Source organism: Sphingomonas phoenicis (assembly GCF_047238005.1).
Taxonomy (GTDB): Bacteria; Pseudomonadota; Alphaproteobacteria; order Sphingomonadales; family Sphingomonadaceae; genus Sphingomonas.
Map to the genome: position 1 here is coordinate 3,345,343 of NZ_JBDFMC010000002.1, position 55,976 is coordinate 3,401,318.

Consider the following 55,976-nt stretch of genomic DNA (forward strand, 5'->3'; position numbering starts at 1 on the left):
CAGAAGGGCGTCGGGATCGGGCCGTCCGGTGTCGGAAGGCGTCATCAACGCGGGCGGGCTGCCGGCGGCGGGGATTGCGGCAGGGCATCAAGCGCCCGGTTGAGCGCCAGGACGTTGACGTGCGGATCGCCCAGGAACGACTTGGCGGTCAGATCCGCGACCAGCCGGCGGATCCGGTCGGGCGCGATCCCCCGCATCCGGGCGATGCGCGGTACCTGCGCCGATGCGGCGGCCGGCGAAAGGTCGGGATCGAGGCCGGATCCGCTGGCGGTGACCAGATCGGCCGGTACGGGGCCGGTGACGCCTTCCCCGCGCCACCTGGCAACGTCCGTCGCGACACGATCGGCCAAGGCCCGTGACGTCGGTCCCAGGTTCGATCCGGAGGAGGCGAGACCGTCATAACCTTTGCCAGCGGCCGACGGCCGCGTCTGGAAATATCGCCCGGTGGTGAATGCCTGGCCGACGATGGCCGAGCCGATCACCCGTCCGCCCGCGTCGCGGATCAGGCTGCCGTTGGCCTGCCACGGAAAGAAGGCCTGGCCGATGCCGGTCATCGCCAGCGGATAGGCGAGCCCGAGCAACGCGGCGAACAGGATCGTCATGACGATCGCGGGCCGCAGTGCCGAAGAGAAGTCCTTGCCCATAATCCTGCTCCTTTACGCGAGGCCGAGGCCACCGACGAGCATGTCGATGATCTTGATGCCGATAAACGGTGCGACGAGGCCGCCGAACCCGTAGACGGCGAGGTTCCGGGCCAGCAGCGGCCCGGCGGCCATCGGCCGGTACGCCACGCCCTTCAGCGCCAACGGCACCAGCATCGGGATGATGATCGCGTTGAAGATGATCGCCGACAGGATCGCCGATTGCGGCGAGCCGAGCGCCATGACGTTCAGCACGCCGAGCCCGGGATATAGGGCGACGAACATCGCCGGGATGATCGCGAAATATTTGGCGACGTCGTTGGCCACCGAGAAGGTGGTCAGCGCCCCGCGCGTCATCAGCAGTTGCTTGCCCAGCCCGACGACCTCGATCAGCTTGGTCGGATCGCTGTCCAAGTCGACCATGTTGCCCGCCTCGCGCGCAGCCTGCGTGCCGGTGTTCATGGCGACGCCGACGTCCGCCTGCGCCAGCGCGGGTGCATCGTTGGTGCCGTCGCCGCACATCGCGACGAGGCGGCCGCCGGTCTGCTCCTTGCGGATCAGGTCCAGCTTGTCCTCGGGCGTCGCCTGCGCCAGGAAATCGTCGACCCCGGCTTCGGCGGCGATCGCCGCGGCGGTCAGCGGGTTGTCGCCGGTGATCATCACCGTGCGGATACCCATCGTGCGCAGCTCGCCGAAACGCTCGCGGATGCCTGCCTTCACCACGTCCTTGAGGAAGATCGCGCCGAGCAACCGGCCGTCGCGTGCCACGGCGAGCGGGGTGCCGCCGGCCCGGGCGATCGCGTCGGTGATCCGGCGCAACTCGGTCGCCGCGGCCGTCTCGCTCGCACCCGCATTGGCGCGCAGGATCGAATCCACCGCACCCTTCTGGATCAGCGATCCCCCGATCCTGACCCCGGAAATGCGCGTCTGCGCGGTGAAGGGGATGATCTCCGCATCGGTCGGCAGCGTGGTGGTGGAGACGCCGAACGCCTCGCGTGCCAGCAGGACGATCGAGCGGCCCTCCGGCGTCTCGTCGGCGAGGCTGGCGATCAGCGCCGCCTCGGCAAGCTCGGCCTCGCTCGTGCCGGCGATGGCGCGGAACTCGGACGCCTGCCGGTCGCCGATCGTGATCGTGCCGGTCTTGTCCAGCAACAGCACGTCGATGTCGCCCGCCGCCTCGACCGCGCGGCCGGACTTGGCGAGCACGTTGAAGCGGACCAGCCGGTCCATGCCGGCGATGCCGATCGCCGACAGCAGCGCCGCGATCGTCGTCGGGATCAGCGTGATGAGCAGCGCGGCGAGGATCGCGACGGGAATGGCGCCGCCCGCATAGGCGGCGAACGCCGGGATGGTGGCGACCGCGATCAGAAAGATGATCGTCAGCCCGACCAGCAGCAGCGTCAACGCGATCTCGTTGGGCGTCTTCTGCCGCTCGGCACCCTCGACCAGCGCGATCATCCGGTCGAGGAAGCCCTTGCCGGGCTCCACCGTCACCTTGACCCGGATCTCGTCGGAGATGACGCGCGTCCCTGCGGTCACCGCCGAGCGGTCGCCGCCCGCCTCACGGATCACCGGCGCGCTCTCGCCGGTGATCGCCGCCTCGTTGACCGAGGCCACGCCGGTGACGACCTCGCCGTCGGAGGGGATGAGGTCGCCGGTCTCGACCAGGACGATGTCGCCGACCCGCAACCGGCTGGCCGGCACATCGTCATACGCGCGGCCGTCGCCCTTCAGCCGCTTGGCGGTCAATTCGGCCTTGGTGGCGCGCAGGCTTGCTGCCTGGGCCTTGCCGCGCCCCTCGGCCAGCGCTTCGGCGAAGGTGCCGAACAGCACGGTCAGCCACAGCCACACGACGAGCTGCAGCTTGAAGCCGAGGGCGAGATCGTCCTGCCCGACGGCGAGCAGCACCGTCATCAGCGCGGCGACCGCGGCGGTGACGAACATCACCGGATTGCGGACGAGTTCCGCGGGGTTGAGCTTCACGAGCGAGGCCTTGATCGCCGGCACGACGAGGTCGGCCGTGAACAGGCTCTTGGTCGGAGCGCGCGTCTGGGTTTCTTGGGCCATGATGGATCCCGATCAGAACAGCTGGCCGCGGATCATCGAAAGATGATCGGCGATGGGACCGAGCGCGAGGCTCGGCAGGAAGGTGAGGCCGCCCAGGATCAGGATGATGCCGACCAGCAATCCCACCCACAGCCCGCCGGTGGTGGGGAACGAGCCCGCACTTTCCGGCGTGTACTTCTTCGCCGCCAGGCTGCCGGCGATCGCCAGCATGGGTACGATGACGAAGAAGCGGCCGATCCACATCGCGACGCCCAGCAGCCCGTTGTAATAGGGCGTGTTGGCGGTCAGCCCCGCGAACGCCGAGCCGTTGTTCGCGACGGCGCTGGTGAAGGCGTAGAGGATCTCGCTGAACCCGTGCGGACCCTTGTTGAGGGGGCCGGCAAGGCCCTGTTCGAGTACCGACGACAGCGCGGCCAGCCCCAGGATGACGAGCGGCAGCACGGCGATGGCGAGCACCGCCAGCTTCACCTCGCGCGCCTCGATCTTCTTGCCGACATATTCGGGCGTGCGGCCGACCATCAGTCCGGCGACGAACACCGCGAGAATGGCGAAGAGCAGGAAGCCATAGACACCCGCGCCCACGCCGCCGATCACGACCTCGCCCAGCTGCATGTTGAACAGCGGGATGAGACCACCGAGGGCGGTGAAGCTGTCGTGCATGGCGTTGACCGCGCCGCACGAAGCGGCAGTGGTGACGACCGCGAACAGCGCGGACGCGGCGATGCCGAAACGCACCTCCTTGCCCTCCATGTTGCCGCCTGCGACGCCGAGGGTGTGCAGCACCGGATTGCCGGCCGCTTCCTGCCAATAGGTGACGGTCGTGCCGGCGAGGAACAGGATCGTCATCGCCGACAGGATCGCCCAACCCTGCCGCGTGTTGCCGACCGCCTTGCCGAAGCACCAGGTCAGGCCGACGCCGATCACGAAGATCGACAGCATCTGGATGAAGTTCGTCAGCGCGGTCGGGTTCTCGAACGGGTGGGCGCTGTTGGCATTGAAGAAGCCGCCCCCGTTCGTACCGAGCATCTTGATCGCTTCCTGGCTCGCGACCGGCCCGAGGAGGATCGACTGGCGCGCGCCTTCCATCGTCCGCAGGTCGACGACGCCGGCCAGCGTCTGCGGCACGCCGCTCGCGATGTAGAAGATCGTGAGCGCAACGCAGAGCGGGAGCAGCAGATAGAGTGTGATCCGGGTCATGTCGGTCCAGAAATTGCCGATCGCCTTCGCCTCGCGCCGGGCAAACCCCCGGAACAGGGCGAATGCCAGCGCGATGCCGGTCGCGGCCGACAGGAAGTTGTGGATCGTCAGCCCCAGCATCTGGCTGAGGTTCGACATGGTGCTTTCGCCGCCATAGCTCTGCCAGTTGGTGTTGGTCGTGAAGCTGATCGCGGTGTTGAACGACAGATGCTCGCCGACCGCGGGCAAGCCCTGCGGATTGCCCGGCAAGACGCCCTGCAGGCGCAACACCGCATAGGTGAACGCCATCAGCATTGCGTTGAACAGCAGCATGTGCACCGCATAGCGGCGCCAGCCCTGTTCCTCGGCAGGGTCGATGCCGGCGAGCCTGTAGAAGCCGCGTTCGACCGGGCCGAGCACGAGGTGGAGCGGCGTGCGCCGCCCCTCGTACAGCGCGAACAGCCACAGTCCGACCGGCTTGGCCAGTGCGAGCAGGAGGCCCGTGAAGATCAGGATCAGGAACCAGCCCTGGATTGTCATGGCGCCTCCTCCCTCAGAAGCGTTCGGGGCGGAGCAGGACCGCCACCAGGTAGACGAGGAGGCCGAGCGCGGTGAGCGCCGCCAGCCAAAGGTCGAGGTTCATCGCCATCTCCTCAGGCGTTGTCGCACAGGCGGACATAGGCGAGCGTGAGCGCCACCAGTCCGGCCATGATCGCGATCCAGAGCAAGTCCTGCATCGGGTGTCCTTTCGAAGGATCAGAAGGCAGCCGTCAGCGCGATCACGACGGTGCCGCCGGCGATGTTGCCGGTGCCGTCCTGACCCTTGCTGAAGCTGGGGCGGAGGTAATCGGCCTCCCGGTTCGAGATGTCGGTGTCGACGTAGCTGACGTTGATCGTCAGATTTCGGTAGGTGGCGTCGGCACCCAGCGACCAATCCCAATAGGAGCCGGTCGGCGCGACCGCGGTTGCGTTCGGCCCCAGCCCGTCCTGGCCCCGGCTATGGCCGACATGCGCCTTCGCCGTGAACGGCGTGCCGCCGATGGCCACCGCGCCGTCGCCCCACAGGTAGAGATTGTCGTCCTTGGCGCCCGGATCGTTGTACACGCCGGCTGCGGCGTCTGCGCCGGTTTGATACCATTTGCCGATCGCCTGTTGCGGAGGCGCATAGGCTGCACCTGCGGTCAGGGTCGCCGGGCCGGCGGTGCCGGTCAGCTTCACATAGGGTTCGGCGAAGTCGGTCTCGTCGGCACCGCCCGGGTACATGTACCAAGTCAGGCCGACGTCCAGCGTCGCATCGTCGGACAGTGCCGCCTTGTAGCCGCCGATCAGGTCGAGCTCCATGTTGGCGCCGCCGAACGTGCCCCAGCCGGCCAGGTTCGAGCCCCACGCGCCGGCATAGAAGCCGCTGTCGTGCGTGACGGTGATGCCGCCCTGCACGGCCATCTCCCGGTCGGATTGCGAGACGCCGCGAAACCGGTAATCGGATGCGATCGTCGCAGATCCACTTACCGTCAGCGCGGGGGAGGATGGGGGAGCGGGAACCGTCCCGTCGACGGGCGCCGACTGCGCCGGCGCGGTCGCCGGTACCGCCAGCAACGTCATGGCCGCAGCCGCATGACGGAATTTCATTATCGCACCCCTTCGGCGTGGCGACCGTCCCGCGACGGCGCCTTCAGGGATGTGCGATTAGGCGCATGCCGCGTAGCAATTCGAGATCGATTCCGGGAAAACGCATATAGCGCGCGTATAGCCGGCGGATTTATCCTGCCTCACGCCGGTTTTCCGATGCGGCAGCGCGGTCGACGCCGCCTATCGATCCCGGGCGGTGATCGGCACCGACGGGCGGGCGTCGCGCGGGACGGCGTCGTACGCTGCCGGCACCGTTTCAGCAGTGCCCCGCCGCGTCGTGTAAAGATGACGCAGGATCAACGCCAGGTCGCCCTCGGTCAGCCCCGATGCCGCGTCGATCAGCGCGCCTTCTGGAAGCGGCTCGACCCATGTCGCGAGACGGTTGCACGCCGCACCGAGTTCAGGATCTGCGGAATCGTCGAACGCTGCCATCGGACCAGTTTAGGCGCGCACGCGTTCATTCGTCCATCGCCGCGTGAAAGCGGAGCGTGAGGCGCCGGCAAGATCCTTGCCCGCAACCAGTCCGATCATCACCGGGCGCTCAGCCAGCCTTCGTCACTCAGCCAGTCGGCGAGGCGATCTGGCCAGTGCTGGATGGAGATCCGGTCGTTGTGCATGGCCAGGTTGAAGCCATGGTCCGTACTGGCGAACATGTGGAGTTCCGCAGACACACCTGCATCGCGGAGCTGGCTATAGAGGGCGAGTGCCGGCGGCGCGCAACAGCGATCGAGGCTGCCGGCTGCGATGAAGGCGGGGGGCGCACCTGCTACCGACCTTGCAGGTGTCCCGAGAGGTCCGGGATAGACGAGAACCTGGAAATCCGGCCGCGAACTGACGCGGTCGATGGCATCGGCCGGCGGTGGAGAGGGAGGCGCCGGATTGTCCGCCACCAGCGACACCAGCTCGCCCCCGGCGGAGAAGCCCATGACGCCGATCCGGCGGGGGTCGATCCCATAATCCTTCGCATGGGCGCGGACCCAGCGGATGGCCCGCCGGGCATCTGCTGCGGCGTCCCCCTCGATCGTGTAGGTAGAGCCGGGTTCCCTGGCGAGCCGGTATTTCAGCACGAAGCTCGTGATGCCGTAGCGGTTCAGCGCGCGGGCCGGAACCATGCCCTCGTTCTGGAACACCAGCATGCGATGGCCGCCACCGGGGATGATGACGATGGCGGCTCCGTTGGCTCGCACGGGATCGGGGCGAGAAACGGTCAGCGATGGCCGGTGGACATTATGCACATAGGCACCGGCCTCGAGCTGTTCCTGCTCTGTCGCGTGCCCTTGTGAACCGGGTGCACCGTCGGGCCAGATCGGGATGGCCGGGCCGTCCGCATCCGGCGCCGCGACCGCGGGACTTGCCAGGGCAAGAAGGAGCAAAACGAGGCGGCGCGGGCTTCGCACGTGGCAAATACTCCTTCGTGTACGTCCATCGGCACCGGCCGGCGGCCGGTGCATCGCGACGCACCCGGGCGTACATCGCCCGCGATACTGATGCTGGCGGAGCGAAGAGGATATAGCGACCTTGGTCGTGCCTTCTGCAGCGATGCATCAACTGCCTAGGGAAGGTGCCGGGGCTGAGCTTCCGCTTCGGTCGGGCACAAGCACGAGTTCGTTCCGCTACCCTGACCAACCGAGGTTCAAAATAGTGGGAACCGACTGCAACCGAGAAGAAGTATTGGCGGAGAGGGTGTCTGCTCTTCAAGAGTCCGCCGTCGTCCGAAATGATCTAAAAGCGCCATTTAATCTGATACTTATTATTTCGGCTGTCCGCGACAGTCCGTCATGGTTCGACATATTCCGATTTACTTTGTTGGGCGCTATGTAGGGCGCCATGGCAGGGATCAAGCCCAAGGGCAGACACGAAGAGAAGCGGCTGAGCGCCGCTTTTGTACGCACGGTCAAAGAACCGGGCTTCTATGCTGACGGCAATTGCCTCCACTTGAAGGTGGACGGCAACGGCGCGAAGCGTTGGATACAGCGCCTAGTGATTCACGGTAAGCGCAAGGACATCGGCCTTGGCTCTGCGGCCTTGGTGTCGCTCGCAGAAGCCCGTGAACAGGCCCTACAGCATCGAAAGGCGGCAAGGGCAGGGGATGACCCACTAGCGGCTAAGCGGCGCTCTATGGGCGTCTTGTCGTTCGAGGAAGCGGCGAAGCGGTATCATGAACTTTCGAAGCCTCATTGGCGTAATGAAAAGCACGGCCAGCAGTGGTTGAAGACCCTCACAACCTACGCTTTCCCACTGATAGGGCAGAAGCGGATCGACACGCTGGATAGCGCGGACGTGCTGTCGGTTTTGTCGCCGATCTGGAACACCCGCGCCGAAACCGCACGCCGCATCAAGCAGCGAATTAGTACAGTCCTTGAATGGGCGATGGCGCAAGGATGGCGAACCGATAATCCGGCGAAGGTTAGCCCGAAGGCATTGCCTAAGCACGACCGTTCCAAGGTCGAGCATCGAAAGGCGTTGCCCTACGATCAGGTCGGCAATGCGATAGCCAAGGTACACGCCAGCGATGCGGGGATGGCGACGAGACTGGCTTTCGAATTTCTTGTGCTGACAGCAACCCGATCAGGAGAAGCGCGCGGAGCATCATGGGGTGAGTTCGACCTTGCCAAGGGGGTATGGACCATCCCCGCTACCCGCATGAAGGCGAAGAAGCCGCATAGGGTGCCGCTGTCACCACGTTGCCTTGCGATATTGAATGAAGCGGAGACGCTAAAGCGAGAAGGCGATGACCTTGTGTTTCCGGGCACCAAAGAGGGCAAGCCCTTATCGGACATGACGCTGTCCAAGCTGATGAAGGAGCTAGGCATCGCGGCAGTGCCGCACGGCTTCCGATCGTCGTTCCGAGATTGGGCGGGGGAGGCGACCGCACATCCGCGAGAGGTAGTCGAGTTCGCTTTGGCCCACGTCATCAAAGACAAGGCGGAAGCAGCTTATGCGCGATCCGACCTTTTCGAGAAGCGGCGCATTCTCATGGAGGAATGGGCTGTTTTTACGCATAGTAACAAGTAAAGGTTTTGTTGCTTTGAAAGTATAGCGTAGGACTACGGCAATTTGCGCTGTCATGAAAGGCCTGCTATGTGCGTATCCGTCACTTCCGACACGGAGATACACACATGAAGTTGATTGGAATCAAAGACGTCATGTTCATGACTGGTTTTAGCCGGTCGCACATCTACAGCCAGATCAAGGTCTGTCGCTTTCCGCGCCAGCAGCGCTATGGAAAGAGAGCCGTGCGCTGGTTTGAGGAAGAGGTAAAACTTTGGGCGGTTAATCCGATTGAGTGGCATATTTCTGATTGGAGGAAGCGCTAATGACTGGCTCGCTGCGGAAGCGTCGCGTTCGGCGTCTTACACCGGCGCAGTGGATCGATCGTTTGCTAGCTTGTCGGGGTACAAAGGCAACTGGCATTGCGCGTCGGCTGCGCTCGAACATACCGGCGTACATGACGACGGACGTTATGCGTGATGAACTACGCAAAAGAAGCTTTACACTTATCGTAAGCGGGGAAAATTACATCGCAATCTCTCATGAGCAGCCGATTGCGATCTTCCGTTAAAAGGGGCTAAAATGGACAAGGCTATGGCTATTGGAAAGCTGGAAGACATAGAACACTATGCACACAAAATCCGCAAGGATTTCGGTGATAGCTTAGATGGACTGAATCGTGCGCTTATCAATATGATAAGTGAGGTTGAGTTGCTTCGCTTCGCGATTGAGGAGGATGGTTTGTTATAGGCAAACCTCCACCTCCGCGACGGTGATGATGTTAGAAATAACCTGTGAGAGTTTATATATCTAATATCAGCTTACGCGGAAGTTACACCTAGAATCCTTTTTACGTCTATCAACATAGCTCAAATACCGTTTAATCAATCCTTGAAAGATTGATGGGAGGTCAGTCCCGGTGATGCCTAGTGCGCTCACTAGGAAGCTGTTATCAGCCGTGTAATGTTTGAGTTATCCCATTGAGCAATTCCTACTCGCCGGGGGGTCGGAGTCTGCCTTTCGGCTTATAGTTCCCCAAGATATACAACCCGCCACCGCGACGGGGTTTACGGTGATCATCATTCGCATCGTAGGTCTGCCGCCATCGCCCGGTCAGGGCTTAACAAGCAAGGTGGCTATCGATGCTGCTGATCGGTCGCTTATAGCTCAACCGGGAGCATTCGGCTTGGATGGTTTAGGGACGGTCCAGCCAAGGTAAGCATCGTCCAATACGTAGCATTGTAGCGCAATGAAGCGCTAAACGCAAGGCCGCGGATGTGTGGAAGGTGAGCATACGGAAAGTTTGCGACAGCCGTGTATCAAGTTCTTGAACAACCAGGTTCTGACACATTCACACCCGCTATTAGATACTTATCCAACACGTATCTGTTTAAAGCACTTAATCGCTGCTGCGATCTTAACGCTGCTTTTAACGTTTTTCCTTAACCAGCTTAAATATACCTAAACTTGTATTCGCTAGTGTGAGGCTACCTATAATCGGCTTCTAGTGAGAGAAAGCAAAGGTGCCAATCCTGATTAGACGGCCTAGGACATCGACCTTGTTCAAGGACCCTGTCTCCGCTTATACCGCAAACAGAGCATATTGGCTTGTGGCAGGAGCATATCGTTGAACGATCCTAAGTCCGTCTTCTTGGCGACCGAGCTTACCATGGCGTGGCTTGGTAATCCGCATAACCGGGTCAGTGCAGACGATGTACCGGCTTTCTTTCGGCAGATGCATTCGACGGTAGAGGGCTTAGCGGCAGGGACGGCGACGACGGACACGGCACCTGTACCGGAGCAAGCATACGCACCAGCAGTGACCGCCCGTAAGTCGCTGGCTGATCCCGACTTCATCATCAGCATGATCGATGGCAAAAAATACAAGACGTTGAAGCGTCACTTGAAGGGCCACGGGCTGACAGCGGCAGAGTACAGAGAGCGCTACGGGCTTAAGGCTGACTACCCGATGGTTGCCCGCAATTACGCGTCTATGCGCTCCAATATGGCGAAGAAGATCGGCTTAGGCCGCAAGCCCGGCGAGAAGGTAAAGGAGGCTGCCGCTGATTTGGTCGAGGCAGCAGCAGAGCCGGTAAAGGCTGTAGCCAAGCGGGCGCGAAAGACGTTAGGTTTGGCAAAGAAGGCAGCGCAGGATCATCTTGGGTGAGGGCGATGGCTAAATAGCCTCGTAATCGCCCGCTAAGGGGTCGTAGAAGCGCGATACGGAAGTTGCGCTACAACCGTTGCCTTTGCATACATAAGCGCTGTACAGACCCGCTCTGTGGCAAACAATTAGGGGCGTCAACTTACGTTGACGCCCCTAGTTATCTAAGCTGTCGAAGATCAGGCAATAGCAGCGTTCGTGCTGCGGCGACGATAGCGTGCGGCACCCGCAACAAGTCCAAAGCCGACCATCATCATCGCCCACGTCGAGGCTTCTGGAACCGCCGCGACTGCGGCAGACGCTGTAATTGCCGTGTTGGCTGTTGTCTCGAATGCGTAGCTGTTCAGCAGGTTTCCGGTTGTAAAGGCATACCCGTAGAAGAAATCATTTCCAACCAAAGCGCGTAGACCGATGAAATTGTCGCCGTTGGTAGCGTTGATGTTCGTCGGCGTTGTAAACGATGCAAACTGCCCAAACTCGGGCCCGTATGTCACCGTTCCGCGGTCGGTGAAGCTAGTCGTCGGTACCAGTGGAATGCCTAGGAATCCGCCAAACGCCGAAAATGCACCAGTGTTATTGCTCTGCACGGTGAGAGGCGCGAAAATGTCGTTCGTGCCGCTAAAGGTGAACGTTGCGCCTTGAAACATCGCCGTCACAGGGGCGGATAACAGGTCCGCATTGACCGTTGTCACGACAGGGGCAGCTTGCGCCGATCCGCTTGCGATAAGGGCGATAGTAGCACACGCTGCTAGATAAAACATTTTCATCGTAGTCTCCCTGAACCGAAGGCACGCTGCGCGCCGGTCAAAGACACGGTTAACGAAAGGTAAAGACGCATTACCTTTTGCATTTAGTCGCACTCGCTGGCGATCCACCGAGCCAAAAAGGTCCTGCTTTGTAGAACATCAAAGGCCGCCGGATCGCTCCGGCGGCCCCCGCTTCGCCTGTGAAAGGGAGTAAGTCAGGCGTAGGTGGTTGTCATGCTGCGACGACGGTAGCGAGCGGCACCGGCAACCATGCCGAAGCCCACAAGCATCATCGCCCAAGTTGACGCTTCCGGAACCGGGCTGATTGCGATGCCGAAAAGGGCGCGACTGGTATTGCCGACCGTCGAGAATGCGCCCGAGTTAAGATCGACACGGTACAATGTTGAACCGTTGAACGCGAAAGCGTCCGAGCCAGCTATGTCGAAGCTGGTCCGCGATCCCAGATCAACCCCTGTCCCGCCTACCGTGTTGAGAACGCCAGTGTTGTTGGCTTGCCGAACCAGCACGTCCAGAGCGGTGTCGATCCCATAAAGCTGCGTCGATGTGCCAACCGCACCGAACGTTGACGACGTGTATGCACCACCCGTCACGTCCGCGTTCAAGCCCGCATTAACATCGCCAGCGGCATAAAAGACCGAGGTTGCCGTGGTCAGACCACCAGTGTTCGGGTCGAAAACGTAGTTCTGGTTGGTGTTGCTGACGATACGAAGCCGATCAATAGTTGGATTGAAATCAAAGGCAAACTCCGTGCCCTCGATGCCAAGGGCTGCCCCAACGGCGGAAGCTACACCTGTTGTTGTATTGATCGTGTACACAACCTTATCGGCTCCAAGGCCATACAATGACCCATTAAGCGGCCGAAAATCTATGGCTTGGATACTGTTCTCCAAGCCAGTGATCTTTGTGCTAGAGGAAAATGACATTGGGTTTGATGAGTCAAACGTTACCAAGTTGTTATTCTCGTCAACTCCGAAGATTGTCGCTGCTTGTGCCGCCGGCGCAACCAGCAAACCAGCCGTGGCAAACGCCATCATCCCTAGCTTCACACGAATTCTCCCTGACAGTTGGTTAACCAACATGACAGGAACGTTAGAAATGAGGTTTGGACGCATCGGTTAACGAGAAATGAACCGTCGTCGGCATCCGGCGATGCCCATAGACCATCGGCACAGCCTCAACAGCTTCCGATCTTGAACCTTGTTCCGTGTTTGTTCTAGGACTGCATCAGGAGATTCGAACCATGCTCATCGACCCCGACACAATCCGCCTCGCTCTCGATAGCGCCCCGGCATGGGCGAAGATCGCTATATCGATGCCGCAGGATAAGCGGCGCGAGGATGGTGAAGCAGAATTGGCATCGCACCTGTACCGCTCGCTCTTCTCTCCCGTCGACGTGGTTGAGGGTCAGCTTCCCCTTCCTCTCTGACCGATAGTTTCGCCATCGCGCCCTCGCTAACGGCGCTGTCCGACCGGCTTCACCGGTAAAATCAGCATGAAGGCTTAGCGGCTTAAGCGCGATAGGAAGCGGCGGACGAAGCGAGGCAAAGTTATGAAGGTTGCAGCAACACTAGCGATCCAAACCGCAGCAGCGGCCCTCTGCTTGTTCGCGGTTGGTTGCCGGGACGAAGCAGCGGAGACGCTAGCTGTGTCGCGGTGCGAGTCCCTCCTAGCCGCACAGGAACTAGGTAGTTTACCGGAGCCGCTCCGCAGCGATCCCCGCGCCGCTATCAAGCCAAAAGGCGAACCACGGATCAGCGATGGCGAACGAACGACCTTCGTCCGTCGCGCTTATGACCGCCTGATTGCCGACACCGCCGGCACCCGGATTGAACCGCGCGATTTCACCTGCAAATTCGACAAGAAGGCGGGCAAGGTGATCGAACTATCGACCAATGGACATACGCAAGAAATCCGTGACAGCGACGACGAATGGGCGATCAAGCAGCGAGCATCATCGTCGCCGCAATAACATCGTCGTTAAGCGGGCAGCCGCCCACCAGCCGACGCCAAGATGATGATGGAGGTAGGATGCTGCCACAAAGCTGGGCTACCGCTCTACGAGGCTTATTTTGCGTCTACGCCGCCGCCCTCGGCCTTCTCCTTCGCTGCACGCTCTGCCGCCCTCTTCGCCTGCCTTTCCTTCCTTGCGGCGCGATCGGCGGCATGTTCGATGTTGTACTCTTCTAAGCCAAAACGCGCGCAACGGTTTTGCACCGTTAGCTCTGATAGTGTGTCGCCATCAGCTAGCTCTAGCTCGCCAGCTTTGAAGGCAAAAAAGCTTCTCCCGGTGTATCCGCCAAGCCTGTTCTTCGCATTGACCCTTCCGCAAGCCGCCTTTTGCAGCGGATAGTACTTCCAGTCGGAAAACTGTGCAGATTGTGGATCAATCAGCGTGTCGCTGACCGCCTGTATAGCTTGTACGCGCAAGCCATCCTCGATCGAAGGCTTCTTCTGGCACCCGGTGAGGCTGTGACGTGCTCCCCTGAAACTCTGCCAGTTTGAGCTAGAGTCCGCCTTCGTGAGGAGACGGACGTGAAGAAGACCAGGTTCAGCGAGGAGCAGATCATCGCGGTGCTGCGCGAGCAGGAAGGTGGGATGAAGACCGCCGATGTGTGTCGCAAGCACGGGATCAGCAGCGCGACGCTGTACGCGTGGAAGGCCAAGTATGGCGGCATGGACGTGTCGCAGGCGCGCAAGCTGAAGGTGCTCGAGGAGGAGAACGGCCGGCTCAAACGGCTGCTGGCCGACGCCATGCTCGACAATGCCGTGCTGAAGGAAGTCGCGGCAAAAAACTGGTAAAGCCCGCCGCTCAACGGAAGGCTGTCGAGCATGCTCGGCAGTTGTTCGGCATCAGCGAGCGTCGGGCGTGTACCATCTTCAGCGTGGACAGGACGTCGGTGCGCTACGCGCCCCGGCGTAGTGATGATGGCGACCTTCGGTCGCGGCTGCGCGAGATCGCGGCGGAACGTCGGCGCTTCGGCTACCGGCGGCTGGGGATCATGCTGGCTCGCGAGGGTCTGGTCATGAACCACAAGAAGCTGCTGCGGCTTTACCGCGAGGAGAACCTGCGGGTCAGGCGTCGGCGTGGCCGCAAGCGAGCGATAGGCACCCGAGCACCCATGACGCTGCCACAGGGACCGAACCAGCGCTGGAGCCTCGACTTCGTCAGCGACACGCTGATCAGCGGCCGGCGCATCCGTATCCTGGCGGTGGTCGACGACTTCACGCGCGAGTGCCTCGCGCTGGTGGCGGACACCTCGCTGTCAGGCGCGCGTGTCGCTCGTGAGCTCGACGCCATCATCGCGCTCAGGGGCGTACCGCCGCTGATGATTGTCAGCGATAACGGCACCGAGCTGACCAGCCTGGCGATCCTGAGATGGACGCAGGAACGGCCTCTCGAGTGGCACTACATCGCGCCGGGCAAGCCGCAGCAGAACGGCTACGTCGAGAGCTTCAACGGTCGTCTGCGCGACGAATGCCTCAACGAGACGCTGTTCGTATCGCTCGGCCATGCCCGCTCGGTGCTGCGGCTCTGGCGCGACGACTACAACCATGTGCGGCCGCATAGTGGTGTTGGCGGGCTGACGCCCGCCGATGCTGCCAGGCGGGTTGTGCAACACCGCCCCGAGGGGCACCATACCAACCCCGGACTCCAGTTATGACTGGTAGGGCTTTGGGGAGCACGTCAGCTGGTCATCACCAATGCCGCCAAAGCAGTGTAGCGAAGAGACACGTTTAGCGCACCAGAGTGGCGAAAGCCGGCGAGGCAATTGCCTTGCCGATCAAATCCTGCATCGCAGGCACAAAGGCCTGTGCGACGTTATTGCAGGCAGCAGGCGCGGAGAAGCCCGATCGAAAATTGTAGTCGCTGGCGACTGTCATCGTAGCGCCATTGCTCGACCGCAGGTTAAGCGTCATCGACCAGCGACCCTTGTTCGACCCCAAGCCGGAACTAGAGTCGATGCTGGCTAACTCGCCCGTGATCGTCACCCTTGCGGGTTGGCTGGCGTAGGCTCCGGCAACCTTCAACTCATCGGCCAGGGCACGGCGAATGTAGGCGGCATGGGTAAGATCGTCCTGCATCCGAACGCGGCCGATCCCACGGCATTTTACGTCATCCTGGGCGGGTTCGGCGATGTCGCCGACATACACGCCGTTGGTGTTCATCGCCTTCAAAGCCAGCACGTTGTCCGTGCCGACGGAATAGCGTGGCGTCACCGGCGTAGCGCAGGCGGACAGCACAACCGGCATAAGGGCCGCAAGCCGAAAACGAACGATTGTCAAAATGATGCCTCCCGTTGGTTAGGAGGCACGCCCGGCGTTGAGCCGGGCTTGGTAATCCCTGTACGTGGACAAGGGCGCGGACACCTTTAGGCCGAAACCTTGGACATACGCGCCCGCAGCCCGGCCACAATGCTGTGACCGGCCACGTAGACAGAGGGGATTACCAGCCCCCACAGCCGGATTTTGCCGAACTGCGGAGGTATGATGCCGGGGTAGAGAGCGCTTGGCAATCGACGCTGCTGTTACGCCCGCTTCTCAACTCTCTGGATCGCAGCCCGCGACACGCCATACTTAGCCGCTAGGACGCCCAAAGAGGCACCTTCTGCCCTTGCGGCCTTGATGGATGCCTGCTGATCGGCGGTGAGGCTCCAAGGACGATCCTTGACCACTCCCGGGACGACGCACAGGCTCGCTTGTTTGACGCAGGTGCTTGTCAGCGCACAGATTTCCCGGCAGCTTCCTCGATATCGTAGAGGGGGATTATCATGGATTTGGCAACGCGGCTGTCCGAACTGCAAAAGCGGACGATTGAGCATCGCGAGGTTTTGCTGACCGAAGAAGCAGCCAAGAACGCGCTGGTCATGCCGTTCTTACAGGCCCTCGGATACGACGTCTTTAATCCATCCGAGGTTGTCCCCGAATACACCGCCGATGTTGGAACAAAGAAGGGTGAGAAGGTCGATTATGCAATCTGCAAGGGCGGCAAGGTTGATGTTCTTATCGAATGCAAGCCAGCATCTGCCGAACTAAATGTAAAACACGCATCCCAATTGTTTCGATATTTTACCGCTACAGACGCTAGACTCGCACTGTTAACAAATGGGGTGACATATCAATTCTTTTCCGATGTCGAAAAACCGAACATCATGGATGAAAAGCCGTTTTTCACCTTCACGATGGAAGCTATCAAGCCTAACGATCTAAAAACGTTGGAGAAGTTTGCAAAGTCCACGTTTGATATTGAAAAGATCGTTCAAGAAGCCGGTAACCTCAAAGTACAATCACTGCTTCGTAAGGAGTTAGAGCAGGAATTTGCACAGCCATCAGACGCATTCATCGAACTAATGGCGCGGCGTGTTCATGACGGCCGACTTACCGCGACAGTAAGAGAATCATTCGGAAAAATGCTTGTGAACTCTATTTCAAGTCTCGTCCGAGACTTGGTGAGCGAGCGACTTTCATCGGCCCTCAATGCCGCAACGCCGCAGGCGATAGAGCAAGAAGCCGAACTTACCGAAGCTAGCGATAATGATGGCATCGTTACCACGCAAGAAGAGATATCTGGATTCCACATTGTCCAGGCAATAGCATCCCGTCTTGTTGACCCGAAACGCGTAATTATCAGAGACGCCAAATCCTATTGCGCCATTCTTCTAGATGATAATAATCGAAAAACTATCGCCAGAATGCACTTTAATGGCATTACAACGAAGTACCTTGGTACGTTTAGCGGAAAGGACGAGGAACGCCACCTAATCGCTAGCCTTACCGATATCTATCAATTTTCGGAAAGCATCGAAGCCCGGCTTCGGGAGCTCGACGATACGATTAAATAGGTTGGCCCCCGCCCGGTCCATCACGGTACAGGTCGAGCTTTTGACAACCGACAGCCGAGCCCAACACCTACGGGGCGGGTTCCAGCGCGCGATAAACGCTAGCGCGGGCGATACCCAATTCCGCGGCAATTTGCGTTGGCCGGATACCTTCTGCACGAAGGGCGCGAACCCGCTGTACATCGACGGAGGGTTTGCGCCCCTTATACCGCCCTTCCTGCTTTGCCTTCGCGATGCCTTCTGCCTGTCGCTCCTTCCTGATCGCCGTCTCAAACTGCGCAAAGACACCCAGCATTTGCAGGAAAGCCGTTCCAGCGGCGGTGGACGTATCGATTGGTTGTTCGACCGCTTTAAGGAAGGCCCCTTTGGCCTTCACCTTCGCAACGATCGCCTCCAAGTCTGCTACAGAACGAGCAAGCCTGTCGATCCGGGTCACAATTAGGGTGTCGCCTTCGCGGATGAAGTCGAGGGCATCGGCAAGCGCCTGCCGGCCGACAGTGTTGGTGCCGGACTCCTTTTCGGCAAATAGCTTTTCGCAACCCGCCGCCGAAAGAGCCTCGTTCTGGATCGCTAGCGATTGTCCCGACGATGACACTCGACCGTAACCGACCAACATACCCGACTCCGTCTCAATAGACTCTAGATGAGGCGAGTCATACGTCTCATTGGACGGGAGTCAATGCTATTGAGACAGCTATAGCGTCTCACTGCATCGTCTCGCTTGGGTATACATGCGAGACACAGCAACTTAGACGCCTTCATAGAGGCATAGCGTGCAGACCCTGGAGCCTGTAGGCTACTTCCAATCAGCTCGTAATCAATCGCCTTTCGGATGCCATTCGATGCTAAAATACATATCAGTTAAGAACTACAAAAGTATTAGCGAAGCAACGTTGGGTAACCTAAATGCTATCAACATAATAGTTGGCAAGAGTGCGTCTGGCAAGACTGCGCTCCTCGAAGCAATACGCGTGGGGATGAGCGGACTTCCCTCTACGTTGTGGAACACGTCTGCCAATAGGGGCGGATTTCTTCCCATGCCTCAACCGCCAAGCAGCGATGCCTTCGAATCAGCATGGCGACCATTCTTCCACGATTTCAATACGCACGAACGTATCTCTATCGAACTAGTTGACGGAATGGGGCGACATGCAGCGATAGGCGCTTTTATAGATCGAAGTACCTTTATGACGGTGCCTACTAACGTTATGCCCAACGGCAATATTGTAAGCTCCTCGTCGATCAATCCCTTTGTCATGGAGAGGATTAATTTCGCCGGTGAAAGTAGCCGTTTGTCGGCATACATGAACCAGCACCAAGGTTTCGTCTTTGAGCCAGGCCCGGAACTTGGATACCCATCAGAAATAATTTCTTCGACCATGCCGGTTAATTTTCACCAGGTTGCCAATTGGTTTTCTTCCCTTAGCATTGATGATCAAGAGCATGATATCGTACAGACAGTCTGTGCTGCCTTTCCAAATATAGCAGGTATTACCGTTCAGTCTATGCAGGGCGTTCCACAGCTGTATGCGAGTTTAAGGAGCCAAAACAGAAAACTACCTCTTACATCTGTCTCATCAGGCATAAATAAGTTTGTATCCATACTAATTGCTATGAAGGTTCATGCCGGTGGAGCCATCCTGATTGATGAAATAGAAAATGGTATCTACTTTGAAATGCTTCCACTTCTTTGGGAGACAATTAGCTTATTTACTGAAACTACACATACTCAGGTATTCGCCACAACTCATAGCTTAGAATGCCTGCATTCGGCTGCCTCGGTACTTGGTACTCAGCCTGATCGCTACAGTCTAATTCAAGTAGCACAAGAGACTGGACGTACAGAATTGTATTTGTCGACCGGACGAGACGCCACAAATGCAATCAGAGGTCAAATTGAGGTTCGCCGATGAAGCCGGAAAAAATAGGATCGTCTTACATATTGATATGTGAAGGGGAGGCTGATAAGAAGTTCTTCCAAAAGCTTTCTGACTTCTGGCTTTCTGACCTGCAAATTTCTGTTCCATTTCCTAGTGGAAGCTTATATTCCGTTTCGAACTATGGAAGCATGCTTAGCGCTCTTCGAGCAGACCGGGTCGGCTTTAAAGCCATTAAGGGCATTATCATCACGGCCGATGCTTGCGATGATCCAAATTCGACGTTTAAGACGATATTACAACAGATCGATCTTGCTGGTGATTATAGCAAGCCAGTAGCCCTCGGCACTGTAGCAGATGGGGAAAATGGCTCTCCGCCGATAGCAGTGCTGCTGATCCCCCACGATGGAAGGCCCGGCGGTCTAGAGACTTTATACTTTCAAGACCTAGCGGCGCGGATACCGAGCATAGCTGAGAATGTGCAAAGCTTCTTGGGCGCTGACCCATGCAAGGTTAGCACATGGAATGCTGAAAAGCAGGGTAAGGCACACTTCGCTGCCATTGTCGCCGCAACCCACCAGAATGATCCAAGTCGGGCGGCAAGCGCAGTGTTTCGCAGTCCACCGGTCATCCAGATAGAAGCGGAAGCCTTCCGTCCTATCGCGAACGCACTGCGCGAGATCTGTAATCAGATGCTCTCACTGTCCGGAGTTGAAGAGGCGGAGGTCGTGTAATTCCTGTGTAATCGGTGCGGGAAAACGTGGGTAATCCGGTGTATACGCGGGCTTGGCGATTGGTCTTGAAGCGAACCTCACGCAATGATTTTGAGACATAAGGGGCATTTGCAGAATGCCTTTTATGCTCGTCTGTAAAAAGCCCGTGCAAGCCGACCCTCCTTGAAGTCACGCCATGGGTTTTCCTTCGCCCGATAGCCCTATTGCGGTGCGCAGGGCAGATAGGGACAGTGCTGCACCCCTCCGATGTGCCATCCGATGGCAATTCGCACATAGGAGGGCTAAGTCTGACAATTTCGTCTTCGCGCCGGGTTTGAGGGTGTGTACCGGCTTGGTGTGATGAACCTCGATGTACCCCGCGCCAAGCTCGCCATAGGTCGCCTTGAAGTCAAACCCGCATACCTCACACGCTGAATTGCCCGCCGCCGCCTTCCGCTTTTCTGCAATGAGTTTGGGGTCGCGTTCGTAGCGCTTGTGAAGGCTCATGATGACGCCACCCTCTTCGCCTTCGTAGGGCTCGACAAACGGCAGCTTAGCCAACAACGCCTCATCGGCCCCTGAAACGGCCTGCCTGATCGCTTCAGCGTCTCTAGCTAGATCCGGTAGCCGACCGTCGTATTCTGCCCACAGCACGCCTTCTAGACGGTTTCCGCGCTGCATACCGACCTTGCCTTGGTCGAGGTACGACGGGTCGGACGAACGGAAGTTCATCACCTTAAGGTAAACGCCGTTACGGTTTCGAAGCGTGTCACTCCCTGTGCCACCGTTGAGCCGGTGCATCTTATTCAAGATGGACGAAAGCGCTTCTAACGCCGCGTCATCCTGCGCAGTCGGGTTTCCACCTGTCTTGACGTAAAGGTCGAGCGCTAGAGTTAGCTCGTCTCTCGACCATGCCGGGTTGCGTGACGGCTTATACATCGCCCGAGGTTAGCCACAACGAGCAGGGCAGGGGAGTGCAATTTCGAGGCAAATCGGAATGTTGGGCGAGATGTAGGTGCCACCATCACGCCGCATCGGCTTCACTGGTAATTACAGTGACTTACAGGATGTAAGTGGCGGAGAGGGTGGGATTCGAACCCACGGTACCCGTGAGGGCACGCCGCATTTCGAGTGCGGTACATTCGACCACTCTGCCACCTCTCCGCGAGGGTCAATACCGGGCCTTGTGGGCCCCGTCCGATCGGTCGAGGGCGCGCCTCTAACGCAAGCGGTGACGCGGCACAAGCACCTGTCCTTGTTGCGGACAAAATCAGCGCCTAGATAGGTGTCATGCACGAACCAGATGCTCTTCCGACCGCTGCCGCCGTGGCACCGGTTGCGCCGCCGATCTCGCATGCGCGCTTCACGATCGGTGATGTGGTGCGTCATCGCATGTTCGATTTCCGCGGGGTCATCTTCGACGTTGATCCGGTCTTCGCCAACACCGACGAATGGTATGATGCGATTCCCGAGGCGATCCGCCCGCGCAAGGATCAGCCCTTCTATCACCTGCTCGCCGAGAACATCGAATCGAGCTACGTCGCCTATGTCAGCCAACAGAATCTGATCGCCGACGACAGCGACGAACCGGTCGATCATCCCGCCATCTCGGGGCTGTTCACCGGCTTCGCCGATGGGCGATACCGCTTGCGGCAGGAGCATCGCCACTAGGGCCGATCGTCGCGCCGGGGAACGTCCATGCCCGCCGCCGCGTCTTGCCTGCTGAACAGCGGAGCAAGACGATGGGGCATCCGGCGATGGACGAGCGTGAAACCAGCCTGAAGGGCCCGCACGAGCCCGGCGGCGTGAAGCCCGCGCCCGCGGTCACCATCGTCATCTTCGGCGCCACCGGCGACCTTACCCGTCGGCTGCTGATGCCGGCCCTCATCAACATGATGCGGGCCGGCATGGTCGACGACAGGCTCGACATCATCGGCATCGGCATCGACGAGGGTGACGACGCCATGCTGCGCGAGCGGATCGGCAGCTTCCAGGCGGAGAAGGGCGGGGAGGGTGATATTGACAAGGGAGCCGCCTGGGCCAAACTGGCGGAACGGATCCATTATCTGCGCGGCGATTTCACCGGCGACGAGGTTTACGAGGCACTGGCCACCCGGCTGGCGGCCGCCGCTACCGGCAATGCGGCCTTCTATCTGGCGACGCCATCGCCGTTCTTCGGTCCGATCGTCGAGAAGCTCGCGCAGCACGGCCTGACGAAAGAGACACCCGACGCGTTTCGCCGGATCGCGATCGAGAAGCCCTTCGGCCACGACCTGGCGAGCGCGCGCGCGCTGAACGCGCAGATCCTGGCCTGTGTGGACGAAAGCCAGGTGTACCGGATCGATCATTTCTTGGGGAAGGAAACCGTCCAGAACATCATGGCCGCACGCTTCGGCAATACGATCGTCGAGAGCCTCTGGAATAATCATTTTATCGACCGGGTCGAGATCACTGCCGCCGAGACGGTGGGGATCGGCACCCGCGGCAAGTTCTACGACGCGACCGGCGCTCTTCGCGACATGGTGCCGAACCATTTGTTCCAGCTGCTGGCGATGGTGGCGATGGAAGCGCCCAACAGCTTCGATGCCGAGGCGATCCGCAACGAAAAGGGCAAGATGCTCGCCGCGGTCCGTCGTTACTCGCCCGAAGAGGCGGCACGGAACGGGGTCCGCGGCCAGTTCGTCGCCGGCACGCTGAACGGGGAGCCGGTCCCCGCCTATACCGAGGTGCCCGATGTGGCGCCGGACAGCCGCATGGAGACGTTCGTCGCCCTGAAACTGATGGTCGACAGCTGGCGCTGGGCCGGGGTGCCGTTCTACCTGCGTACCGGCAAGGTGATGACCGCTCGCGATACCGAGATCGTCGTCACCTTCAAACCGGTGCCCTTCACCCAGTTCGGCGGCGTCGAGGAGCATCAGCGGCCGCCCGCCAACCGCATGGTCATCCAGGTGCAGCCCGATGAAGGACTGAGCATGGAGATCGTCATCAAGCGTCCCGGGCTGACGGTCGATACGGTGCCGGTCAGTCTGGATTTCCGCTATGCCGACCGCTTCGACATCGCGACCCTGACCGGATACGAATCGCTCCTCTACGATCTGCTGGTCGGCGACCAGACGCTGTTCCAGCGCGCCGACGGGATCGAGGCGGGCTGGGCCGCGGTGCAACCCTTCCTCGACCTGTGGGCGGGTGAGGGCGCACCGGAGCCGTACGATCCCGGCAGCATGGGCCCGCCGGGGGCGGAGGAGCTGATCCGCCGTGACGGGCATGCCTGGCACGTATCGGCGCCGATGAAGAAATGATCGGCGCGTCCGTCCGCCGGGCGCGCCGCTACTTGATGAAGTAGCCGATCACCTGCCAGCCGGAGCGGACGCGGGCGAGCGCCACCGTCTCGACGGCATCCGGCTTGTTCGCGAACGAAGTACGGAATTGCAGCACCTCGTAATCGCCCGCAGGCAGGCCCGGCAGCGAGCTCGATCTGGTGACATCCTGTATGCTGCGGCCGGAAACGCCGCCCAGTTGCCGACGGAGCGGTTCGATCGTCGACTGCCATTGCGCCGCGGCCAGCAGCGACCGGAAGAGGGCGCCGGCCGTCTTCCAGCTGTCTTCCCAGCGTCCGGCGTCCAGCAGGCCGAGCCAGGCCTGCGCCGCGGCGAGGCTGGCGGCGGGCGTCCTCGCGCCGGCGCCGGGCATCGGTGCAGGCGCGATGACCGATGTGGCTACGGGATCGCGACCGGCGATGGACGACAGTGTCAGCGCGACGACGACGATCAATGACATGATGAGCATTCCTCCACCAAACCAGGCGAGCCGGTAAATCCGCATGGGCGGTCGGGCGGCCGGCCGTCGTTCGCGCACGGCAGAGTGGTTTTCCGCCACCCCGATCCGCGTGTCCCCCAAAGAATCGGGGTCGTGGCGCTCGCCCTCGATCAGCAGCCGTGCCGCTTCGCGACTGCTGGACACGCCAAGCTTGCGGCGGACGTCGCGCAGGCGTTCGTTGACCGTATGACCCGACAGGCCGAGCTGGCGGGCGGCCGATTTCGCATCGTGGCCGCCGATCAGAAGCCGCAGCGTCTCCTTTTCCCGGCCGGTCAGCGTGCGTAGATCGTCATGCATCGGGCGCACTATGCCACGTCATCCGGTGCCGCCATAGCGACGGTGGAGCAACGCGGCTGCTACCCCGCCGCGGCGATCGTCCTCGCCAGATCGAGGTCGGCGGGTTTGTCGACATCCACCGCGGCCAGCCCGAACGGGCTCGCGACCGCTACCGCGCGGATATTCACCTTGGCGCCGAGATGGCGCAGCGCCGCCGCCAGGGAAAGCCGGCCGAGCAGATAGCGCACCAGCAGACCCGGCCCCAGCCGACGGACGATCCGCCAGGGTCGCTTGCGATTCGCCTCGACCTGGCTCCACAGGCCGATCGCGCGTGCCGCATCGTCGGTCGCCAGCATGAACAGGTTGCACCCCGACCAGTCCCCATCCGCAAAGCGCAGCCAGGTACGGCGCGTAGTGGGGGCGGCGGCCTCCACCACGTCGCGGCGGGCGAGCAGGACGGCGGCGTCGCTGCCGGGCGGCACGTCGGCGACGAAGCGCGTCACCCACTCCGGGCGCAGCAGCGCATGGTCGGCCGTCGTCACCAGCAACGGTGCGCCGAGCGCGGCCAGACCTGCGGCGACACTGCCGCTCGGGCCTGCAGCCGGCTCCACCACCCTCAGCGACAATCGCTGTGCCTCCGCGATGACCGCCGGATGGTCGGCGGACACCGCGATCCGGTCGATGCCGGCGCCGCGCAGCGCCATGGCTACCCGGGCGAGCAGGGTGGCACCCGCAAGTTCGATCAGCGCCTTATGCGGCACGCCGGCATAATCGGCGACCGGGTCGCGCGCACCGGGTCGCGATCCCGCCAGGATCAGCGCGGCCGGCGTCATGCCCGGCGGGCGCGCCACACCCGCAGCAGCACGCCGGGCGCGGCGAGGATCGGGTGCTTCTCGCGGAACGGCGTCAACGGCACCGGAATGCCGGTGTGCCGCTCCACCTTCCACGCGCCATAGGCGCCGGCGCCCTCGAACGTCCATGCCGCGCGCACCAGCCGCACGACGTTCAGCGGCCGGCCCAATCGACGTCTCCGCTGCCATGCGGCCGTCAAGCGCTTTCGCTCGTCATCGGGGATCGCCGGGATCATGTCGTCGCCCGATCGCGCGAAGGCGATGCCGGCGGCCTTCCATGCCAGCGGCAGGAGCGCCTGGTAGCGGCCGGCGCCGTGGATCAGGATCTGCTCCTCGCGCCCGGACTGCTCGACGCGGAATTCCGCCGCATAGGTCTGGCGGAACAGCGCACGCCAGAACGCCGCGGGCTCGCCTCGCGCCGGTCCCAGGACGGCGGCGAAGCGCGCGGCGGTGACCGCAGCGCCGCCGATCGCCGTGGTCACCGCCGTCCGCGCCGCCTCGTCCCGCGCCCAGACCAGCGCCGCCGGCTGGACGAAGCGGGTCCAGATCGTCGTATCGACCAGTTCGCCCCGCGCTGCGCGCTGGAACGTCGCCAGCCGCATCGTCGCGATCTTCGCGCGCAGCGTCGTGCCGGCCCGTGCGAACTCGCGGTACCCCACCCGCGGCCACAGCCCGCGCTCGGGCGGGCCCGCGGTCAGCACATAGAAGTCGAGCACGCCGTCGAGCACGCCGGTGCGCAGGTTCGATCCATAGAACAGCACCGCCGCCACGTCCGGTCCCGCTGCCAGCGTCGCGGCGATGCCGTGGATTTCGGCGGCGACCGGCGTCGCCAGCGCGGTCGCGACAAACGCGTCGAGCGCCGTGCTCACGGCACCACGAAGGAGAGCACCGGCCCCTGGCGCACCGTCAGCGCGCCGCCCGCGAACAACTCGCCGTCCAGGATGAACCCGTCAGCCGGCGCGACCTCGAACGCGGCGACGTCGCGGTGGTGGAATCCGGCCCGGTCCAGCCACGCCGCCTGCGACCCGCTGAGCAGCGCCGGCACCGTGAACGGCAGCCAGCGCGGCGGCGCATCGACGGTCAGCAGCTTCAATCCCTGACGCACCGGGCCGAACGGCTTCAGCCCGACCGGCAGTCGCGCCAGTGTCGAGGCGAGCAGCAGGTAGAGCGGCTCGCGTTCCAGCATGCCGCCGGGCACGCGCACGTCCATCCGGTCGCCCGCCCGCCACGCATTGCTGCGCTTGCCGAATATCGTCAGCATCAGCGCCCAGCCCAGCGCCAGTCCCACGGCGATGCCGTTGAAGGCGCCCGCCCGGTGCGTGTGCTGCGCCAGTTCGGTCGCCTTCACGAACGCGCCCGTCCCGAACAGGAAACCGCGCAGCGGCATGCTCCCGTCGTCGCGCGCGATCTCCACCGGTCGTCGCACGACGGTGCGGCCATGACCCATCGCAGCCAGTGCGTCGGTCAGCGACCAGCCGGCGGGTACGCCCAGATCGATCGCCAGCGCATTGGTCTTGCCCGACGGGATCACCGCGATCGCCGGCCAGTCGCGCCGCCACAGCTGGCCTGCGGCGGTCAGGACGTCGCGGACCGTGCCGTCGCCGCCGTCGATCACCAGCAGGTCGATGCCCCGCTCGGCAAAGCCGGTCAGCGTCTCGACCAGCGCCTCGGTCGTTCGCGGCGCCGCGATCAGGACGCTGTCCGCCCCTGGCACGCCCGCGGCATAGGCGGCGCCGTGATTGCGGTGTGCGCGCGGATTGCAGACGATGCCGATCCGCAGCGCGCCGACGGCAGCAGGGGCGGGTGCCGCCTTGATACGCCCCACCACATCGGGCTCGACCCCGGCGAAGGACAGGCGCGTGGCGGGCAGGGCGGTGTGCACGTACATAGAGCTACCGACTGGAAGTCCAAATCGCTACACATTTGTGACGCGGCGCCCGGATGGTGAGGAAGGCCATCACTTGTACCGCATCTTCATGCGCATCGTCGTGCCGCCGGCGGGCACCTGGAACCGCGCCGACGCGAAGGACGGCAACCCGATCGAGGTGGGCGCGTCGTTGGAAAAGCCGAAGCCCTCCTTCGGCATCCACAGCGTCCGATTGAAATCATGGTCGGCATTTTCGTCGTGATACTGCGCGATCGCGTAGTACCCCGGCTTTACCCAGAAGCAGCTGGTGGTGGCCGGCAGGCGCACGGGTACGCGGGTGCGGTACAGTTTGCGCCCTTTCGCCAGGAACCGCGCCTTGTCGTCCGGATAGACGGTGAAGGCGACCTCGCCCTTGCCGTTGCGCAGGTCGGTGGCCAGCACGGTCAGCTTGACCGCGCCGTTGCCGGGCACGCCGCCACACTCCTGTGCAACCGCCGGAAGGGGCGCCGCGACCGTCAGGCCGAGCGCCAGAAGAACGTTACGGATCATGAAGATCACCTCGTGATGCAGGCGGCCGGTTACAATAGCCGGGGTGAACCTGCCCTGTATTCGGGGTGGATCAGCGTTGACGGGACAGGCGGGCTGCCGCTCCCGCCATCAGCAGCGCGACTGCCGCCGATCCCGCCGCGACCGCCACGGCCACCCCCGTCGCGCCAAACGGCGGGATCAGGAACAGCGTGGAACCCAGCATCAGCACCACGCCGGCGGCCCTGATCGCGAAGATCGTGCCCGCCCGCCGCAGCGCCGTCATCACCGTATCCACCGCCACCGTGGCGAAATCGAGGCAACCCGCCAGCGCGAGCCACAGCAGGATCGGCCACGCCCCGCGGAAATCGCGTCCGCCCACCAGGCTCAGCACCGGTTTTCCGGCGATCAGCACCAGCACCATGATCGCCGCCGCCGCTGCGACGCTGGCCAGGAACAACCGCGTCAGCAGCCGGCCGATCGCCGCCGGGTCCGCATCGCGGACCGTGCGCACCATCTCGGGGAAAGCGGCGCGGCTCACCATCTGCGACAACTTGGCCAGCGCCTGCGCCAGCTGCGACGCCAGTCGGAACGCGCCCGCTGCGGCAGGGCCGGCCGCCGCGCCGACGATCAGCAGCGGCACCTGCTTGCTCGACAGGCCCAGCGTCGCGCTGGCATTGGTCGACAGCGCGTAGCGGACGATGCCGGGATGCTCCTGCGGCAGCTGGCGGGTGCCGCGTGCGCTGCGCATCAGCCTCAGGTCGCCGTCGCGCGCGACCATGATCCAGTACGTGGCCGCCGTGACGATCTCGGCAGCGCCCCACACCGCCAGGAAGCCCTGCACGGTGGGATGGATCAGCGCCACCAGGATGGCGCCGACGAACCGTGCCGCCGGTGCGACGCTGTCCGCGATCGCGCCCATCGAGAACTTGTCGCGCAGGCGAAGGATGCCGAGCGGGGTGGAACGGATCGTCAGCAGCTGGACCACCGCGAAGATCAGCGTCGCCCGCTTCAGGGTCGGCCCGATGCCCAGCATCTCGCCCCAGACCTCCAGGATGATCCACGCCAGCACCGCGCCGACCACGGCGCTGCCCAGATCGACGATCGCCGTTCCCCGGAACAGGCGGCCGAGCGCGGGCCGGTCGTCCGCCGCCAGCAGGCCGGTGCCGTACTGGACGATGATCTGCCAGCTCTGGAACGTGACCAGCGCCGCCAGCGTCTGCGCGGCACCGATGATGAGGGCGAAGCGCCCGAACCCGACCACTCCCAGCGAGCGGGTCGCGATCCCCAGATAGAAGAGGGACAGCACCGCGATCACGCCACGGCTGGCCAGCAGCCATCCCAGGTTGCGCGCGACCGCGCGGCGCATGTCGCCGACCGGGCTGGCCTGCGCCGGGTTGGGGACGGGCGTCATTTCACCGCTTTACGCGTTGACGTTAGCGGCAAGCAAGCCGCTCCGCTCGTCCGAGAGCAGCCGTTCGATCTCGCGCGCCGCGCGGATCGGGGCGGGCTCGTCCGTCCGGCTGAACGTGTAGTCGAACAGCGACCGCTGTACCGCGGCATAGCGCATCCCGTGCTGCTCGCCCGCCCGCGTCAGGGCGGCGGCCAGCATCTCGGCGGAACCGATCACCTCGCCGGCCTGCCAATGGGCATAGTCGGGATCCCCCTCCCACGCGGTGCGATGCGTGTCGAGGAAAAGAGCGGGGCGGGGGGTGCGCAGGAACTCGTAAATTTGGCTGCTGACATCGCCCAGGTACATGTCCGCCGCATCGACATAGGTCATGTCGGTCGATGCATGGCTGCCCAGATCGACATGGATGTTCGGCGCCGCCGACACGGCCGGGTCGATCCGGCCCGGCCGGTCGATCCGCAGCTTGTCGATGCTGACCGTCCATGGCCGGTGGAACAGCATCACGTGCGGTGCGAAGATCAGGTTGTAGGTGTCCGACCCGCGAAAGAATTCCAGCACCCGGCGGCCCTCGGCATACCAGGACGACAGGTGGGGGGAGACGTGCGGGTTGTACAGGATCGTCGGCCGCCCGTTCGCCTGCATCGGCAGCGACGGGCGCCGCGGCGGGAACAGGTCGAACTTGGGGTAGCCGGTGATGCTGATCCGCGCCGGGTCGACGCCGGCATCCGCCACCAGCCGGTTTCGGATCTTGGGGCCGGCCGCCAGCACATGGTCGAACCGGGCGGTCACCGGATCGAACCCGATCGCCCGGTCGCCCGCGCCGTGATCGGCCAGGATGATCGGCAGCGTCAGTCCATACCTGGATCGCAGGATCAGCGAGGTCCGCTCGCTGACCACCAGTGCGTCCAGCGACCGGAAGAAGTCGAGATTGTCGCGGTACACCAGGATCTTGCGCGCCGGCACCACCTGGCCCAGCAGCCGTTCCAGTCCGGTCGACAGGCCGGATCGCAGGCCCAGCTCGATCACCTCCAGCCGGTCGTGCCCCGCCAGCCGCCCCAGTCGCCTGATCTCCGCGGTCAGCAGCGGGCTGGTCGATGCGATCACCGGCCGCACCGGTCCGCCCCGCGCGATCAGCGCCAGTGCGATCGGCAGGCTGTGCGCGACCTGATGGACCTGGTCGTGGTTGAACAGGAAGCCGACGCGCCGATCAGCCACGCGTCAGGAACCCCATGATCGCGTCCGCCGCCCGTGCTGCCGAGCGGTGGTGATCGCCCAGCGAGGCCGCCGCCAGCGCCCGTTGCCGTTCGCGGTACAGATGGTGGCGCGCCGGCGCCGCCTCGATCGCCGCCATCAGCTGCGCCGGATCGTCCACCACGTCGCCCAGATGCCAGTGCGCGAAGCTGGGATCGTCGCGCCAGTCGATCCCGTGCGCGTTCAGGAAGACGCACGGGCGCGGCGTCGCCAGGAACTCGTACACCTGGCTGCTGACATCGCCGACATAGATGTCGGCGGCGGCGACATAGCTGGTGTCGACCGCCCGGTCCGATCCCGTGTCGATCAGGACCGACGGCGTGCTGCGCGCCTCCCACTGCGCTCGGTACGCGGTGCTGCGACGGCGGAACAGCTTGACGTGCGGCGCGACGATCAGGTTCATCGCCGATCCCGCTGCGAAGCCCGACAGCATTGGCTCGATGAAGCGATACCAGGAGGTTAGCCGCGGTTCCTTGTGCGGATTATACAGCACCGTCGCACCCGGCGCCGCCAGCCGCAGCGGCTCCGCATCGCGCAGCCGCTCGCCCGTTTCCAGTTTCACCGATCCGGTCAGCGCATAGTCTCCCGGCCTCACCAGCCCCTCGCGCAGCATCCGGCCCTCCGTCTTCGGGCCGGCGAGCAGCACGAAATCGAACGTCGCGATGCGCGGGATGAAGCCGCGCGCGCGGTCGCCGAACCCATGCGGGCTATAGATCAGCCGCGGCCGGTCGACGCCCATCCGCCGCACCGCCGCCAGCGAGTTCTCGACCGCGAAGATCGCATCGAACCGGTCGAGCGTGCGCGCATTGTCGCGGAGCACCATGTCCTTGAACATGCCCAGCCGCCGCAGCCGCTGCATTCCGCGGGTCAGCGGCGAGCGATGGAGCCGGCGGTACTCCGCCGGCGGCGCGCCCCAGGCGGCCCGCACCCGTTCCAGGTGGTGGACCGTCTCCGGCTCGTTGTAGAAGGACGTCACCGCCACGCCCGGCCGCGACGCCAGGTCCAGCGCGATCGCGGCCCCGTGATATACCTGATAAGCCTCGGCAATATACACGAACGCGATGTCCAACGGCTTCGGTCCCGGCACGAAAGGGGCAGGAGGGGCAGATGCGCGCCGCTATCCCGCGATCATGGTCGCAATACGGCAACCGGACAAGTCGTCATGCCATCTGGCGGAACATAAAGAGAACTTTTCGCTGTCCTACACGATGGCCGGCGGGATAGTCGGGCCGCCTTCATCAACGGGCGGGGGCAGGCCATGGACATCGACGACATGATCGACGCGGTGATCGACCGGGAGGGCGGCTTCGCGCACCACCCGGATGATCGGGGCGGCGCGACACGGTGGGGCGTGACCGAGGCGGTGGCCCGGGCACAGGGATGGCGCGGGCCGATGCGCACGCTGCCCCGGCAGGAGGCGGTGGCGATCTATCGCCGGCTCTACTGGCTCCGGCCGCGCCTCGACGACATCGCTGTCCGCACCCCGGCCATCGCGGCGGAACTGTTCGACACCGGCGTCAACATGGGCCCGTCGACGGCGATCTGCTTTCTCCAGCGAGCGCTCAACGCCCTCAACCGTAGCGGCAGGGACTATGCCGATATCGGCGTCGACGGCCGGGTCGGTCCGGCCACGCTCGCCGCGCTCGACGCATTCCTCGCCACCCGCGGCGACCCCGGACAGGCCGTACTGCTGAAGGCGATCGAGGCGCTGCAGGGCGCACGCTACGTCGCGCTCGCCGAACGGCGTCCCGCCAACGAGGCGTTCCTCTATGGCTGGCTCGCGAACCGGCTGACCGGTCCGGCGACCGGGCACGGCGCATGAACGAGCAGCGACTGCGCTACCGCGCCTTCCTGTCGGTGGTCGGCGCGACGCTGATCGTCGCGCTCGCCCCGGTCGTCGTCAGCGGCCTGCTCGGCAAGGTGCTGCCGGAAGCGCTGATCGCCACGTCCGACAAGGTGACGTCGGGGCTCGTCACGCTGCTCGGGACGATCGGCGGCCTGCTGTTCCGCCAGTCGCAACCCGCGGCGCCGCCCGACGCTCCGCCTGCCGCCTGACCGCACTCTCTCCACGGAGCATGCCATGAAGATCCCCACCATCCTCGCCCTCGCGGCGAGCCTGTCCGCCTGCGCGACATCCGGGACGTCGAATGCGCCCCGCCTGCAACGGATCGACGCCGCCCTCGTCAGGGTCGAGGCCGGCTATGCCGCCGCACGCTCCCTCGCGATGCTGTTCGCGCCGTGGCTGCCGCCCGCGCGCGCCGCGCAGCTGGCGGCGCTGGCGGACGGCGCCGATCGCGCGCTGGCCGCCGCCCGTCACGCCACCGACCTCGCCACTCGCCGCACCGCGCTGTGCCGGGCGCAGGCCGCCGCCGCCGCCTTCCGCCTGGCGGCCGGCGGCTGACCCTTCGCTCCCGATCCTCTTACCGGAGTCATTGCCCATGCTGCACGTCGCCGACGACCTGTCCTCCTTCACCCTCGCCGCCGGCGAGCCATTCCTCCTCGACCTGCGCCTGCTCGCCGCCGACGGCAGTGCCGAGCCGCTGACCGGCCGCGCCTTCGTCCTGTCCTTCCATGAGGACGATCGCGAGACGCTGGCGGCGGTCGCCGGCGAATTGCGATCGGAGGCGGACGGCGCCGTTATCCGCTTCGCCCGCGACGGTTATCTGTCGGAGGCGCTGTTCGGCCATCCGCTGACCGTCGAACTGGCCGAGCGCTTTCGCGCCGGACGCGACGTGATCGCCACCGGTCGGCTGACCGTGACCGATTCCGCCGCCGCGCTCGCCTCCCTGTCTGACGGCCCCGCCGGTCGCCGCTCGACCCTGGTGACGATCACGACCGCCGCAGACGGCAACCGCACCTTTGCCCTTGCCACCCGGTCCTTCGCCGGCGACGCAACCCCGACCCCGACCCCGACCCCGACCCCGACCCCGACCCCGACCCCGACCCCGACCCCGACCCCGACCCCGACCCCGACCCCGACCCCGACTCCGACCCCGATATCGCTGACTGCGCTCACGCTGCCTGCGGACGATCTGATTATGGGAACCGCCGCGGTACTCGCGATCGCGGGTGCAGCGGCCCGGTCGACGATCACCGGGACGATGCCGCCGGGCCTGGTACTGGACGGTGCCGCCCGCTCGATTGCCGGTACGCCCGCGGCGGCGGGCCGCCACGCGGTCACCCTGGTCGAGACGCTGGCCGGTGCCGCCAACAGTCCCCGCTCGACCGACATCACGATCGTCGTCGCCGCGCAGCCCACCGTCAGCCTGTCGGCGTCGCAGGTGCAGGCAGAGGGCGACGGCGGTGGCCGTGCCTTCACCTACACCGTCACCCGCTCGTCCACCCGCGGCGGGGTCGCCGTCGCGTGGACGTTCGCCGCCGGGCAGACCACCGCCGGCGATTTCGTCGGCGGGCTCCCCACCGGCGGCGTCGTCACCCTGGCCGACGGAGTCGCCACCGCCCAATTCGCCGTGATCGCCGCGGGCGACGGGATCGTGGAGCCAGACGAGAGCTTCACCGTCGCGCTGGTGCCGCCGCCCGGCTATGCGGGGGGCGCTTCGATCAGCGCGACGGGCACGATCCTGAACGACGATGCCGCCGCCCTGGCGGGTTTCGCCGCGAACGGCGCCGCCAACGCCGCGTTTCGCGCCGCGGTCGCGCGGGTCAGGGCCGGCACCGGCCGCGGTCGCATCGTGTGGCTGGGGGACAGTACCACCGTCGGACAGGGGGGCGGTACCGGCGCTCCGTTCTTCCTGGGCGGCGCCCGCGCGGTCCGGGGGCCGGCGGTCGTCGCGGCGCTGCTGACGGCCGGCGGTACCCCCGCGCTCGACGGATCGACCGTCGCCGACAACGCGATCAACAGCGCGACCGGCCAGCTGCTGCTCGAAACCTATGATCCGCGCATCGCCCAGGTGACGCCCGGCGCCGAGAACTGGACGATCCAGCCGGCGATGGCGCTGGCCGGCGGCGGCTATTGGCAGCCCGGCCGGAACCGGCTGACGTTCACGCCCGCCGTCCCTGCCGACACGTTCGAGATCGTCGCCTATCGCTCGTCCGACGACACCTACCGGATCGCGATCGACGATGCGCCGCCGGTGACCGGGCCGGTGGAGTTCACCACCGCCGCGGGCGGCGGCTTCGTCCGCCACCGGGTCACCGCCGCGGGGCTGGCACGCCACACCCTGTCGCTGACCGGCACAACGCGGCTCGGCGCGCTACAGTCGATCACCGCCTATGATGCGGCCGTCCCGGCGCTCGACATCGTCGTCCACGCCGCGCTCGGTGCGCTATCCGCGCATCAGGCGGCGACCGGCAGCGGCTGGAGCAATCGCGAGGCGCTGACCTTCGCCGCGCCCGACCTCACGATCGTCTGCCTGGGGCTGAACGACATGAACGCCGCGGTGGGCGCGGGTACCTATGCCGCCAATCTGCGCGCCATCGTCGATGCGGCCCGGCTGTCCGGCGACGTGCTGCTCCTGTTCCCGCCGCCCGCCGGCGGCAGCTACAACAACGGCGTCGTCGCCTATCGCGACGCGGCGGCCGGGGTGGCAGCCGACCGGGGTGTCGCGTTCTTCAGCCTCTACGACCATTACGGCGCGTTCTCCGCCGCGATCGCCGACCGGATGGTGGACGGGCAGGTCCATCCCCGCGCGGAGTTCCAGGCGGAGGTCGCCGGCCTGATCCATCAGGCGCTCCGCCGCATGGCACCGGCGATCGGCTGAGGGGCGGGGCGGGCGGGGTGCCGACCGGCACCTCCGCCCGCATCCGGTGCCTACAGGCAGGCTTCCAGATACGCCTGGTCGAACCCGAACTGCTTGGCCTTGTCCAGCGTATAGGGGCGCAGGCCCATCGAGCGGTACTCGCCGATGATCTTGCCCTCCGCCGACTCGTCCAGATACTCGAACTTGAACAGCTCCTGCGTCACGATCACCGGGCCTTCCATGCCGATCACCTCGGTCACGTTGGTCACCCGGCGGCTGCCGTCGCGCAGGCGCTTCACCTGGATGATCATGTCGACCGAATCGGCGATCTGGCGGCTGATCGCCTCCTTCGGCACCTTGATGTCCGACATCATCACCATGTTCTCCATACGCGCCAGCGCCTCGCGCGGGCTGTTGGAGTGGAGCGTACACATCGATCCGTCGTGGCCGGTGTTCATGGCGGCGAGCATGTCGAAACACTCGCTGCCGCGGATTTCGCCCAGGATGATCCGGTCCGGGCGCATACGCAGCGCGTTCTTGACGAGGTCGCGGATGCTGATTTCGCCCTGACCCTCCAGATTGGCGGGCCGCGTCTCCAGCGGCAGCCAGTGCGGCTGCTGCAGCCGAAGCTCGGCCGCGTCCTCGATGGTCAGCACGCGCTCGCCCGGGTCGATCATCTTGGACAGCGCGTTCAGCATCGTCGTCTTGCCCGATCCGGTACCGCCCGAGATGACGACGTTGAACCGGCTGGCGCCCGCGATCTTCAGCGCGGTCGCCATCTTCGGGCTCATGCTGCCGAACCCGGCCATCATGTCCAGCGTGATCGGCTTGGCCGAGAATTTACGGATCGAGATGGCGGTCCCGCGCAGGCTCAGCGGCGGCACGATCACGTTGACGCGGCTGCCGTCCTTCAGGCGGGCATCGGCCAGCGGCGTCGTCTGGTCGACGCGGCGGCCGACCGAATTCACGATGCGCTGGGCGATTTGGAACAGATGCTCCTCGTCGCGGAACTGGATCGGCGCGATCTCCAGCTTGCCCTTGCGCTCGACATAGGTCTGGTCGGGGCCGTTGACCATGATGTCGGTGATCGCCGGATCGGCCAGCAGCTCCTCCAGCGGCCCCAGGCCCAGCAGCTCGTCGACCAGCACCTTTTCCAGCGCGAACTGCTCGCGCCGGTTCAGCGTCAGCTTCAGCTCGGCCAGCACCTCGCCGATGATCGGGCGGAATTCCTCGGCCAGCTCGTCCTTGCCCAGCGTCGCGGCGGCCTCCGGGTCGACGCGCTCCAGCAGGCGGGGCAGCACCTGCTCCTTGATCTTGTGGATCGATGCCTCAAACCCCTCGACGCGGCTGTTGCCGGCGTCGCCCGATTGCGCCTGCCGGTCGGCCAGCCGCTGCATCGCATCCATCTGGCTCGCCGGGGTGCCCAGCGGATCGACGTCGGTCGACGGAAAGGCGCTGTCGCCGATCGAGGGCGCCTCGTCCGCGCGCGGGGCCGAACCGCCGCCCTGCATGGGCCGCGCGACTCCGAACGCGGGCCGTGCCGCCTGTCCGCCACCGATACCGTTTCGACGCCCGAACGCGCTCATGACAATTCCCTCAAACCTGCCGGTGGAGGTAGCCGGCAAGGCTTTAGAATTGCCTAACCACGCCGTTACCGCTTTTCCCGGTCCAGCAGCGCCCGCTTCCGCTCGGGGCCATGGGCATAGCCGCCCACCGCGCCGCCCGACCGCAGGATGCGGTGGCACGGGATCAGCACCGCCACCGCGTTCGCGCCGCAGGCGGTGCCCGCCGCGCGCACCGCACCCGGCCGCCCCGCCATCGCCGCCAGCTGGGCATAGGTGCGGGTTTCGCCCGCCGGGATCGTCGCCAGCGCGCGCCACACCGCCTCCTGGAAAGCGGTGCCCCGCACGTCGAGCGGCAGCGCCAGGTCGCGTGCCGGATCCTCGACCTGCGTCACCACCTGCGCGGCCAGCGCCGCCAGCGCCGCATCGCCTGCCGCGATCGTCGCCCGGGGAAAGCGGGTCCGCAGCGCCCGTTCGTCCTCGTCGAACGCGACCCGGCAGATGCCGCGCCCGGTCGCCGCCACCAGCAGCGGACCCAGGCTGGTCGGCGCGATCGTCCAGCGGATCGTCTCGCCGGCGCCGCCCGTCGCCCAGGTCGACGGCGCCATCCCCAGCCGTGGCGACGCCTCGTCGTAGAAGCGGCTGGGCGCGGCATAGCCCGCCTCGTAGATCGCGTCGGTCACCCGTTCCTCCGTCGTCAGCGCGTCGACGGCGCGCCCCGTCCGCCGCGCCCGGGCATAGGCGGCGGGGCTGATCCCGGTGGCGCGGGTGAACAGCCGCTGGAAATGATGCGGTGCATAGCCGACCGCCGCCGCCAGCGTGGCGAGGGTCGCGGGCTCGCCCCGGTCCAGCATCGCCGCCGCGCTGGCCACCGCCACGCGGTCGCGCGCGGCCTCGTCGGGCAGGCAGCGTCGGCACGGGCGCAGTCCCGCCGCCCGCGCCGCGGCGCCATCGGTGTGGAAGGTCACGTTCTCGCGCCTCGGCCGGCGTGCCGGGCAACTCGGCCGGCAATAGATGCCGGTCGTCCGCACCCCCACGACGAAGCGGTCGTCCGCCGCCCGGTCGCGCGCCGCAAAGGCCGCCCAGGCGGCGTCGATGTCGATTGGCTGGTCCATGTCGCCGGTCTATCCGCTTCGCCTGTCGCCCGCATCCCGGCGCTTGCGGTCAAAGCGCGGCGATCCGCCGCACGTCCTCCTCACCTGCCGCCAGCGCCGCGACCCGGCCCAGTCCCTTGCTCACCTCGCCGCCCGCGCCGGGCGCGAATACCCGCGCCCGCGTGTACAGATCTCGCGCCTCGGCATAGCGCCCGTCCGCTTCGGCGCACAGCGCCCGGTTGAACAGCGTCGGCCCGTGGTCCGGCGCCGCCTCGCCGATCGCCGCGAAGGCCGCACAGGCCGCCGCCTGATCGTGCTTGGTCAGCCGCACCGCCTCGCGAAACCGGTCGGCGAGGTCGACGGTCAGGCCGTCGCGCTCCTCCCTTATCCGGATCGTATAGCGCTCGCGATGCGGCGCCAGGTCCAGCCGTACTTCCTGCGCGATCGACTCGACCATCGCGTGGACGCGGCTGTCGACGCCGGTGGCGAACCCGCCATCCTCGCACCAGCTGTCGGTATCGCTGCGTGACGTCGGTTCGGCATAGACGACGCGGCCGTCGCGGTGCCTCACCACCCGCAGGTCGGCGCGCAGCGTCACCGTGCGGCGGACGCAGTCGACCCGGAACTTGACGCGGCGGACGCACTTGTCGTCCTTCTTCTCCGCGCATTTCTCGCGCGTCTCGATGTAGCCGAACTCCTCGGCCGCCACGCCGGCCCGGCCCGACAGCAATCCGTCGGGGCGCAGCGACGGCGCGACGATCGCGGCATGCGGCACGCCGTCCTCGCCCAGCCTGGCCAGCCGCCGCTCGATCGCGGCCGACAACTGCTCGCCCACCTCGCCGTCGAACGGATCGACCCCGATGGTCGGCAACAGGCTGACCTCGCGCGCACCGGCGGCGAAGATGCCCTCCACGCGCACCGTTTCCGCCGCTGCGGGCGCGGCCGCCATCAGCAGGCCGGGCACCGCGATCCGTATCCAGCCCCGCATCGCCGCCGCCTCCTGCTGCCCCATCCGGTTTCCGTTACGCGCACGTTCCTGAATGCCACGTGGCGCGCCGCCGGCGGTCCGCTCCGCTTGCATCCCCCGGCACCCCATGCTAGCCGCCCGCCAGCCCTACGAAAGGCGCGGTTTTCGCGCCCCGTTTCTCTTGGGCCACCCGTTTTTTAAGTGCGAGGGAACGACGGTCCGTGGAGACATCCGGCGGTATTCAGGCAAGCCTATCCGGGCGCTACGCCTTCGCGCTGTTCGAACTGGCACGCGAGTCGAAGTCGATCGACACGGTCGAGGCCAGTCTGACGACGCTGCGTGACGCGATCGGCCAGTCGGCCGACCTGCGCACGCTGACGACCAGCCCCGTCATCGCCCGTCCGGACGCGGCGAGGGCGGTGCTCGCGACCGCCGACGAACTGGGTCTGGATCCGTCGACCCGCCGTTTTCTGGGCGTACTGGCGGAAAACCGCCGCCTGGCCCAGCTGCCCGCGATCGTTCGCGCCTTCCGCACGCTCGCCAGCCGCCATCGCGGCGAGGCGACGGCGGAGGTGACGAGCGCGCACCCGCTCGACCAGGCGCAGATCGACGCGCTGAAGCAGCAGCTGCGCCAGCGCGTCGGGCGTGAGGTGTCGGTCGACCTGTCGGTCGATCCCGCGCTCCTCGGCGGCCTCGTCGTCCGCATCGGTTCCCAGATGATCGACTCGTCGATCCGCACCCGTCTCAATACTCTCGCGCACGCGATGAAAGGCTAAGCACAGTGGATATCCGCGCCGCAGAAATCTCGAAGGTCATCAAGGACCAGATCGCCAATTTCGGCAACGAGGCCCAGGTTTCGGAAACCGGCCAGGTGCTGTCGGTCGGCGACGGCATCGCCCGCATCTACGGGCTCGACAACGTCCAGGCGGGCGAGATGGTCGAATTCGCCAACGGCGTGCAGGGCATGGCCCTGAACCTCGAGGCTGATAACGTCGGCGTCGTGATCTTCGGCTCGGATGCCGAGATCAAGGAAGGCGACGTCGTCAAGCGCACCGGCACGATCGTCGACGTTCCCGTCGGCAAGGGCCTGCTCGGCCGCGTCGTCGATGGCCTCGGCAATCCGATCGACGGCAAGGGCCCGATCGTCAGCGATCAGCGCAGCCGCGTCGAGGTGAAGGCGCCCGGCATCATCCCGCGCCAGTCGGTCAGCGAGCCGATGCAGTCGGGGCTTAAGGCGATCGACGCGCTCGTGCCGGTCGGCCGCGGCCAGCGCGAACTCATCATCGGCGATCGCCAGACCGGCAAGTCCGCCGTCGCGATCGACGCCTTCATCAACCAGAAGGGCGTCAACGCCGGCACCGACGAGTCGAAGAAGCTCTATTGCGTCTACGTCGCCGTCGGCCAGAAGCGTTCGACCGTCGCACAGCTCGTGAAGACGCTCGAGGAGAACGGCGCGATGGAATATTCCATCGTCGTCGCCGCCACCGCGTCGGAGCCCGCGCCGCTCCAGTTCCTCGCGCCCTACACCGGCACCGCGATGGGCGAGTATTTCCGCGACAACGGCATGCACGCGCTGATCGTGTTCGACGATCTGTCGAAGCAGGCGGTCGCCTATCGCCAGATGTCGCTGCTGCTGCGCCGCCCGCCGGGTCGTGAGGCCTATCCGGGCGACGTGTTCTATCTCCACTCGCGCCTGCTGGAGCGTGCCGCCAAGATGTCGGATGCGAACGGCGGCGGCTCGCTGACCGCGCTGCCGATCATCGAGACGCAGGCGGGCGACGTGTCGGCGTACATCCCGACCAACGTGATCTCGATCACCGACGGCCAGATCTTCCTCGAAACCGACCTGTTCTTCGCCGGCATCCGCCCGGCGATCAACGTCGGCCTGTCGGTCAGCCGCGTCGGTTCGGCCGCACAGACCAAGGCGATGAAGAAGGTATCGGGCTCGATCAAGCTCGAGCTGGCGCAGTACCGCGAAATGGCGGCGTTCGCGCAGTTCGGCTCCGACCTCGACGCGTCGACGCAGCGCCTGCTGAACCGCGGCGCCCGCCTGACCGAGCTGCTGAAGCAGGCGCAGTTCAACCCGATGCCGTTCGAGGAGCAGACCGCGTCGATCTTCGCCGGCACCAACGGCTATCTCGACAAGGTGCCCGTCGCCGACGTGAACCGCTACGAGGCGGCCATGCTCGCCGACCTGCGCGCGAACCATGCCGGCGTCCTGACCAAGATCCGCGACACCCGCGATCTGGGCGACGAGGCCAAGTCGGGGCTGAAGGCCGCGCTCGACCAGTTCGCGAAGACGTTCGCGTAACCACGATGTGTCCCCGCGGAGGCGGGGACCCAGTACTGGGCTCCCGCCTTCGCGGGAGCACCTGAAGGACGCAAATGGCTAGTTTGAAGGCCCTCAAGGTCAGGATCAACTCGGTCAAGTCGACCCAGAAGATCACCAAGGCGATGAAGATGGTCGCCGCCGCCAAGCTGCGCCGTGCGCAGGAGGCGGCGCAGAACGGCCGTCCCTATGCCGAGCGTCTCGAGGCCGTGATGGCCTCGCTCGCCGGGCGGATCGGCGGAGTAGGGGCCTCGCCGCTGCTCGCCGGCACCGGCAAGGACCAGGTGCACCTGATCGTCGTCGCCACCTCCGAGCGGGGTCTGGCCGGCGCGTTCAACACCAACATCGTCCGGGCCGCCCGCCGCAAGGCGGACGAGCTGGTTGCACAGGGCAAGACGGTCAAGTTCTACATCGCCGGCAAGAAGGGCCGCGTGCTGCGGCGCTTCTATCCCGACGCGATCCTCGCGGATCACGAGATGGGGCACATCAAGACGGTGGCGTTCGACGACGCACGCGCGATCGCCGACGATCTGATCGCCCGCTACGGCGCCGGCGAGTTCGACGTCGCGCACCTGTTCTACGCCCGCTTCGTCTCGGCGCTGGTGCAGGAGCCGACCGGCCAGCAGCTGATCCCGGTGCCGCTGCCCGCCGCCCGTGCGCCGGTCGCCGGTGCCGCCGCGGTCGTCGAGTACGAGCCCGACGAGGATTCGATCCTGGCCGAACTGCTCCCGCGCAACGTCGCTATCCAGCTCTTCCGCGCGCTGCTCGAGAATGCGGCATCGGAGCAGGGCAGCCGGATGAACGCGATGGAGAACGCGACCCGCAACGCCGGCGACATGATCAAGCGTCTCTCGATCCAGTACAACCGCGCGCGCCAGGCGGCGATCACGACCGAGCTGGTCGAGATCATCTCGGGCGCGGAAGCGCTGTAAGCAACATTGTGCTCCCGCGAAGGCGGGAGCCCAGGACTGGGTCCCCGCCTTCGCGGGGACACATTAGAAGGTAGGAAACGATGGCAACCGCCGCTGAAGACATCCGCCCCGCCACCACGGGCGCCACCAACAACGTCGGCACGATCAGCCAGGTGATCGGCGCCGTCGTCGACGTGTATTTCCCCGACCGTCTGCCGGCGATCCTGTCGGCGCTTGAGACCAGCAACAACGGCAACAAGCTGGTGCTCGAAGTCGCGCAGCATCTGGGCGAGAACACGGTCCGCACGATCGCGATGGACGCGACCGAGGGGCTGACCCGCGGCCAGAACGTCAACGACACCGGCGCGCAGATCAGCGTTCCGGTCGGCCCGGCGACGCTCGGCCGCATCATGAACGTCATCGGCGAGCCGATCGACGAGCGCGGCCCGGTCGCAACCGACCTGCGCAGCCCGATCCACGCCCCCGCGCCGCTATTCGTCGATCAGTCGACCGAGAGCGCGATCTTGGTCACCGGCATCAAGGTCATCGATCTGCTCGCCCCCTATGCGAAGGGCGGCAAGATCGGCCTGTTCGGCGGCGCCGGCGTCGGCAAGACCGTGCTGATCCAGGAGCTGATCAACAACATCGCCAAGGGTCACGGCGGCACCTCGGTGTTCGCCGGCGTCGGCGAGCGCACGCGCGAGGGCAACGACCTCTACCACGAGTTCCTCGATGCGGGCGTCATCGCCAAGAACGAGGCGGGCGAGCCGATCAGCGAGGGCTCGAAGGTCGCGCTGGTGTTCGGCCAGATGAACGAGCCGCCGGGCGCCCGCGCCCGCGTTGCGCTGTCGGGCCTGACCATCGCGGAATATTTCCGCGATCAGGAGGGGCAGGACGTGCTGTTCTTCGTCGACAACATCTTCCGCTTCACGCAGGCGGGTGCAGAGGTGTCGGCGCTGCTCGGCCGCATCCCGTCGGCCGTGGGCTACCAGCCGACGCTGTCGACCGACATGGGCGCCCTTCAGGAGCGGATCACCTCGACCAACAAGGGGTCGATCACCTCGGTTCAGGCCGTCTACGTTCCCGCGGACGATCTGACCGATCCGGCCCCCGCGACCTCGTTCGCCCATCTCGATGCGACGACCGTGCTCAACCGCGCGATCTCGGAGCTGGGCATCTACCCGGCGGTCGATCCGCTCGACTCGACGAGCCGCGTGCTCGAGCCGCGCATCGTCGGCCAGGAGCATTACGACACGGCCCGCGCCGTCCAGTCGCTGCTCCAGCGCTACAAGTCGCTGCAGGACATCATCGCGATCCTGGGCATGGACGAGCTGTCCGAAGAGGATAAGCTGACCGTGCAGCGCGCCCGCAAGATCCAGCGCTTCCTGTCGCAGCCGTTCCACGTCGCCGAGGTCTTCACCGGCATCGCCGGCAAGTTCGTCCAGATCGAGGACACGATCCGCAGCTTCAAGGGCGTCGTCAACGGCGACTACGACCATCTGCCGGAAAGCGCCTTCTACATGGTCGGCGGCATCGACGAGGCGGTGGCCAAGGCCGAGAAGCTGGCGCAGGAAGCGTAAGCCCCGATCCCTCCCGCAAGCGGGAGGGGCGCTGGAAAAATTCCCCTCCCGCTTGCGGGAGGGGTTAGGGGAGGGGAGTGCCGCATGCGGCTCACCCTCCTTTTCCCTCCCCCAGCCCCTCCCGCAGACGGGAGGGGAGCAGGTGTCGCCAGATGCTCCACTTCGAACTCGTCACGCCCGAAAAGCTCCTCCGTTCGGAGGATGTCTACATGGTCACCGTCCCCGGCACCGAGGGCGATTTCGCCGTGCTGGAGGGCCACGCCCCCTTCATGTCGACGATCCGCGACGGCCAGCTGCTCGTCCAGCGCTCGCAAGGGTCGGCGCCCGAATCGGTCGCCATTCGCGGAGGTTTCGCCGAGGTCAGCGACAAGGGCTTGACCGTCCTCGCCGAACACGCAGACTGATCCCGACGGGCCACGCGCCCGATCGGCGACGGGGGAAGCGGGGATGCGGGTCGGAACGGTCGTTGCGGTGTCGTGCCTGCTGATGGCGGCGCCGTCGGCCATCGCCCAGAACGTCGCCGCCTTCGACAATGCGGGCGTAACCATCGGCCAGTCGCTCGCGGAGGTGGAAGCCGCACTGGCGCGGCAGGGTTTCCGAACGGCGCGGGCGACCAGCACCTACCGCCTCGCCCCCGATCGCGAATATGTCCAGGCGATCCGCGCCGAGAAGGATGGCCCCGGCTCCACGGAAACGGTGGTCGTCCGTTTCGACGAACCCCCGTCCGAGCCGCACGCCTTCCTGATCTGGCGATCGATCGACTACAAGGCCGGCACCTCGCCGACGGTCGACAGCTACCGCGCGGCCGTCAAGGAAAAGGCAGGCAACGAAACCTATTACCGCACCGACCAGCCGCGGATCGAGCAATACGTCCAGTGGGACAAGTCGGGCAAAACCCGGCGCAACATCTGGAATGCGCTGGCCTCGTTGCCCAGCAGCTACCCCAACCCTTGCGTCGTCGCGATGAACGTCACCACGGCAAGCGACGCCATCGGCGCGAAGGTGCGGGTACCCCGCCTCGCCGGCCTGAACGGAAACGCCCCGCCGGAGGACCTGACCCCGCTGGCGCCACACGCGCACTGCGCCTCGGGCCTCATCGCCAGCTACGCGGTACCCGTCCGGTCGACCGGTCTCGTCGCCAACGCCACCCTGTTGCTGGTCGATCAGGTCCGCATGCTCGACATGGCCGAGAAGCGCGACAAATGGCTGGCCGGCCTCAACGCGGCATCGATCAAGGCGGCCCGCGACGGCGGCGGCAAGCCGATCCTCTAGGGTGTGATCCATCCAGGCTGAACCACTCACAGCGACCACCCCGGCTTTCGCCGGGGTCCAGCGGAGGGGCGGCAGAGAGAGGCGTTGCGCATCGTCAAGCCGGCCATCCTGACTGGACCCCGGCCTTCGCCGGGGTGGTGCCTCATCCCAGGTGAATCGCACTCTAGAGTGGATTTCGATCAGGCCTGGTCAACAGGATCGTCACCCCGGACTTGATCCAGGGTCCCGCTTGTCCGGCGTCCAGCGGGATCCCGGATCAAGTCCGGGATGACGACTGGATGAAGCTGATCGACAGCGACTTTAGCGTTTGCGGGGCGGCCCTGCCCGGATCGGGGAGCATGCGGTCCGTATGGCGTCGACCGTCGTCGACCCTACAGAAAACTGTACGGGTCGACGTCCACCGCCACCCGCGCCTTCGCACTCCATTCCAGCGCGCCCAGCCAGTCGCGGATCACGTCCTGCACGTCCAGCGCACGCCGCGCATGGACCAGCAGTCGGTACCGGTGCCGCCCGCGCAGCATCGCCAGCGGCGCCGGCGCGGGTCCATACACCGCCATTCCCTCGACGCGCGGCGCCGACCGGCCGACCAGCAGCGCCGTCTCGTGCGCGCAGGCGCGGTCCTCCGACGACACGATGATCGCCGCATAGCGCCCGAACGGCGGCGCCCCGGCCTCGCGCCGTGCCTCCGTTTCCGCGGCGTAGAACTCGTCCGCGTCCCCGGTCACCAGCGCGCGCATCACCTGGGCGCCCGGCGAGTGGGTCTGGATCAGCACATGCCCCGGCTTGGCGCCCCGGCCGGCGCGTCCCGATACCTGCCGGATCTGCTGGAACGTCCGCTCCGCCGCGCGCAGGTCGCCGCCCTCCAGTCCCAGATCGGCATCGACCACCCCGACCAGCGTCAGGTTGGGGAAGTGATATCCCTTGGTCACCAGCTGCGTGCCGACGACGATGTCGATATCGCCCGCCTCCATCCGGCCGACGAACTCCGCCGCCTTGGCCGGCGACCAGATCGTGTCGCTGGTGACCACCGCGGTCTTCGCGTCGGGGAACAGCAGCGCCACCTCGTCGGCGATCCGCTCCACGCCCGGGCCGCACGCGACCAGCGAATCCTCCGCCTTGCACTCCGGGCAGGCGCGCGGCGTCGGCATCACATGGCCGCAGTGGTGGCAGGCCAGCCGCCGCGTCAGCCGGTGCTCGACCATCCACGCGGTGCAATTGGGACACTGGAACCGGTGCCCGCACGTCCGGCACAGCGTCAGCGGCGCATAGCCGCGCCGGTTCAGGAACAGCAGCGACTGCTCGCGCTTCTCCAGCCGTTCGCGCAGCCCCGCGACGATCTTGGGCGCCAGCCACCGGCCGCGCTCCGGCGGGGTCGCGATCAGGTCGACCGCCTCGATCGTCGGCATCTCCGCCGCGCCGTAACGGCCGGGCAGCTGCACCTCGGCATAGCGGCCCAGCGCGACCTGCTGGCGCGTCTCGATCGCCGGGGTCGCGCTCGCCAGGATCACCGGGCATTCCTCGAACTTGCCGCGCATCACCGCCACGTCGCGCGCGTGGTAATGGACGCCGTCCTCCTGCTTGAAGCTCGTCTCGTGCGCCTCGTCGACCACGATCAGCCCCAGGTTGCGGTACGGCAGGAACAGCGCCGATCGCGCGCCCACGGTCACCAGCGCCTCGCCGCCGGCGATCGCCCGCCATGCGCGGCGCCGCTGGCTCGATGGCAGGCCGGAATGCCACGCCACCGGCTCGCACCCGAACCGGTCGTGGAACCGCTTCAGGAACGGCTCGGTCAGCGCGATCTCGGGCAGCAGCACGATCGTCTGGCGGCCGTCGCGGATCGCCTGCGCCACCGCCTCGAAATAGACCTCGGTCTTGCCCGATCCGGTCACCCCGTCGAGCAGCGTCGGCGCGAAATTGCGGGCCGCCACTCCCGCCACCAGCGTGTCCGCCGCCGCGCGCTGTTCCGCCGACAGCATCGGCACGCCGTGATCCGGATCGGGGAAGGGGAAGGGGCTGTCGATATCGACCTCCACGCCCTCCAGCGCGCCGGTCTTCACCAGTCCGCGGATCACCGCGTCCGACACGTCCGCCGTCGTCGCCAGTTCGCGGATCAGGCCCTGGCGGTCGCCGATCCGCTCCAGCGCCTGCGCCCGCTGCGGGGTCAGTCGCTCCGGCACCTCGCCCGTCGCGCGATATTCGGTGACGCTGCGCGCCCCCTCCAGCGCGGAGGTGGACGACAGGCACATGCGCAGCACCGCGGCCGGTGGCGCCAGGTAATAGGCCGCCGTCCACTCCACCAGCCGGCGCAGCGCCGCGCCCAGCGGCGGCACCGCCGCCACCGCCAGCAGCGGGCGCAGCCGGTTATCGCCGACCTCCGCGTCGGAGGGCATGTACTCGGGTTCCCACACCACCCCCAGCAGCTGGCGCGGCCCCAGCGGCGCCACCACGATCGATCCCGGCTCGACCGCCATCCCGTGCGGCACGCGGTAGTCGAGCGGCCCCAGCGCGGCATTCAGGATCAGGACACGGGCACGCGACATCGTGGCGCCCATATGGGGCGATCGGGCGGCGGGGGAAAGCCGGCGTGCGGTATGCGCGGCATCGGCGGCGGCTGGCCAACCGGTCGCCGCCGTGGCAGGCTCGCGGCCGCCGCCATTGAAATGAAAGGGATATCGTGATCGTCGACCGTCGAAGCTGGATCGGCCTGCTCGCGCTGCTCGGCCTGGGCGCCGGTTCCGCTCCACTCGCGGCCGCGCCCGTTGCCCCCCGCACCGACAGGAAGCGAATGATCCACCACGTCTTCTTCTGGCTGAAGAACCCCGCCAGCACCGCCGACCGCGACCGGCTGATCGCCGGGCTGCAGACCCTGCGCGCCATTCCCGAGATCCGCGAGCTGCGCATCGGCGTCCCCGCCCCCACGGAGGATCGCTCGGTCGTCGACAGCAGCTATGCGGTATCGGAACTGATGATGTTCGACACCGTCGCCGATCAGGCCCGGTATCAGGATCACCCCATCCACCAGCGCTTCGTCGCCACCTGCGGCGACCTGTGGGAACGGGTGGTGGTGTACGACAGCATCGACGTGTGATGCGCGACGGCGGCGCGATGCGAACGCCGGCGGGTATCGAGGCGGCGTCGTGACCGCCCGCCTTCCGCACCCGCTCGCCGCTGACTGGGCCGCGCATCTCGCACGGGATCGGCGGCGCTCGGCGCATACCGTGCGGGCGTACCACGCCACCGCCGACCGCCTGCTCGCGTTCCTGGCCGACCATTGGGGAGGGGAGGTCGAGCGGGCAGGGCTGGCCGCGCTGGCCGCGGCCGATCTGCGCGCCTATCTCGCCCACCGTCGTGCCGACGGGCTCGGCAATGCCTCGGCCGCGCGCGAGCTGTCGGCGATCCGCGGCTTCCTCGCCTTCGCCGGTGCGTCCGCCCCCCGGTTGAAGGGGCCACGCCGCCCCCGCTCGATCCCGCGCCCGATCGCACCCGGTGACGTCATCGCGCTGGCCGAACAGGTGGTCGACGATGCGCGTGAGCCGTGGCTGGCGGCGCGCGACTGGGCGGTGCTGATGCTGCTCTACGGCGCGGGGCTGCGCATCGGCGAGGCGATGGCGATCACCGGCGCCGCGCTGCCGCTGGGGGACACGCTGGTCGTGACCGGCAAGCGTGCGAAGACCCGCATCGTGCCGCTCCTGCCGCAGGTCCGCACCGCGATCGAGGCGTATGTCGACGCCTGCCCCTGGCCGGTCGGCCGCGACGAGCCGCTGTTCCGCGGGGCGAGGGGCGGGCCCCTTGACGCCGCGATCATCCGCCGCGCGGTGCGCATCGCCCGCACCGGTCTGGGGCTGGGGGAACGGACGACGCCGCACGCGCTGCGCCACAGCTTCGCCACCCACCTGCTCGGCCGCGGCGCCGACCTGCGCTCGCTTCAGGAACTGCTCGGCCATGCCAGCCTCGGCTCGACCCAGATCTACACCGCGGTCGATGCCGCCCATCTGCTCGACGTGTACCGCCACGCCCATCCGCGCGCCTGACTGTCCTACAACGCGGGGCTTTGGTATCCCGGCTGCCGCCCTTTCTCTCCGCCGCCGTCGTGGCATCGCAGCCGCCGTGACGACATGATCTATGCCTTACCTTAGCCTTACCTTCCGGCGCGCTCCGCCCGCGGCTTCCACGTAACCACCCGGTATATATAGAAAATCACGATCGCCACGCTCAGCGCGATGGCGGCCGGCCCGACATAGCGGTCCAGCTCCGCGAACCGCCGGTCCAGGAACAGTCCGGCGGCGGCCAGCGCGGTGTTCCAGATCGCCGATCCGGCTGCCGTCCACAGCAGGAACCGCCAGCGCGGCATCGCCGACATGCCCGCGGGCAGCGACACCATCGTCCGGAACGTCGGCATGAACCGGAACACGAAGACGACCCATCCGCCGCGATCGTGGAAGAAGCGGGTGATGTGCTCGACATCCTCCCACTCCACCGTCAGCCACCGGCCCCAGCGGTCGACGAACGGCCGCAGTCCCTGATAGCCGAAGCGCCGCCCGACCGCGTACCAGAAGTAGTTGCCGGCCACCGTGCCCGCCGTGCCGGCGCCTACCAGCCACCACAGGTCCATCTGCCCGCGCGCCACCGCCATCCCGCCAAGTCCCATGATGACCTCGGACGGGACGGGGGGGACGATGTTCTCCAGCGCCATCAACAGGAAGATGCCGAAATAGCCGCCCCGGGCGATCAGCTCGACGATGAAGGAAGTCATGCGCGGCTCAACGCCGCTCGCCCGCCTTCTCTCCGACCTGCTTCTCAATCGCGTCCCAGATCATGCCCGCCACGTCGGTGCCGTCGAACCGCTCGATCGCGACGATCCCGGTCGGGCTGGTGACGTTGATCTCGGTCAGCCACTCGCCGCCGATCACGTCGATGCCGACGAACAGCAGCCCGCGCCGCTTCAGCTCGGGGCCCAGCACCGCGCAGATCTCCTGCTCGCGTTCGGTCAGCAGCGTCTTCTCCGCCGATCCGCCCACCGCCAGGTTCGACCGGAACTCGCCCTCGCCGGGCAGCCGGTTGATCGCGCCCGCCACCTCGCCGTCGACCAGCACGATCCGCTTGTCGCCCTTCGCCACCGCCGGCAGGAACGCCTGCACCATATGCGGTTCGCGCCAGGTCTGGTTGAATACCTCGATCAGCGCCGACAGGTTCTCGCCCTCCGGCCCGACGCGAAAGATCGCCTTGCCGCCATTGCCGTGCAGCGGCTTCACCACGATCGCCCCGTGCTGCCTCAGGAACGCCCGCGCCTCGTCCAGCGAACGGGTCACCAGCGTCGGCGGCATGAACTGCGGGTAATCGAGGACGAACACCTTCTCGGGCGCGTTGCGCACGCTGCGTGGATTGTTGACCACCAGCGTCCGGTCGGCGATCCGCTCCAGCAGGTGGGTGGCGGTGATATAGCCCAGGTCGAACGGCGGATCCTGCCGCATCAGCACGACGTCCACCTCCTCGCCCAGGTCCAGCGATGCCGGCTCGCCCGCCGCGAAATGGTCGCCCGCCACCCGCTGCACCGTCACCGGCCGTGCGGCGGTCCACAGCCGCCCGTCGGACCAGTTCAGCCCCGTGGCATCGTAATGGAACAGCCGGTGCCCCCGCGCCTGTGCCGCCAGCATCAGCGCGAAGCTCGAATCGCCCGCGATGTTGATCGATTCTAGCGGGTCCATCTGGACGGCGACGGTCAGCGTCATGGTCGATCCTTCCGGCATCATTCTTGGTCCGTCGCGCTCGCCCGTGCGGGAGCGACGGTCTGGGCGACGGGCCTTACGGATACGGTGCGGCCCTGTCACCCGCCCTCACGGCATCCACGCATTCTCGATATGCCGCGGCCGGCTGCCCGGGGCGATCAGGATCACGTCGACGCGGATGTCGTCGCCCGGCCCGGCATAGCGCGGCATCAGCACCTCCGCCGCCGCCGCCGCCCGCGCCAGCCGCCGTGCGTCGATCGCCCAGTCCAGCTCGGCGGCCGACTTCCGCGCCTTCACTTCGACAAAGGCGACCAGCGATCCCTTGCGCGCGACGATATCCACTTCGCCCGCCGGCGTCCGCACCCGCCGGTCGAGGATGCGCCAGCCCTTCAGCCGCAGCCACCATCCCGCCAGCCGCTCGCCCCGTCGCCCGGCCTCCTCGGCGATCCGCCGCGCCTCCGTCGGCCGGGGGCGGGTCACGCGCGGGCGCCGCCCAGTGTCTCCAGCATGTCCGCCGCCAGGCCACTCAGCGTGTCGTCGCGCGCGCCCATCACGACGATGCGGTCGCCCGGCCGCGCCATAGCGACCAGCCGCGCCGCCGCGTCGGCACGATCGGCGACGTACAGCGCCTCGCCACCGCCCGCGCGCACGGCGGCGACGACCGTCTCGCTGCCGACCGACCGGTCGACCGTTCCCCCGAAATAGGCCGGATCGGGCATCGCCAGCACGTCGCCCGGCGCCATCCGCTCGACGAAGGTCTGCGCCAGCTCGCGCCCCATCTGCTTCAGCGGGCCGTATCCGTGCGGCTGGAACAGGATCAGCAGCCGGCCGGGATGCGCGTGCAGCGTGTCGAGCGTCGCGGCGATCTTGTCCGGGTTGTGGCCGAAATCGTCGATGACCGCGACGCCGTCCGCCTCGCCGACCAGCTCGAACCGGCGGCGCAACCCGACAAACCCCTCCACCGCTCGCGCCGCGTCGATGGCGGGAACGCCGGCTGCCATGCACGCGCCGATCGCGGCCAGTGCGTTCGACACATTGTGCCGTCCGGGCACCGACAGCCGCACCGCGATGGCCTCGCCGCCGCGCACGATCAGGTCGAACCCGATCGCGAACGGCTCCGGGCGCAGATTCGTCGCCGCGAGGTCGGCTGGCTCCCCGACCGCGAAGGTCGTCACATCGGGCAGGCCGGCGAGCAGCGCCGCCGTCTCGGCATCGCCGACGTTCGCCACCACCCGCCGCGCATGCCGGGCGAAGTCGCCGAACAGCTGGCGCAGCTCGTCCAGCCCCTTGTGGTCCAGCGACACGTTGTTCAGCACCGCCACCGCCGGCCGGTACAGCGCGATCGATCCGTCGCTCTCGTCGACCTCGCTGACGAAGGCATCACCCTCGCCGACCAGCGCGCTGGCGAACGGCGCGTCGGCGGCCACGAAGTTCTTCATCACCGCGCCGTTCATCACCGTCGGCGCCCGGCCGCAGGCGTGCAGGATCCAGCCGATCATGCCGGTGACGGTGGACTTGCCGCTGGTCCCCGCCACCCCGATCGGCAGCGTGGCGGCATTGAACAGCCCGGCGAGCAGGTCGGCGCGGCGCACCCGCTCGCACCCCAGCCGGGCGGCGGCGACGATGTCGGGCACCGTGTCCTCGACCGCGGCGGAGGCGACGACCAGCTGGTCCGCGTCGGTCACGCCGCTGCCGTCCTGCGCGAACAGCGCGATGCCGGCCGCCTCCAGCGCGGCGAACTTGGGCGCGGTGCGGCCCTGGTCCAGTCCGCGATCCGATCCCGCCACCGTGCCGCCGCGCGCGCGGACGATCATCGCCAGCGGCATCATCCCCGATCCGCCGATCCCGACGAAGAAGAGCGGCCGGGGGAATAGGGGTTTGCGCTGGTCCATGCCGCCGCGCTATCGGCATCGCCCGGACGGGGCAAGGCGGAGCGGGCGGCATGAAGATCGGCGTGGTGGCTCCCGGCAGGCCGATCGATCCGGTCGTCGCCGCGCGCGCCGGCGCCTTCACAGCGATCGCCTATCCAGAGGTCGATCTGGTCTTCCACCCGCAATGCTTCGACAGCGCCGGTCATTTCGCCGGATCGGATGCGGTGCGCGCCGCCGCCTTCCTCCAGGTCGCCAACGATCCCGGCTACGACGCGGTGTGGTTCGCGCGCGGCGGCTACGGCTCGAACCGCCTGCTGGCGGCGGTGATGCCGGAACTCGGCCCGGCCGCGGCACGCAAGATCTATGCGGGCTATTCCGACATGGGGTTCCTGCTCGGCGCGCTCTACGCCCGCCGCTTCGGCCGCCCGTGCCACGCGCCGATGGCGACCGACATCAACCGGCAGGGCGGCGACGCGACCATCGCGCGGACGCTCGGCTGGATGGTGCGCGGCGATCGGCAGGGGCTGGAGCCCGACCTTGCCGGCCGGCCTGCCGCGGCGTTCAACCTGTCGATCCTGGCGGCACTGGTCGGCACGCCCTGGCTGCCCGACCTGACCGACCACGTCCTCCTGATCGAGGAGGTGTCGGAGCCGCTCTACGCGGTCGACCGCATGCTCTTCACCGTCGCTGGCGCCACCCAGCTGAAGGGGATCGCCGGGATCCGCCTCGGCGCCGTCAACGACGTGCAGGAGAACGACCCGCCCTGGGCCGAGACGCTGGAGTTCATGATGGACCGCTGGTGCCGCGACATGGGCGTGCCCTATCTCGGCCGCGCCCGGATCGGGCATACGCAGGACAACCATGTCGTCCCGTTCGGGATCGCGTGACCGGCGCTTGGGGATGACGGGCGGGCGCCGGCTTGTCTATAGGGCGGGTGCGACGGCATAAGCCGTGCATCACCGCCATTCGAAAGTCCGTCATGTCCGCCATGTTCCGTATCACGCTCCCCGACGGCTCCGTCCGCGAGGTTGCGCCCGGGACTACCCCCGCGGACGTCGCCGCGGCGATCGGCCCCGGTCTGGCCAAGGCGGCGCTGGCGGCCCGCATCGACGGGCAGGTGAGGGACCTCAACCGCCCGTTCGACGGCGACACGCAGCTCGCGCTCGTCACCGCGAAGGACGAGGCCGAAGCGCTCGAGCTCGTCCGCCACGATCTGGCGCATGTCATGGCGGAGGCGGTGCAGCACCTGTTCCCCGGCACGCAGATCACCTTCGGCCCCGCGACCGACGACGGCTTCTACTACGACTTCGCACCGAAGGACCGCCCCTTCACCGAGGAGGACCTGCCCGCGATCGAGGCGGAAATGCGCGCGATCATCGCCCGCAACGAGCCGTTCACGCGGGAAGTCTGGACCCGCGAGCAGCTGATCGAGACGTGGCGGCAGCAGGGCGAGACGTTCAAGGCCGAATGGGCCGCCGAACTGCCCGACAACGAGGAACTGACGATCTATCGTCAGGGCCAGTGGCTCGACATGTGCCGCGGGCCGCACATGGTGTCGACCGGCAAGCTCGATCCCAACGCCTTCAAACTGACGCGCGTGTCCGGCGCCTATTGGCGCGGCGACCAGAAGAATGCGATGCTCAGCCGCATCTACGGCACCGGCTGGCTCAACAAGAAGCAGCTCGACCAGCACCTCTTCATGCTGGAGGAGGCGGCCAAGCGCGACCATCGCAAGATCGGGCAGGAGATGGACCTGTTCCACCTCCAGTCGGAGGCGCAGGGGTCGGTCTTCTGGCACCCCAGGGGCTTCATCCTGTGGCGCCAGCTGGAGGCGTATATGCGCCGCCGACTCGATGCGGCCGACTATGACGAGGTGAAGACCCCGCAGCTGATGGACGCCCGCCAGTGGGAGCAGTCCGGCCACTGGGGCAAGTACCGCGAGAACATGTTCGTTGTCCCCGACGAGGTGCCCAATACCGAGGACGAGGGCGCGGTGCTGTCGGGTGAGGGCGACCTGATGGCGCTGAAGCCGATGAATTGCCCGGCGCACGTCCTGATCTTCAAGCAGGGGATCAAGAGCTATCGCGACCTGCCGATCCGCATGGCCGAATTCGGCTGCTGCCACCGCAACGAGCCGCACGGCGCGCTGCACGGCATCATGCGCGTCCGCCAGTTCACGCAGGACGACGCCCACATCTTCGTCCGCGAGGATCAGCTGGTCGACGAGGTCCGCAAGTTCTGCGAGCTGCTCGATTCGGTCTACCAGCATCTCGGCTTCGACAGCTACGCGATCAAGCTGGCGCTCCGCCCCGAGAAGCGCTTCGGCTCCGAAGAGATGTGGGACTGGGCCGAGCAGTCGCTGCGCGATGCGGTGAAGGCCACGGGTCGCGACACCGCCGAATATGGCTGGGAGGAGCTGCCGGGCGAAGGCGCCTTCTACGCGCCCAAGCTCGAATTCCACCTGACCGACGCGATCGGGCGGACGTGGCAGGTCGGCACGATCCAGACCGACACGGTGCTGCCCGAGCGACTGGATGCCAGCTATGTCGGCGAGGACGGCAACCGCCATCGCCCGATCATGCTCCATCGCGCCATCCTGGGCACGTTCGAGCGTTTCATCGGCATCCTGATCGAGCATCACGCCGGCCGCTTCCCGCTCTGGCTGTCGCCGGTGCAGGCGGTCGTCGCAACGATCGTCTCCGACGCCGACGACTACGCCCACCAGGTCGCCGCCGAATTGCGCAAGGCGGGCATCCGCGTCGAGACGGACCTGCGCAACGAGAAGATCAACTACAAGGTGCGCGAGCACTCCGTCGCCAAGGTGCCGGTACTGCTGGTGGTCGGCAAGCGCGAGGCGGAGGAGGGCAAGGTCGCCATCCGCCGCCTGGGCAGCCAGGCGCAGACCTTCGCGACGGTGGCAGAAGTCGTCGCCATGCTCCGCGACGAGGCGACCCCGCCCGATCTCAGGTAAGACCGAAACGGATCAGGTTTGTCCCGAAACGGCCACGTATCTCTTGCGTTTCGGCCGGTTCGGGATCGTGATGCCCCCTCTTGAATCATCAGGGGGAGGGTATCGTGGCCATCGATCTGAAATCGTCGCTCGAATGGACCAGGGCCGATGCCGAGCAGCGCAAGGTGCTCGATGATCTGCAAGGCAACATACTCGACGGCCACGGTCGCAAGGCGACCCGCAATATCTTCCTTCGGTTCGACGATGCGGAACGGGGCCGTGCCTTCGTGCGCGACATGGCGCCGCTCATCACCTCCGCGTGGCGACAGCTCGACGACGCCCGCGCTTTTCGCGCGACGGGCAAGGCCGCTGGCGCATTCTTCGGCCTGATGCTGTCCGCTGCCGGCTATGCCGCGCTCGGCGTCGCCGCAAAGAAACCGACCGACGGCGGCGCCTTCGATCAGGGGATGTTGGCCCGGCGCGCGCTGTTGAACGATCCTCCGCCAGCCGATCTGGAAGCGTCCTATCGCGACCCGCTGCATGCGATGATACTCATCGGCGGCGCGCCCGACAGCGCGACCAGCTGGAAGTCGCGCGAAGTCGACGCCGCCGTTCTGCAGGTAACCGATCTCGCCGCCGGTCGTGCCACCATCGTCGTCACGGAGACCGGCCGCGCCATCTTTCGCAGTGCCGGAAAGGACGAGAGCGGGATCCGCAAGATCGAGGGGATCGAGCATTTCGGCTATGTCGACGGTCGAAGCCAGCCGCTGCTGCTGAAAGAGCTCGTCCGGCGCGAGGCGGACGAGAGCGACGGGATCAGCGTCTGGAATCCGGAGTTTCCGATCGGTCAGGTGCTGGTCGCCGATCCGGCGCGCCTTCCGCCGCCAGGGCGACGGCATTCGGCAGCTATTTCGTGTTTCGCAAGCTGGAGCAGGATGTCGCTGCCTTCAAGCAACGGATCGAGCGCGACCTTGCCAGCGAGACGGGGCTCGGCGAACTCGCCGGTGCGATGCTGGTCGGCCGTTTCGAGGACGGCACTCCGGTCGTTCTTCAGCGCAACCCCGGCGGGGACAATCCGGTGATGAACAATTTCGACTATGCCGGTGATCCGGACGGGCTGCGCTGTCCGATGCACGCCCATATTCGCAAGACCAA

At 65.9% G+C, this 55,976-nt stretch carries 58 protein-coding genes and 1 tRNA gene (2 of these 59 only partly in view); 28 read left to right on the top strand and 31 right to left on the bottom strand.

What is annotated here, in order from left to right:
• The 8 genes from ABC319_RS16740 to ABC319_RS16775 form a co-directional block, all read right to left on the bottom strand.
• On the bottom strand, positions 1 to 45 hold the beginning of the coding sequence (locus ABC319_RS16740; RefSeq protein WP_413071314.1) for a DUF4118 domain-containing protein. The gene continues 2,631 nt to the left of window position 1, outside the view; only the first 45 of its 2,676 coding nucleotides appear in the window; it begins with the start codon at positions 43 to 45; its stop codon lies off the left edge, out of view.
• Positions 45 to 644, bottom strand: a complete 600-nt coding sequence (gene kdpC, locus ABC319_RS16745) for a potassium-transporting ATPase subunit KdpC (protein ID WP_413071315.1) — start codon at positions 642 to 644, stop codon at positions 45 to 47. Before kdpC ends, ABC319_RS16740 begins: the two co-directional genes overlap by 1 nt.
• A gap of 12 nt (positions 645 to 656) precedes the next feature.
• Positions 657 to 2,708, bottom strand: coding sequence for a potassium-transporting ATPase subunit KdpB (kdpB, locus tag ABC319_RS16750; RefSeq protein WP_413071316.1), 2,052 nt, complete (start codon positions 2,706 to 2,708; stop codon positions 657 to 659).
• Between the two features lie 12 nt (positions 2,709 to 2,720).
• The gene (kdpA, locus tag ABC319_RS16755; RefSeq protein ID WP_413071317.1) at positions 2,721 to 4,424 is read right to left on the bottom strand and encodes a potassium-transporting ATPase subunit KdpA; all 1,704 of its coding nucleotides are present in this window, start codon (positions 4,422 to 4,424) and stop codon (positions 2,721 to 2,723) included.
• Positions 4,425 to 4,437: 13 nt separating this feature from the next.
• On the bottom strand, positions 4,438 to 4,527 hold the full coding sequence (gene kdpF, locus ABC319_RS16760) for a K(+)-transporting ATPase subunit F (RefSeq protein WP_413071318.1): 90 nt from the start codon (positions 4,525 to 4,527) through the stop codon (positions 4,438 to 4,440).
• Positions 4,528 to 4,640: 113 nt separating this feature from the next.
• Positions 4,641 to 5,513, bottom strand: coding sequence for a TorF family putative porin (locus tag ABC319_RS16765; protein WP_413071319.1), 873 nt, complete (start codon positions 5,511 to 5,513; stop codon positions 4,641 to 4,643).
• Between the two features lie 180 nt (positions 5,514 to 5,693).
• A complete protein-coding gene (locus ABC319_RS16770; RefSeq protein WP_413071320.1) occupies positions 5,694 to 5,945 on the bottom strand; it encodes a hypothetical protein in 252 nt (83 codons plus the stop codon).
• Between the two features lie 98 nt (positions 5,946 to 6,043).
• Positions 6,044 to 6,910 (bottom strand): alpha/beta hydrolase, encoded by an 867-nt coding sequence (locus tag ABC319_RS16775; protein ID WP_413071321.1) that lies wholly within the window; start codon positions 6,908 to 6,910, stop codon positions 6,044 to 6,046.
• Between the two features lie 430 nt (positions 6,911 to 7,340).
• Between ABC319_RS16775 and ABC319_RS16780 the strand changes: the two genes are divergently transcribed.
• The 4 genes from ABC319_RS16780 (at position 7,341) to ABC319_RS16795 (ending at position 10,671) form a co-directional block, all read left to right on the top strand.
• Positions 7,341 to 8,528, top strand: a complete 1,188-nt coding sequence (locus ABC319_RS16780) for a tyrosine-type recombinase/integrase (RefSeq protein ID WP_413071322.1) — start codon at positions 7,341 to 7,343, stop codon at positions 8,526 to 8,528.
• A gap of 104 nt (positions 8,529 to 8,632) precedes the next feature.
• Positions 8,633 to 8,830, top strand: a complete 198-nt coding sequence (locus ABC319_RS16785; protein ID WP_413071323.1) for an AlpA family phage regulatory protein — start codon at positions 8,633 to 8,635, stop codon at positions 8,828 to 8,830.
• A gap of 256 nt (positions 8,831 to 9,086) precedes the next feature.
• Positions 9,087 to 9,254 (top strand): hypothetical protein, encoded by a 168-nt coding sequence (locus ABC319_RS16790; protein WP_413071324.1) that lies wholly within the window; start codon positions 9,087 to 9,089, stop codon positions 9,252 to 9,254.
• A gap of 871 nt (positions 9,255 to 10,125) precedes the next feature.
• Positions 10,126 to 10,671 (top strand): Ros/MucR family transcriptional regulator, encoded by a 546-nt coding sequence (locus tag ABC319_RS16795; protein WP_413071735.1) that lies wholly within the window; start codon positions 10,126 to 10,128, stop codon positions 10,669 to 10,671.
• Positions 10,672 to 10,847: 176 nt separating this feature from the next.
• On the opposite strand, the gene ABC319_RS16800 is transcribed toward ABC319_RS16795, so the two are convergent.
• Positions 10,848 to 11,435: a PEPxxWA-CTERM sorting domain-containing protein gene (locus ABC319_RS16800; RefSeq protein WP_413071325.1), complete on the bottom strand. Its 588-nt coding sequence runs from the start codon at positions 11,433 to 11,435 to the stop codon at positions 10,848 to 10,850.
• A 194-nt stretch (positions 11,436 to 11,629) separates the two neighbouring features.
• Positions 11,630 to 12,469, bottom strand: coding sequence for a DUF4394 domain-containing protein (locus tag ABC319_RS16805; protein ID WP_413071326.1), 840 nt, complete (start codon positions 12,467 to 12,469; stop codon positions 11,630 to 11,632).
• A gap of 206 nt (positions 12,470 to 12,675) precedes the next feature.
• Between ABC319_RS16805 and ABC319_RS16810 the strand changes: the two genes are divergently transcribed.
• Together ABC319_RS16810 and ABC319_RS16815 are read left to right on the top strand one after the other, a co-directional pair.
• Positions 12,676 to 12,861 carry a DUF6771 family protein gene (locus tag ABC319_RS16810; RefSeq protein ID WP_413071327.1) on the top strand — a complete coding sequence of 62 codons (186 nt, stop codon included), beginning with the start codon at positions 12,676 to 12,678 and terminating at the stop codon, positions 12,859 to 12,861.
• A 123-nt stretch (positions 12,862 to 12,984) separates the two neighbouring features.
• Positions 12,985 to 13,404, top strand: a complete 420-nt coding sequence (locus ABC319_RS16815) for a hypothetical protein (RefSeq protein WP_413071328.1) — start codon at positions 12,985 to 12,987, stop codon at positions 13,402 to 13,404.
• Positions 13,405 to 13,499: 95 nt separating this feature from the next.
• On the opposite strand, the gene ABC319_RS16820 is transcribed toward ABC319_RS16815, so the two are convergent.
• Positions 13,500 to 13,862 (bottom strand): hypothetical protein, encoded by a 363-nt coding sequence (locus tag ABC319_RS16820; RefSeq protein ID WP_413071329.1) that lies wholly within the window; start codon positions 13,860 to 13,862, stop codon positions 13,500 to 13,502.
• A 105-nt stretch (positions 13,863 to 13,967) separates the two neighbouring features.
• Between ABC319_RS16820 and ABC319_RS16825 the strand changes: the two genes are divergently transcribed.
• Positions 13,968 to 15,097 (top strand): IS3 family transposase gene (locus ABC319_RS16825; RefSeq protein WP_413068384.1). Its coding sequence is split into 2 segments (ribosomal slippage): positions 13,968 to 14,220 and positions 14,220 to 15,097, totalling 1,131 coding nucleotides; the frame shifts between segments, so codons are not numbered across the junction.
• A 73-nt stretch (positions 15,098 to 15,170) separates the two neighbouring features.
• Here the strand turns inward: ABC319_RS16825 and ABC319_RS16830 are convergent.
• Positions 15,171 to 15,719, bottom strand: coding sequence for a hypothetical protein (locus ABC319_RS16830; protein ID WP_413071330.1), 549 nt, complete (start codon positions 15,717 to 15,719; stop codon positions 15,171 to 15,173).
• A 485-nt stretch (positions 15,720 to 16,204) separates the two neighbouring features.
• Between ABC319_RS16830 and ABC319_RS16835 the strand changes: the two genes are divergently transcribed.
• On the top strand, positions 16,205 to 17,275 hold the full coding sequence (locus ABC319_RS16835) for a type I restriction endonuclease (RefSeq protein ID WP_413071331.1): 1,071 nt from the start codon (positions 16,205 to 16,207) through the stop codon (positions 17,273 to 17,275).
• 67 nt (positions 17,276 to 17,342) lie between these two features.
• Here ABC319_RS16835 and ABC319_RS16840 read toward each other — a convergent pair whose 3' ends face one another.
• Entirely contained in the window at positions 17,343 to 17,888 is a 546-nt protein-coding gene (locus ABC319_RS16840) for a recombinase family protein (RefSeq protein WP_413071332.1), read from the bottom strand.
• 157 nt (positions 17,889 to 18,045) lie between these two features.
• On the opposite strand from ABC319_RS16840, the gene ABC319_RS16845 reads away from it, so the two are divergent.
• A complete protein-coding gene (locus ABC319_RS16845) occupies positions 18,046 to 19,185 on the top strand; it encodes an AAA family ATPase (RefSeq protein WP_413071333.1) in 1,140 nt (379 codons plus the stop codon).
• The gene (locus tag ABC319_RS16850) at positions 19,182 to 19,883 is read left to right on the top strand and encodes a DUF3226 domain-containing protein (protein WP_413071334.1); all 702 of its coding nucleotides are present in this window, start codon (positions 19,182 to 19,184) and stop codon (positions 19,881 to 19,883) included. Before ABC319_RS16845 ends, ABC319_RS16850 begins: the two co-directional genes overlap by 4 nt.
• Before the next feature lie 168 nt (positions 19,884 to 20,051).
• Here ABC319_RS16850 and ABC319_RS16855 read toward each other — a convergent pair whose 3' ends face one another.
• Both ABC319_RS16855 and ABC319_RS16860 read right to left on the bottom strand, forming a co-directional pair.
• Entirely contained in the window at positions 20,052 to 20,801 is a 750-nt protein-coding gene (locus tag ABC319_RS16855) for an HNH endonuclease (RefSeq protein WP_413071335.1), read from the bottom strand.
• 135 nt (positions 20,802 to 20,936) lie between these two features.
• Positions 20,937 to 21,026, bottom strand: a tRNA-Ser gene (locus ABC319_RS16860).
• A gap of 126 nt (positions 21,027 to 21,152) precedes the next feature.
• Here ABC319_RS16860 and hspQ point away from each other — a divergent pair.
• Together hspQ and zwf are read left to right on the top strand one after the other, a co-directional pair.
• Positions 21,153 to 21,533, top strand: a complete 381-nt coding sequence (gene hspQ, locus ABC319_RS16865; RefSeq protein ID WP_413071336.1) for a heat shock protein HspQ — start codon at positions 21,153 to 21,155, stop codon at positions 21,531 to 21,533.
• Between the two features lie 71 nt (positions 21,534 to 21,604).
• Positions 21,605 to 23,161 (top strand): glucose-6-phosphate dehydrogenase, encoded by a 1,557-nt coding sequence (gene zwf / locus ABC319_RS16870; RefSeq protein WP_413071337.1) that lies wholly within the window; start codon positions 21,605 to 21,607, stop codon positions 23,159 to 23,161.
• Positions 23,162 to 23,189: 28 nt separating this feature from the next.
• On the opposite strand, the gene ABC319_RS16875 is transcribed toward zwf, so the two are convergent.
• The 8 genes from ABC319_RS16875 to ABC319_RS16910 form a co-directional block, all read right to left on the bottom strand.
• Positions 23,190 to 23,975 (bottom strand): helix-turn-helix domain-containing protein, encoded by a 786-nt coding sequence (locus ABC319_RS16875; protein WP_413071736.1) that lies wholly within the window; start codon positions 23,973 to 23,975, stop codon positions 23,190 to 23,192.
• A 59-nt stretch (positions 23,976 to 24,034) separates the two neighbouring features.
• Positions 24,035 to 24,787 carry a nucleotidyltransferase family protein gene (locus ABC319_RS16880; protein ID WP_413071338.1) on the bottom strand — a complete coding sequence of 251 codons (753 nt, stop codon included), beginning with the start codon at positions 24,785 to 24,787 and terminating at the stop codon, positions 24,035 to 24,037.
• Positions 24,784 to 25,674: a hypothetical protein gene (locus tag ABC319_RS16885; RefSeq protein ID WP_413071339.1), complete on the bottom strand. Its 891-nt coding sequence runs from the start codon at positions 25,672 to 25,674 to the stop codon at positions 24,784 to 24,786. Before ABC319_RS16885 ends, ABC319_RS16880 begins: the two co-directional genes overlap by 4 nt.
• Entirely contained in the window at positions 25,671 to 26,693 is a 1,023-nt protein-coding gene (locus tag ABC319_RS16890) for a diacylglycerol/lipid kinase family protein (RefSeq protein WP_413071340.1), read from the bottom strand. The genes ABC319_RS16885 and ABC319_RS16890 overlap by 4 nt, the downstream gene beginning before the upstream one ends.
• 69 nt (positions 26,694 to 26,762) lie before the next feature.
• Positions 26,763 to 27,221: a DUF2141 domain-containing protein gene (locus tag ABC319_RS16895; RefSeq protein ID WP_413071341.1), complete on the bottom strand. Its 459-nt coding sequence runs from the start codon at positions 27,219 to 27,221 to the stop codon at positions 26,763 to 26,765.
• 70 nt (positions 27,222 to 27,291) lie between these two features.
• A complete protein-coding gene (locus ABC319_RS16900) occupies positions 27,292 to 28,611 on the bottom strand; it encodes a lipopolysaccharide biosynthesis protein (protein WP_413071342.1) in 1,320 nt (439 codons plus the stop codon).
• Between the two features lie 9 nt (positions 28,612 to 28,620).
• Entirely contained in the window at positions 28,621 to 29,823 is a 1,203-nt protein-coding gene (locus ABC319_RS16905) for a hypothetical protein (RefSeq protein WP_413071343.1), read from the bottom strand.
• On the bottom strand, positions 29,816 to 30,928 hold the full coding sequence (locus ABC319_RS16910) for a hypothetical protein (protein ID WP_413071344.1): 1,113 nt from the start codon (positions 30,926 to 30,928) through the stop codon (positions 29,816 to 29,818). The genes ABC319_RS16905 and ABC319_RS16910 overlap by 8 nt, the downstream gene beginning before the upstream one ends.
• A 189-nt stretch (positions 30,929 to 31,117) precedes the next feature.
• Between ABC319_RS16910 and ABC319_RS16915 the strand changes: the two genes are divergently transcribed.
• Genes ABC319_RS16915 through ABC319_RS16930 form a run of 4 tightly spaced genes read left to right on the top strand, consistent with a single transcriptional unit; the run spans position 31,118 to position 34,580 of the window.
• On the top strand, positions 31,118 to 31,681 hold the full coding sequence (locus ABC319_RS16915) for a glycoside hydrolase family 108 protein (RefSeq protein WP_413071345.1): 564 nt from the start codon (positions 31,118 to 31,120) through the stop codon (positions 31,679 to 31,681).
• Positions 31,678 to 31,914 carry a hypothetical protein gene (locus ABC319_RS16920; RefSeq protein ID WP_413071346.1) on the top strand — a complete coding sequence of 79 codons (237 nt, stop codon included), beginning with the start codon at positions 31,678 to 31,680 and terminating at the stop codon, positions 31,912 to 31,914. The genes ABC319_RS16915 and ABC319_RS16920 overlap by 4 nt, the downstream gene beginning before the upstream one ends.
• 25 nt (positions 31,915 to 31,939) lie before the next feature.
• Positions 31,940 to 32,260, top strand: a complete 321-nt coding sequence (locus tag ABC319_RS16925; protein ID WP_413071347.1) for a hypothetical protein — start codon at positions 31,940 to 31,942, stop codon at positions 32,258 to 32,260.
• Between the two features lie 37 nt (positions 32,261 to 32,297).
• Entirely contained in the window at positions 32,298 to 34,580 is a 2,283-nt protein-coding gene (locus ABC319_RS16930; protein ID WP_413071348.1) for a GDSL-type esterase/lipase family protein, read from the top strand.
• 50 nt (positions 34,581 to 34,630) lie between these two features.
• On the opposite strand, the gene ABC319_RS16935 is transcribed toward ABC319_RS16930, so the two are convergent.
• The 3 genes from ABC319_RS16935 to ABC319_RS16945 form a co-directional block, all read right to left on the bottom strand.
• The gene (locus ABC319_RS16935) at positions 34,631 to 36,145 is read right to left on the bottom strand and encodes a TadA family conjugal transfer-associated ATPase (RefSeq protein WP_413071349.1); all 1,515 of its coding nucleotides are present in this window, start codon (positions 36,143 to 36,145) and stop codon (positions 34,631 to 34,633) included.
• A gap of 65 nt (positions 36,146 to 36,210) precedes the next feature.
• Positions 36,211 to 37,236, bottom strand: coding sequence for a bifunctional DNA-binding transcriptional regulator/O6-methylguanine-DNA methyltransferase Ada (gene ada / locus ABC319_RS16940; protein WP_413071350.1), 1,026 nt, complete (start codon positions 37,234 to 37,236; stop codon positions 36,211 to 36,213).
• 49 nt (positions 37,237 to 37,285) lie between these two features.
• Complete coding sequence (locus ABC319_RS16945) at positions 37,286 to 38,203, bottom strand: hypothetical protein (protein WP_413071351.1); 918 nt, start codon at positions 38,201 to 38,203, stop codon at positions 37,286 to 37,288.
• 200 nt (positions 38,204 to 38,403) lie between these two features.
• Between ABC319_RS16945 and ABC319_RS16950 the strand changes: the two genes are divergently transcribed.
• The 6 genes from ABC319_RS16950 to ABC319_RS16975 all read left to right on the top strand — a co-directional run bounded on the left by ABC319_RS16950 (position 38,404) and on the right by ABC319_RS16975 (position 44,274).
• Positions 38,404 to 38,958 (top strand): F0F1 ATP synthase subunit delta, encoded by a 555-nt coding sequence (locus tag ABC319_RS16950; RefSeq protein WP_413071352.1) that lies wholly within the window; start codon positions 38,404 to 38,406, stop codon positions 38,956 to 38,958.
• 5 nt (positions 38,959 to 38,963) lie between these two features.
• A complete protein-coding gene (gene atpA / locus ABC319_RS16955) occupies positions 38,964 to 40,493 on the top strand; it encodes a F0F1 ATP synthase subunit alpha (protein WP_413071353.1) in 1,530 nt (509 codons plus the stop codon).
• Positions 40,494 to 40,567: 74 nt separating this feature from the next.
• On the top strand, positions 40,568 to 41,443 hold the full coding sequence (locus tag ABC319_RS16960) for a F0F1 ATP synthase subunit gamma (RefSeq protein ID WP_413071354.1): 876 nt from the start codon (positions 40,568 to 40,570) through the stop codon (positions 41,441 to 41,443).
• An 80-nt stretch (positions 41,444 to 41,523) separates the two neighbouring features.
• Positions 41,524 to 43,002 carry a F0F1 ATP synthase subunit beta gene (gene atpD / locus ABC319_RS16965; protein ID WP_413071355.1) on the top strand — a complete coding sequence of 493 codons (1,479 nt, stop codon included), beginning with the start codon at positions 41,524 to 41,526 and terminating at the stop codon, positions 43,000 to 43,002.
• A 152-nt stretch (positions 43,003 to 43,154) separates the two neighbouring features.
• Positions 43,155 to 43,406, top strand: a complete 252-nt coding sequence (locus ABC319_RS16970; RefSeq protein ID WP_413071356.1) for an ATP synthase F1 subunit epsilon — start codon at positions 43,155 to 43,157, stop codon at positions 43,404 to 43,406.
• A 43-nt stretch (positions 43,407 to 43,449) separates the two neighbouring features.
• Positions 43,450 to 44,274, top strand: a complete 825-nt coding sequence (locus tag ABC319_RS16975) for a hypothetical protein (RefSeq protein WP_413071357.1) — start codon at positions 43,450 to 43,452, stop codon at positions 44,272 to 44,274.
• Positions 44,275 to 44,645: 371 nt separating this feature from the next.
• Here ABC319_RS16975 and ABC319_RS16980 read toward each other — a convergent pair whose 3' ends face one another.
• On the bottom strand, positions 44,646 to 46,814 hold the full coding sequence (locus ABC319_RS16980) for a primosomal protein N' (RefSeq protein WP_413071358.1): 2,169 nt from the start codon (positions 46,812 to 46,814) through the stop codon (positions 44,646 to 44,648).
• 134 nt (positions 46,815 to 46,948) lie between these two features.
• On the opposite strand from ABC319_RS16980, the gene ABC319_RS16985 reads away from it, so the two are divergent.
• Positions 46,949 to 47,362 (top strand): Dabb family protein, encoded by a 414-nt coding sequence (locus ABC319_RS16985; protein ID WP_413071359.1) that lies wholly within the window; start codon positions 46,949 to 46,951, stop codon positions 47,360 to 47,362.
• A 49-nt stretch (positions 47,363 to 47,411) separates the two neighbouring features.
• The gene (locus ABC319_RS16990) at positions 47,412 to 48,305 is read left to right on the top strand and encodes a tyrosine-type recombinase/integrase (protein ID WP_413071360.1); all 894 of its coding nucleotides are present in this window, start codon (positions 47,412 to 47,414) and stop codon (positions 48,303 to 48,305) included.
• Between the two features lie 107 nt (positions 48,306 to 48,412).
• Here ABC319_RS16990 and ABC319_RS16995 read toward each other — a convergent pair whose 3' ends face one another.
• From ABC319_RS16995 to ABC319_RS17010, 4 genes are all read right to left on the bottom strand, one after another.
• Positions 48,413 to 49,027 (bottom strand): DedA family protein, encoded by a 615-nt coding sequence (locus ABC319_RS16995; protein WP_413071361.1) that lies wholly within the window; start codon positions 49,025 to 49,027, stop codon positions 48,413 to 48,415.
• Between the two features lie 7 nt (positions 49,028 to 49,034).
• Positions 49,035 to 50,003 (bottom strand): glutathione synthase, encoded by a 969-nt coding sequence (gene gshB / locus ABC319_RS17000; RefSeq protein WP_413071362.1) that lies wholly within the window; start codon positions 50,001 to 50,003, stop codon positions 49,035 to 49,037.
• Between the two features lie 105 nt (positions 50,004 to 50,108).
• Positions 50,109 to 50,480 carry a YraN family protein gene (locus ABC319_RS17005; protein WP_413071363.1) on the bottom strand — a complete coding sequence of 124 codons (372 nt, stop codon included), beginning with the start codon at positions 50,478 to 50,480 and terminating at the stop codon, positions 50,109 to 50,111.
• A complete protein-coding gene (locus ABC319_RS17010; RefSeq protein WP_413071364.1) occupies positions 50,477 to 51,892 on the bottom strand; it encodes a UDP-N-acetylmuramate--L-alanine ligase in 1,416 nt (471 codons plus the stop codon). Before ABC319_RS17010 ends, ABC319_RS17005 begins: the two co-directional genes overlap by 4 nt.
• Before the next feature lie 50 nt (positions 51,893 to 51,942).
• Between ABC319_RS17010 and ABC319_RS17015 the strand changes: the two genes are divergently transcribed.
• From ABC319_RS17015 to ABC319_RS17030, 4 genes are all read left to right on the top strand, one after another.
• Entirely contained in the window at positions 51,943 to 52,758 is an 816-nt protein-coding gene (locus tag ABC319_RS17015; protein WP_413071365.1) for an LD-carboxypeptidase, read from the top strand.
• A gap of 92 nt (positions 52,759 to 52,850) precedes the next feature.
• Entirely contained in the window at positions 52,851 to 54,842 is a 1,992-nt protein-coding gene (thrS, locus tag ABC319_RS17020) for a threonine--tRNA ligase (RefSeq protein WP_413071366.1), read from the top strand.
• A 104-nt stretch (positions 54,843 to 54,946) separates the two neighbouring features.
• Entirely contained in the window at positions 54,947 to 55,903 is a 957-nt protein-coding gene (locus ABC319_RS17025; RefSeq protein WP_413071367.1) for a hypothetical protein, read from the top strand.
• Positions 55,903 to 55,976 carry the 5' end (the start) of a hypothetical protein gene (locus tag ABC319_RS17030; protein WP_413071368.1) on the top strand. 415 nt of this gene lie beyond the right edge of the window, so only the first 74 of its 489 coding nucleotides appear in the window; its start codon is at positions 55,903 to 55,905; its stop codon lies off the right edge, out of view. The genes ABC319_RS17025 and ABC319_RS17030 overlap by 1 nt, the downstream gene beginning before the upstream one ends.

Bases quoted from the DNA above. Each gene is read 5' to 3' on its own strand.
- ABC319_RS16785 (WP_413071323.1), top strand. From the start codon at position 8,633: ATGAAGTTGATTGGAATCAAAGACGTCATGTTCATGACTGGTTTTAGC.
- ABC319_RS16925 (WP_413071347.1), top strand. From the start codon at position 31,940: ATGAAGATCCCCACCATCCTCGCCCTCGCGGCGAGCCTGTCCGCCTGC.
- ABC319_RS16980 (WP_413071358.1), bottom strand. From the start codon at position 46,814: ATGTCGCGTGCCCGTGTCCTGATCCTGAATGCCGCGCTGGGGCCGCTC.
- ABC319_RS16920 (WP_413071346.1), top strand. From the start codon at position 31,678: ATGAACGAGCAGCGACTGCGCTACCGCGCCTTCCTGTCGGTGGTCGGC.
- ABC319_RS16815 (WP_413071328.1), top strand. From the start codon at position 12,985: ATGAAGGTTGCAGCAACACTAGCGATCCAAACCGCAGCAGCGGCCCTC.
- ABC319_RS16960 (WP_413071354.1), top strand. From the start codon at position 40,568: ATGGCTAGTTTGAAGGCCCTCAAGGTCAGGATCAACTCGGTCAAGTCG.
- ada (WP_413071350.1), bottom strand. From the start codon at position 37,236: ATGGACCAGCCAATCGACATCGACGCCGCCTGGGCGGCCTTTGCGGCG.
- ABC319_RS16790 (WP_413071324.1), top strand. From the start codon at position 9,087: ATGGACAAGGCTATGGCTATTGGAAAGCTGGAAGACATAGAACACTAT.
- ABC319_RS16900 (WP_413071342.1), bottom strand. From the start codon at position 28,611: ATGACGCCCGTCCCCAACCCGGCGCAGGCCAGCCCGGTCGGCGACATG.
- ABC319_RS17015 (WP_413071365.1), top strand. From the start codon at position 51,943: ATGAAGATCGGCGTGGTGGCTCCCGGCAGGCCGATCGATCCGGTCGTC.
- ABC319_RS16945 (WP_413071351.1), bottom strand. From the start codon at position 38,203: ATGCGGGGCTGGATACGGATCGCGGTGCCCGGCCTGCTGATGGCGGCC.
- ABC319_RS16995 (WP_413071361.1), bottom strand. From the start codon at position 49,027: ATGACTTCCTTCATCGTCGAGCTGATCGCCCGGGGCGGCTATTTCGGC.
- kdpB (WP_413071316.1), bottom strand. From the start codon at position 2,708: ATGGCCCAAGAAACCCAGACGCGCGCTCCGACCAAGAGCCTGTTCACG.
- ABC319_RS16890 (WP_413071340.1), bottom strand. From the start codon at position 26,693: ATGTACGTGCACACCGCCCTGCCCGCCACGCGCCTGTCCTTCGCCGGG.
- ABC319_RS16935 (WP_413071349.1), bottom strand. From the start codon at position 36,145: ATGAGCGCGTTCGGGCGTCGAAACGGTATCGGTGGCGGACAGGCGGCA.
- ABC319_RS16880 (WP_413071338.1), bottom strand. From the start codon at position 24,787: ATGACGCCGGCCGCGCTGATCCTGGCGGGATCGCGACCCGGTGCGCGC.
- ABC319_RS16840 (WP_413071332.1), bottom strand. From the start codon at position 17,888: ATGTTGGTCGGTTACGGTCGAGTGTCATCGTCGGGACAATCGCTAGCG.
- atpD (WP_413071355.1), top strand. From the start codon at position 41,524: ATGGCAACCGCCGCTGAAGACATCCGCCCCGCCACCACGGGCGCCACC.
- ABC319_RS16835 (WP_413071331.1), top strand. From the start codon at position 16,205: ATGGATTTGGCAACGCGGCTGTCCGAACTGCAAAAGCGGACGATTGAG.
- ABC319_RS16770 (WP_413071320.1), bottom strand. From the start codon at position 5,945: ATGGCAGCGTTCGACGATTCCGCAGATCCTGAACTCGGTGCGGCGTGC.
- ABC319_RS16800 (WP_413071325.1), bottom strand. From the start codon at position 11,435: ATGAAAATGTTTTATCTAGCAGCGTGTGCTACTATCGCCCTTATCGCA.
- ABC319_RS16765 (WP_413071319.1), bottom strand. From the start codon at position 5,513: ATGAAATTCCGTCATGCGGCTGCGGCCATGACGTTGCTGGCGGTACCG.
- gshB (WP_413071362.1), bottom strand. From the start codon at position 50,003: ATGACGCTGACCGTCGCCGTCCAGATGGACCCGCTAGAATCGATCAAC.
- hspQ (WP_413071336.1), top strand. From the start codon at position 21,153: ATGCACGAACCAGATGCTCTTCCGACCGCTGCCGCCGTGGCACCGGTT.
- ABC319_RS16810 (WP_413071327.1), top strand. From the start codon at position 12,676: ATGCTCATCGACCCCGACACAATCCGCCTCGCTCTCGATAGCGCCCCG.
- ABC319_RS16975 (WP_413071357.1), top strand. From the start codon at position 43,450: ATGCGGGTCGGAACGGTCGTTGCGGTGTCGTGCCTGCTGATGGCGGCG.
- ABC319_RS16780 (WP_413071322.1), top strand. From the start codon at position 7,341: ATGGCAGGGATCAAGCCCAAGGGCAGACACGAAGAGAAGCGGCTGAGC.
- ABC319_RS16895 (WP_413071341.1), bottom strand. From the start codon at position 27,221: ATGATCCGTAACGTTCTTCTGGCGCTCGGCCTGACGGTCGCGGCGCCC.
- ABC319_RS16915 (WP_413071345.1), top strand. From the start codon at position 31,118: ATGGACATCGACGACATGATCGACGCGGTGATCGACCGGGAGGGCGGC.
- ABC319_RS16930 (WP_413071348.1), top strand. From the start codon at position 32,298: ATGCTGCACGTCGCCGACGACCTGTCCTCCTTCACCCTCGCCGCCGGC.
- ABC319_RS16805 (WP_413071326.1), bottom strand. From the start codon at position 12,469: ATGATGGCGTTTGCCACGGCTGGTTTGCTGGTTGCGCCGGCGGCACAA.
- ABC319_RS17010 (WP_413071364.1), bottom strand. From the start codon at position 51,892: ATGGACCAGCGCAAACCCCTATTCCCCCGGCCGCTCTTCTTCGTCGGG.
- thrS (WP_413071366.1), top strand. From the start codon at position 52,851: ATGTCCGCCATGTTCCGTATCACGCTCCCCGACGGCTCCGTCCGCGAG.
- ABC319_RS16970 (WP_413071356.1), top strand. From the start codon at position 43,155: ATGCTCCACTTCGAACTCGTCACGCCCGAAAAGCTCCTCCGTTCGGAG.
- kdpF (WP_413071318.1), bottom strand. From the start codon at position 4,527: ATGAACCTCGACCTTTGGCTGGCGGCGCTCACCGCGCTCGGCCTCCTC.
- ABC319_RS16850 (WP_413071334.1), top strand. From the start codon at position 19,182: ATGAAGCCGGAAAAAATAGGATCGTCTTACATATTGATATGTGAAGGG.
- ABC319_RS16855 (WP_413071335.1), bottom strand. From the start codon at position 20,801: ATGTATAAGCCGTCACGCAACCCGGCATGGTCGAGAGACGAGCTAACT.
- kdpA (WP_413071317.1), bottom strand. From the start codon at position 4,424: ATGACAATCCAGGGCTGGTTCCTGATCCTGATCTTCACGGGCCTCCTG.
- zwf (WP_413071337.1), top strand. From the start codon at position 21,605: ATGGGGCATCCGGCGATGGACGAGCGTGAAACCAGCCTGAAGGGCCCG.
- kdpC (WP_413071315.1), bottom strand. From the start codon at position 644: ATGGGCAAGGACTTCTCTTCGGCACTGCGGCCCGCGATCGTCATGACG.
- ABC319_RS16875 (WP_413071736.1), bottom strand. From the start codon at position 23,975: ATGCATGACGATCTACGCACGCTGACCGGCCGGGAAAAGGAGACGCTG.